Annotated in this window: 37 protein-coding genes and 1 rRNA gene (1 of these 38 only partly in view); 5 read left to right on the top strand and 33 right to left on the bottom strand. The window is 71.5% G+C overall.

The window, feature by feature from the left end; translation table 11 throughout:
* From DP939_RS40040 to argC, 11 genes are all read right to left on the bottom strand, one after another.
* Positions 1-150: ribosomal RNA gene (locus tag DP939_RS40040) — 16S ribosomal RNA — on the bottom strand; the annotation flags it as partial.
* 712 nt (positions 151-862) lie between these two features.
* Positions 863-2,134, bottom strand: a complete 1,272-nt coding sequence (tyrS, locus tag DP939_RS40035) for a tyrosine--tRNA ligase (protein ID WP_113986059.1) — start codon at positions 2,132-2,134, stop codon at positions 863-865.
* A gap of 112 nt (positions 2,135-2,246) precedes the next feature.
* Positions 2,247-2,873, bottom strand: coding sequence for a DNA-3-methyladenine glycosylase (locus tag DP939_RS40030; RefSeq protein ID WP_113986058.1), 627 nt, complete (start codon positions 2,871-2,873; stop codon positions 2,247-2,249).
* A 1-nt stretch (position 2,874) separates the two neighbouring features.
* Complete coding sequence (argH, locus tag DP939_RS40025) at positions 2,875-4,272, bottom strand: argininosuccinate lyase (RefSeq protein WP_113986057.1); 1,398 nt, start codon at positions 4,270-4,272, stop codon at positions 2,875-2,877.
* 132 nt (positions 4,273-4,404) lie between these two features.
* Positions 4,405-5,601: an argininosuccinate synthase gene (locus DP939_RS40020; protein WP_113986056.1), complete on the bottom strand. Its 1,197-nt coding sequence runs from the start codon at positions 5,599-5,601 to the stop codon at positions 4,405-4,407.
* Between the two features lie 58 nt (positions 5,602-5,659).
* Entirely contained in the window at positions 5,660-6,181 is a 522-nt protein-coding gene (locus DP939_RS40015) for an arginine repressor (protein ID WP_225878784.1), read from the bottom strand.
* Positions 6,178-7,101 (bottom strand): ornithine carbamoyltransferase, encoded by a 924-nt coding sequence (gene argF / locus DP939_RS40010; RefSeq protein ID WP_113986055.1) that lies wholly within the window; start codon positions 7,099-7,101, stop codon positions 6,178-6,180. The genes DP939_RS40015 and argF overlap by 4 nt, the downstream gene beginning before the upstream one ends.
* Positions 7,098-8,243: an acetylornithine transaminase gene (locus DP939_RS40005; RefSeq protein WP_113986071.1), complete on the bottom strand. Its 1,146-nt coding sequence runs from the start codon at positions 8,241-8,243 to the stop codon at positions 7,098-7,100. Before DP939_RS40005 ends, argF begins: the two co-directional genes overlap by 4 nt.
* Positions 8,244-8,308: 65 nt before the next feature.
* Entirely contained in the window at positions 8,309-9,241 is a 933-nt protein-coding gene (argB, locus tag DP939_RS40000; RefSeq protein WP_113986054.1) for an acetylglutamate kinase, read from the bottom strand.
* On the bottom strand, positions 9,238-10,389 hold the full coding sequence (gene argJ / locus DP939_RS39995) for a bifunctional glutamate N-acetyltransferase/amino-acid acetyltransferase ArgJ (protein WP_113986053.1): 1,152 nt from the start codon (positions 10,387-10,389) through the stop codon (positions 9,238-9,240). The genes argB and argJ overlap by 4 nt, the downstream gene beginning before the upstream one ends.
* Positions 10,386-11,414, bottom strand: coding sequence for an N-acetyl-gamma-glutamyl-phosphate reductase (argC, locus tag DP939_RS39990; protein WP_113986052.1), 1,029 nt, complete (start codon positions 11,412-11,414; stop codon positions 10,386-10,388). The genes argJ and argC overlap by 4 nt, the downstream gene beginning before the upstream one ends.
* A gap of 202 nt (positions 11,415-11,616) precedes the next feature.
* Here argC and DP939_RS39985 point away from each other — a divergent pair, with 202 nt between their 5' ends.
* Both DP939_RS39985 and DP939_RS39980 read left to right on the top strand, forming a co-directional pair.
* Positions 11,617-13,284, top strand: coding sequence for a class I adenylate-forming enzyme family protein (locus DP939_RS39985; RefSeq protein ID WP_225878782.1), 1,668 nt, complete (start codon positions 11,617-11,619; stop codon positions 13,282-13,284).
* 62 nt (positions 13,285-13,346) lie between these two features.
* Positions 13,347-14,645 carry an MFS transporter gene (locus DP939_RS39980; RefSeq protein ID WP_225878781.1) on the top strand — a complete coding sequence of 433 codons (1,299 nt, stop codon included), beginning with the start codon at positions 13,347-13,349 and terminating at the stop codon, positions 14,643-14,645.
* A gap of 65 nt (positions 14,646-14,710) precedes the next feature.
* Here the strand turns inward: DP939_RS39980 and DP939_RS39975 are convergent, their stop codons facing one another.
* The 15 genes from DP939_RS39975 to DP939_RS39905 form a co-directional block, all read right to left on the bottom strand.
* Complete coding sequence (locus DP939_RS39975; protein ID WP_113986050.1) at positions 14,711-17,272, bottom strand: phenylalanine--tRNA ligase subunit beta; 2,562 nt, start codon at positions 17,270-17,272, stop codon at positions 14,711-14,713.
* Complete coding sequence (gene pheS / locus DP939_RS39970) at positions 17,272-18,312, bottom strand: phenylalanine--tRNA ligase subunit alpha (protein WP_113986069.1); 1,041 nt, start codon at positions 18,310-18,312, stop codon at positions 17,272-17,274. The genes DP939_RS39975 and pheS overlap by 1 nt, the downstream gene beginning before the upstream one ends.
* A gap of 142 nt (positions 18,313-18,454) precedes the next feature.
* Positions 18,455-19,537 carry an ATP-binding protein gene (locus tag DP939_RS39965; RefSeq protein WP_113986049.1) on the bottom strand — a complete coding sequence of 361 codons (1,083 nt, stop codon included), beginning with the start codon at positions 19,535-19,537 and terminating at the stop codon, positions 18,455-18,457.
* Positions 19,538-19,598: 61 nt separating this feature from the next.
* Positions 19,599-20,402, bottom strand: coding sequence for a TrmH family RNA methyltransferase (locus DP939_RS39960; RefSeq protein ID WP_113986048.1), 804 nt, complete (start codon positions 20,400-20,402; stop codon positions 19,599-19,601).
* A 123-nt stretch (positions 20,403-20,525) separates the two neighbouring features.
* The gene (gene rplT, locus DP939_RS39955) at positions 20,526-20,906 is read right to left on the bottom strand and encodes a 50S ribosomal protein L20 (protein ID WP_111167198.1); all 381 of its coding nucleotides are present in this window, start codon (positions 20,904-20,906) and stop codon (positions 20,526-20,528) included.
* A gap of 26 nt (positions 20,907-20,932) precedes the next feature.
* Complete coding sequence (gene rpmI / locus DP939_RS39950) at positions 20,933-21,127, bottom strand: 50S ribosomal protein L35 (protein ID WP_111167197.1); 195 nt, start codon at positions 21,125-21,127, stop codon at positions 20,933-20,935.
* 135 nt (positions 21,128-21,262) lie between these two features.
* Positions 21,263-21,931 (bottom strand): translation initiation factor IF-3, encoded by a 669-nt coding sequence (gene infC / locus DP939_RS39945; protein ID WP_199565719.1) that lies wholly within the window; start codon positions 21,929-21,931, stop codon positions 21,263-21,265.
* A 218-nt stretch (positions 21,932-22,149) separates the two neighbouring features.
* Positions 22,150-22,998, bottom strand: a complete 849-nt coding sequence (locus tag DP939_RS39940; protein WP_225878780.1) for a shikimate dehydrogenase — start codon at positions 22,996-22,998, stop codon at positions 22,150-22,152.
* Positions 22,995-24,155, bottom strand: a complete 1,161-nt coding sequence (gene mltG / locus DP939_RS39935; RefSeq protein ID WP_113986046.1) for an endolytic transglycosylase MltG — start codon at positions 24,153-24,155, stop codon at positions 22,995-22,997. Before mltG ends, DP939_RS39940 begins: the two co-directional genes overlap by 4 nt.
* A gap of 374 nt (positions 24,156-24,529) precedes the next feature.
* Positions 24,530-25,003: a Holliday junction resolvase RuvX gene (gene ruvX / locus DP939_RS39930; RefSeq protein WP_113986045.1), complete on the bottom strand. Its 474-nt coding sequence runs from the start codon at positions 25,001-25,003 to the stop codon at positions 24,530-24,532.
* 460 nt (positions 25,004-25,463) lie between these two features.
* Positions 25,464-28,136: an alanine--tRNA ligase gene (gene alaS / locus DP939_RS39925; protein ID WP_113986044.1), complete on the bottom strand. Its 2,673-nt coding sequence runs from the start codon at positions 28,134-28,136 to the stop codon at positions 25,464-25,466.
* 1 nt (position 28,137) lies between these two features.
* Entirely contained in the window at positions 28,138-28,401 is a 264-nt protein-coding gene (locus DP939_RS39920) for a hypothetical protein (RefSeq protein WP_113986043.1), read from the bottom strand.
* Positions 28,398-28,787 carry a DUF948 domain-containing protein gene (locus DP939_RS39915; protein WP_113986042.1) on the bottom strand — a complete coding sequence of 130 codons (390 nt, stop codon included), beginning with the start codon at positions 28,785-28,787 and terminating at the stop codon, positions 28,398-28,400. The genes DP939_RS39920 and DP939_RS39915 overlap by 4 nt, the downstream gene beginning before the upstream one ends.
* A 117-nt stretch (positions 28,788-28,904) precedes the next feature.
* A complete protein-coding gene (locus DP939_RS39910; protein ID WP_113986041.1) occupies positions 28,905-30,221 on the bottom strand; it encodes a replication-associated recombination protein A in 1,317 nt (438 codons plus the stop codon).
* Between the two features lie 35 nt (positions 30,222-30,256).
* On the bottom strand, positions 30,257-30,712 hold the full coding sequence (locus tag DP939_RS39905; RefSeq protein WP_113986040.1) for a DUF2231 domain-containing protein: 456 nt from the start codon (positions 30,710-30,712) through the stop codon (positions 30,257-30,259).
* Positions 30,713-30,888: 176 nt separating this feature from the next.
* Here DP939_RS39905 and DP939_RS39900 point away from each other — a divergent pair, with 176 nt between their 5' ends.
* Entirely contained in the window at positions 30,889-31,839 is a 951-nt protein-coding gene (locus DP939_RS39900; protein ID WP_225878779.1) for a peptidylprolyl isomerase, read from the top strand.
* A gap of 77 nt (positions 31,840-31,916) precedes the next feature.
* Here DP939_RS39900 and aspS read toward each other — a convergent pair whose 3' ends face one another.
* Genes aspS through DP939_RS39885 form a run of 3 tightly spaced genes read right to left on the bottom strand, consistent with a single transcriptional unit; the run spans position 31,917 to position 35,614 of the window.
* Positions 31,917-33,668, bottom strand: a complete 1,752-nt coding sequence (gene aspS, locus DP939_RS39895) for an aspartate--tRNA ligase (RefSeq protein ID WP_113986038.1) — start codon at positions 33,666-33,668, stop codon at positions 31,917-31,919.
* On the bottom strand, positions 33,665-34,933 hold the full coding sequence (gene hisS, locus DP939_RS39890; RefSeq protein WP_113986037.1) for a histidine--tRNA ligase: 1,269 nt from the start codon (positions 34,931-34,933) through the stop codon (positions 33,665-33,667). The genes aspS and hisS overlap by 4 nt, the downstream gene beginning before the upstream one ends.
* Entirely contained in the window at positions 34,934-35,614 is a 681-nt protein-coding gene (locus DP939_RS39885) for an MBL fold metallo-hydrolase (protein WP_113986036.1), read from the bottom strand.
* A 151-nt stretch (positions 35,615-35,765) separates the two neighbouring features.
* Between DP939_RS39885 and DP939_RS39880 the strand changes: the two genes are divergently transcribed.
* Complete coding sequence (locus DP939_RS39880; RefSeq protein ID WP_225878778.1) at positions 35,766-36,593, top strand: peptidylprolyl isomerase; 828 nt, start codon at positions 35,766-35,768, stop codon at positions 36,591-36,593.
* 43 nt (positions 36,594-36,636) lie between these two features.
* Positions 36,637-37,866, top strand: a complete 1,230-nt coding sequence (locus tag DP939_RS39875; protein WP_113986066.1) for a DUF349 domain-containing protein — start codon at positions 36,637-36,639, stop codon at positions 37,864-37,866.
* A gap of 144 nt (positions 37,867-38,010) precedes the next feature.
* Here DP939_RS39875 and DP939_RS39870 read toward each other — a convergent pair whose 3' ends face one another.
* From DP939_RS39870 to secD, 4 genes are all read right to left on the bottom strand, one after another.
* Positions 38,011-40,197, bottom strand: coding sequence for a RelA/SpoT family protein (locus tag DP939_RS39870; RefSeq protein WP_113986035.1), 2,187 nt, complete (start codon positions 40,195-40,197; stop codon positions 38,011-38,013).
* Between the two features lie 232 nt (positions 40,198-40,429).
* Entirely contained in the window at positions 40,430-40,954 is a 525-nt protein-coding gene (locus tag DP939_RS39865; protein ID WP_199565722.1) for an adenine phosphoribosyltransferase, read from the bottom strand.
* 118 nt (positions 40,955-41,072) lie between these two features.
* Positions 41,073-42,125, bottom strand: coding sequence for a protein translocase subunit SecF (gene secF, locus DP939_RS39860; protein WP_113986033.1), 1,053 nt, complete (start codon positions 42,123-42,125; stop codon positions 41,073-41,075).
* Position 42,126: 1 nt separating this feature from the next.
* Positions 42,127-42,380, bottom strand: the end of a protein-coding gene (gene secD, locus DP939_RS39855; RefSeq protein WP_318656343.1) for a protein translocase subunit SecD. The gene runs 1,612 nt beyond the window's last position; the window shows 254 of its 1,866 coding nt (coding positions 1,613-1,866); its start codon lies beyond the right edge, outside the window; it ends in the stop codon at positions 42,127-42,129.

Here is a 42,380-nt window from a genome sequence, read left to right as displayed (position 1 = left end):
CCCAGGCTTATCCCGAAGTCAGGGGCAGGTTACTCACGTGTTACTCACCCGTTCGCCGCTCGAGTACCCCGAAGGGCCTTTCCGCTCGACTTGCATGTGTTAAGCACGCCGCCAGCGTTCGTCCTGAGCCAGGATCAAACTCTCCAAACAATGCTTGAAGAACCATCATCCTGCACGAGACACCCACCCGGCTAAAGGGCGATAAGCGGCGTCTCGTTCAAAGGAATCCACCACCCCCACCAAATAAGGTGAGAGTGACGGGGTCATACATGTAATTCGTACATGCACTGGCTTTTAGCACACTGTTGAGTTCTCAAAAAACGGGCGCGTACACCATCAAGTCCGGACCGGCCGAGCCAGCCACACCCTCCGGGGCAGACTTCTTCATTCCAGACTCTACCAGTTCGCCAGAACCGCGTCAAACGGTGCATCCGACGATCAAGCAGAGATCTTTGGGACACCCTGTCGCCAGGGCGGCCCCGTGAACTTACCGTGCAATCCGCAGCGCGTCGAACTCGACCGGATCACCGAGAGGTCAACACCGCCTGCGATCTTGACAGGTGCCGTTGCAGGCGACCGAGTCAAGAAGCTCACCCTGGGGCCCGTCCGCCGCGATCGGCGTCCGGTTCGCTCCCGGGTGCAATGAAGATTAGGCGGCGCTCAGAGGGCAGTCAAATCGCGGCTCTGGCGGACATGCAGGTCAACGGCCCGCCCACCACGGGCGCCCGGCTTTGCGACCGGAACGTTACATTGCGCCGAACACATCGAGACCCAACGGCAACATCCAACACACCGGCCCCGACCTCGACAAACGCCCGAAGCCCTGGGAAACGCCCAAGGCCCCGGGACATCGGGACGACGGTCAGGCTCCGGTGACCTCGACCCCGCCGATGGATCGCTTGCCCCGGCGCAGGACCAGGTACCGCCCGTGCAGGAGATCATCACTGACCGGCACGTACGCCTCGTCGGTCACCTTGGCGTTGTTGAGGTAGGCCCCGCCCTCCTTGACCGCACGCCGCGCCGCCGACTTCGACTCCACCAGGCCGCTCTCGGCGAGCAGGTCGACGTACGTGGCCCCCAGGGCCGGCACCGAGGCGCGAGGGACCTCGGCCAGGGCCGAGCCGAGGGTGCGTGCGTCCAGCTCGGACAGGGACCCCTGGCCGAACAGGGCTTTGGAGGCGGCGACCACGCGGGCCAGCTCGTCACTGCCGTGGACCATCGCGGTCACGTCCTCGGCGAGGGTCCGCTGCGCCTCGCGGGCGGCCGGGCGGTCGGCGACCGCCTTCTCCAGCGCCTCGATCTCCTCGCGGCCGCGGAAGGTGAACACCTTCAGGAAGCGCACCACGTCGCGGTCGTCGGCGTTCAGCCAGAACTGGTAGAACGCGTACGGCGAGGTCAGCTCCGGATCCAGCCACACCGCCCCGCCGGCCGTCTTACCGAACTTCGTGCCGTCGGCCTTGGTGATGAGCTTGCCGGTCAGGGCGTGCACGTGCGCGCCCTCGACCCGGCGGATCAGGTCGACGCCCGCGGTGATGTTGCCCCACTGGTCGCTGCCGCCCACCTGCAACGCGCAGCCGAACCTGCGGTACAGCTCCAGGTAGTCGTTGGCCTGCAGGATCTGGTAGCTGAACTCGGTGTAGCTGAGTCCTTCGCCGGCCAGCCGCGCGGAGACCGACTCGCGGGCCAGCATCCGGTTGATCGGGAAGTGCTTGCCCACGTCGCGCAGGAAGTCGATGGCCGAGAGGCCGGAGGTCCAGTCCAGGTTGCTGACCAGCTCGGCCGAGGTCGGGCCGGGCTCGAAGGACAGGAACTTCTCCACCTGCGCGCGGATCCGGGCGACCCATTCCGCGACCAGCTCGGACGAGTTGAGCGCGCGTTCGGTGCTGCGCCCGCTGGGGTCGCCGATCAGGCCGGTGGCCCCGCCGACCAGGCCGATCGGGCGGTGTCCCGCCCGCTGGAAGCGGGTGAGGATCAGCAGCGTGGCGAGGTTGCCCAGGTGGAGTGAGGGCGCGGTGGGGTCGTAGCCGCTATAGACCGTGATCGGACCCTCGGCCAGCGCCGCGCGCAGGGCGTCGGCGTCGGTGGTCTGCGCGAGCACGTCGCGCCATTCGAGCTCATCGAGGATGTCCGTCACGTTCCTGACTTTCGTCGTTCGGTCACTGGTATGAAGCCGATGCGCGCCGGCGCGCATGACCCGGTACGGCAAAGCCTGCCCGATCGGACGCCCAGTCCGCCACTCGAAACCCTCACCCGCGCGGGGCGACCGCGGCGCGGCGGCGGGGCACGTGGGCGCGGTAAGGCGAGACGGTCGGGTCTCCGTCGATCCAGAAGCGCCACGGCGTGTCCACCCCCGTGGAGATGCCGGTGCGCGGGCCGGACCGGACCACGAGTCCGTCCATCTGGCTGGGGCGGACGGACAGCGAACCGCCGTCGCAGGCGTCCAGGCCGTTGTGCGCGCGGCCGAAGCCGAGCGCGGTGGCCAGCCGCGCGGGGCCGCGGGCGAGGTCGCGGTCGCGTACGGCGGGGCCGCGCCGCTCGCGCGCCTCGGCCGCGCCCTCGATGACCTCCCCCGCGCGCAGCAGCACCGCCGAGCCCTCCCCCTCGCCGCGGCAGACGAGGTTGGCGCAGAAGTGCATGCCGTAGGTGAAGTAGACGTACAGGTGGCCGGGCGGCCCGAACATCACCTCGTTGCGCCGGGTCATCCCCCGGTAGGTGTGGGACGCGGGATCTTCGCCCGGCAGGCCGTACGCCTCGACCTCGGTCAGCCGGAGCGCCACCGGCCCGTGGACGAGGACCGTGCCGAGCAGGCCGGGCGCGACCTCCTCGGCGGGACGGGCGAAGAAGTCGCGGGCCAGGCCCGGTACGGCGGGCATGTCACGCGCCCGCGGCCCAGGCCGCCTGGGCGTCCACGACCTCGCGCAGCGACAGGAGCTGGTCGCGGACCCGGTCGGGGGCCGTGCCGCCGTGGGCCTTGCGGGCGGCCAGGGCGCCCGGCACGTTGAGGACGTCGCGGGAGTCGGGGGTGAAGTGCGGAGAGACCTTGGCCAGCTCCTCGTCGGTGATCTCGTCGAGGGTCTTGTCGTTGACCTGGCACCACACCACCAGGTGCCCGACCGCCTCGTGCGCGTCGCGGAACGGCACGCCCTTGCGGACCAGGAGCTCGGCCAGGTCGGTGGCGAGGGCGAAGCCGTCGGGGGCGCTGGCGGTCAGCCGCGCGGTGTTGACCCGCATGGTGGCGACCAGCCCGGCGACCGCGGGCAGCACCAGCAGCAGCGTGTCGACCGCGTCGAACACCGGCTCCTTGTCCTCCTGCAGGTCGCGGTTGTAGGTGAGCGGGAGGCCCTTCAGCACGGTGAGCAGCGTGGTCAGCGCGCCGATCAGCCGCCCGGACTTGCCCCTGGCCAGCTCGGCGACGTCGGGGTTCTTCTTCTGCGGCATGATCGAGGAGCCGGTCGAGTAGGCGTCGTCCATCTCGATCCAGCGGAACTCCTGGGAGGCCCACAGGACGATCTCCTCGCCCAGCCTGGACAGGTGGACGCCGATCATCGCGGCGCAGAACAGGAACTCGGCGGCGAAGTCGCGGTCGGCCACGGCATCCATCGAGTTGGGGGCGGCCGAGCCGAAGCCCAGCTCCTCGGCCACGGTCTGCGGGTCGAGCGGCAGGGAGGAGCCAGCGAGGGCGCCGGCGCCCAGCGGGGAGACCGCGGCCCGGCGGTCCCAGTCGCGCAGCCGGTCGATGTCGCGGGCGAAGGCGTGGACGTGCGCGAGGAGCTGGTGGCCGAATGCCACCGGCTGGGCGTGCTGCAGGTGGGTCATGCCCGGCGCGGCCGTCTCGGTGTGCTGCTCGGCCTGGCTCATCAGCGCCGTCTCCAGCTCGACTAGCCTGGACACGATGTGCCTGACATGGTCGCGCAGGTAGAGCCGCAGGTCGGTGGCCACCTGGTCGTTACGGCTGCGGCCGGCCCGCAGCTTGCCGCCGAGCGCGCCGAGCCGCTCCAGCAGCCCGCGCTCCAGCGCCGTGTGGACGTCCTCGTCGGCCACCGTGGGCCGGAACTCCCCGGACACGCAGGCGCGCTCCAGGTCGTCGAGCGCGCCGATCATGCGGCTCAGCTCGTCGTCGTCCAGCAGCCCCGCCCGGTTCAGGACCCGGGCGTGCGCCCGGGAGGCCAGCAGGTCGTACGGCGCGAGCCGCCAGTCGAACTGAACACTCACCGACAGGCGCGTCAGCGCGTCGGCGGGACCCCCCTCGAACCGGCCGCCCCACAACCGCATCGGCTTGCCACCCTCACTCACCGTGTCTCCCTCCCTTATCCTTCCGCGACCTTACTCCGACCCGCGCACCACTTGAGCGCGTCCATGCGACGCGCCGGTCACCAGCCGAGGTGACCGGCGCGGTGAGGTGGTTCACCTGCGGGTGTCGCGAGCCGCGGCGATCTTCGATGGCAGGCTCCACAATTCCACGAAGCCCTTGGCCGACGACTGGTCGAACGTGTCGCCGGTGTCGTATGTGGCGAGGCTGAAGTCGTACAGGGACGCTTCGGAGCGGCGTCCGGTGACGACCGCCCTGCCTCCGTGCAGGATCATTCTGATCTCGCCGGTGACGTGGCGCTGGGCCTCCGCGATGAAGGCGTCCAGGGCCCTCTTCAGCGGGGAGGTCCACAGCCCGTCGTAGACGAGTTCGGTCCAGCGCTGGTCGACGCCGCGCTTGAACCTGGCGAGGTCGCGCTCGACGGTGACGTTCTCCAGCTCCATGTGGGCGGCGATCAGGGTGATCGCGCCCGGCGCCTCGTAGATCTCCCGTGACTTGATGCCCACCAGGCGGTCCTCGACCAGGTCGATGCGGCCGACGCCGTGCGCGCCCGCGCGGTCGTTCAGCTCGGCGATGATCTCGAACGGCGTCAGCGCCCTGCCGTCGAGGGCCACCGGCACGCCGCGGTCGAAGGTGATCACCACCTCGTCGGGCTCGCGGGGGCCCGCCGGGTCGGCGGTGTAGGCGTAGACCTCCTCCGAGGGGCCGTTCCAGATGTCCTCAAGGAAGCCGGTCTCGATGGCCCTGCCCCAGATGTTCTGGTCGATCGAGTACGGGGACCGCTTGGTGACGTCGATCGGCAGGCCCTTCTCCTCGGCGAAGGCGATGGCCTTGTCGCGGGTCCAGGCGTGGTCGCGGGCCGGAGCGATCACCTGCAGCTCGGGGGCCAGCGCGGCGAGGCCCGCCTCGAAGCGGACCTGGTCGTTGCCCTTGCCGGTGCAGCCGTGCGAGACATGGGTGCCGCCGAACTCCCTGGCCGCGGCCACCAGGTGCTCGACGATCAGCGGCCGCGACAGCGCGGACACCAGCGGGTAGCGGTCCATGTAGAGGGCGTTGGCCTGGAGCGCGGGCACGCAGTACCGGGCCGCGAACTCCTCGCGGGCGTCGACCACGACGGACTCCACGGCGCCGCAGTCGATCGCCCGCCGCCTGATGACCTCCATGTCCTCGCCACCCTGACCGACGTCCACCGCGACGGCGACCACCTCGGCCCCCATCTTCTCGGCGAGGAACGGGATGGCGACGGAGGTGTCCAGGCCGCCGGAGTAGGCGAGTACGACGCGGTCGTTCATGGCGAATCAGCTTCCCGATATCTGGGCTTCCGGATGGGCGGGGTCGGGTGAGCCCGCGTCAGGGCGACGCGGGCCAGGTACGTCGATCGGCCGCCTTGAGCAGGGCGTCGGCCACGGCCTGGCCACCCTGCGGGTCCCGGCTGATGACGAGGATCGTGTCGTCTCCCGCGACCGTGCCGAGGATGGTCTCCCAGCCGGCGTGGTCGATCGCCGAGGCGAGGAACTGCGCGGCCCCCGGCGGGGTGCGGGCGATCACCAGGTTGGCCGACGCCTCGGCCGAGACCAGCAGTTCTTCGGCGATGCGGCGCAGCCGGGCGGCGGGGCTCTCCCCCGCGCCCAGGCGGCGCGGCTGGATGCGCGCGCCGCCCTCGCCGGGCAGCGCGTAGACCAGCGAGCCGTCCTCGGCGCGCAGCCGCAGCGCGCCCAGCTCGTCCAGGTCGCGCGAGAGCGTCGCCTGGGTGACCTCCACGCCGCTCTCGGCGAGCATCCTGGCCAGCTCGGGCTGGGAGCGCACGGCCTCGCGGCGCAGGAGCTCGGTGATGCGGGCCTGCCTGGCCGCCTTGGTCGCCGGGATGGTCACGACGCGCTCTCCATTAAGAACGCGAGCAGCGCCTTCTGCGCGTGCAACCGGTTCTCGGCCTGGTCCCATACGGCGCTGTGCGGTCCGTCGATGACCTCGGCGGTGATCTCCAGGCCGCGGTAGGCGGGCAGGCAGTGCAGGACGACGGCGTCGGGGGCGGCGTGCTCAAGCAGCTCGGCGCAGACCTGGTACGGCATCAGCGCGGCGATCCGCTCGTCCTTGTCCTCCTGGCCCATCGACACCCAGGTGTCGGTGGCGATGACGTGCGCGCCGCGCACGGCAGCGGCGGGGTCGGAGACGGCCACGACGGACCCGCCGGTGCGGGCGGCGATGGTGGCGGCCTTGTCCAGGATCAGCGCGTCCGGCTGGTAGCCGGGGGGCGCGCCGATCCGTACGTGCATCCCGGCGGTGGCGCCGCCGAGCAGGTAGGAGTGGGCCATGTTGTTGGCGCCGTCGCCCAGGTAGGTGAGGCTGAGTCCGGCCAGGGCGCCGGTGCGTTCCCGGATGGTCTGCAGGTCGGCGAGGATCTGGCAGGGGTGGAAGGCGTCGGTGAGGGCGTTGACCACCGGCACGGTGGCGGCCGCGGCCATGGCCTCGATGCGCTCCTGGCCGTAGGTGCGCCACACCACGGCGGCGACCTGGCGGGACAGCACCCGCGCGGTGTCCTCGATCGGCTCGCCCCGGCCCATCTGGGAGCTGCCCGCGTCGATGACCAGCGGCTGGCCGCCGAGATCGGCGATGCCGGTGGCGAAGGAGATGCGCGTGCGGGTGGAGTGCTTGTCGAACAGCACGGCGACCGTCTGCGGACCGGCCAGCGGCCGGTGGCCGAAGCGGTCCTTCTTCATCGCGTCGGCCAGGTCCAGGACCTGGGCCTGCTCGGCCGGCGACAGGTCGTCATCGCGCAGGAAGTGCCTGGTCATGGCAGTACCTCCGACAGGATCGCGGGCAGTGCGGCGACGAAGGAGGCGATCTCGGCCTCGGTGATCAGCAGCGGCGGGGCCAGCCGGAGCGCACCGGGTTTTACCGCGTTGACGAGGAACCCGGCGCGCAGGGCGGCGGCCTGGACCTGGGGGGCGAGATCGGCGGTGAGCAGGACGCCGAGCCACAGGCCGCGCCCGCGGACCCCGGCGAGCAGCGGGTGGCGGATCGAGGCGATGCCGCGGGACAGCGCCACCCCGGCCGAGTACGCCTGCTCCAGCAGGCCCTCGCGTTCGATCGTGTCGAGCACGGCCAGGGCCGCCGCGCACGAGACCGGGTTGCCGCCGAACGTCGAGCCGTGGTCGCCCTTGGCGAACAGCGTGCCCGCGTCGCCGAGCCCGATGCACGCGCCGATCGGCATGCCCCCGCCGAGGCCCTTGGCCAGGGTGAGGATGTCGGGGAGCGGGCCTTCGGCCTGGTGGGCGAACCAGTAGCCGGTCCGGCCGATGCCCGACTGGATCTCGTCGGCGACCAGCAGCGCGCCGGTGGCGTCGCAGATCTCCCTGGCGGCGGCGAAGTAGCCGTCCGGCGGCGTGAGAACGCCGGCCTCGCCCTGGGTGGGCTCAAGGAAGATGCCGGCGCACTGGTCGGTGACGGCGTTCTTGAGCGCGTCGGCGTCGCCGTAGGGAACGAAGCGGACGTCCAGCGGGAAGGGCCCGAACTGGTCGCGGATGGACGCCTTGCCGGTGAGGGACAGCGCGCCGAGCGTGCGGCCGTGGAAGCCGTTCTCCGCGGCGACCACGTAGTTGCGGCCCCTGGCCTTGCCGTACTTGAGCACCAGCTTCAGCGCGCACTCGTTGGCCTCGGTGCCGGAGTTGGCGAGGAACACCCGGCCGGGGGCGTCGAGCAGGTCGAGCAGCCGCTCGGCGAGCAGCACCTCGGGCTTGTGCACGAACAGGTTGGAGGTGTGCGCCAGCGTCGCTACCTGGTCGGAGACGGCCTGGACCAGGGCGGGGTGGGCGTGGCCGAGCGAGCTGACCGCGATGCCGCCGATCAGGTCCAGGTACTCGCGCCCGTCCACGTCCCAGACGCGGCAGCCGAGGCCGCGCGCCAGCACGGGGGACGGGACCCCGTAGTTGGGCATGAAGGCCGCCTCGAAGCGTTCCTTCAGGTCCTGGGAATCGGCGGATGCGGCGTCGCCGTGCGGGCTCACGCTTGGACCTCCTGGTCGTCGGTTTCTGCCGTTTCTCCGGGGCCGCCGGACGTGCCCGTGGGGACCACCATGGTGCCCACGCCCTCGTCGGTGAAGACCTCCAGGAGCAGGGCGTGCGGCACCCGCCCGTCCAGTACGTGTGCCTGCGGCACTCCGCCGCGCACGGCGGTGAGGCAGGCCCCCATCTTGGGCAGCATGCCGCTGGACAGGGACGGGAGCAGCGTCGCCAGCTCGTCGTCGGTGATGCTGCTGATGATCTCGCCGCTCGCGGGCCAGTCGGCGTACAGGCCCTCGACGTCGGTGAGGACCACCAGCTTCTGCGCGCCGAGCGCGACGGCCAGCTCGGCGGCGGCGGTGTCGGCGTTGACGTTGTAGACGGTGCCGTCCTCGCCTCTGGCGATGCTGCTGATCACGGGGATGCGCCCGTTGTCCAGCAGCGCGCGCACGGCTCCGGCCTCCACCTTGACGATGTCGCCGACCTGCCCGATGTCGACCTGCTCGCCGTCCACGACGGCGTACTTGCGGGCGGCGGTGAACAGGTGGGCGTCCTCGCCGGACATGCCCACCGCGAACGGGCCGTGGTCGTTGATCAGCCCGACCACGTCCCGGTTGACCTGCCCGACCAGCACCATCCTGACCACTTCCATGGCCTCGGGACTGGTGACCCGCAGCCCGGCGGTGAAGCTGGACTCGATGCCGAGCCGGTCGAGGTGGGCGCTGATCTGCGGGCCGCCGCCGTGTACGACCACCGGCCGCAGCCCCGCGTAGCGCAGGAACACCACGTCCTCGGCGAACGCGGCCTTGAGTTCGTCGTCGGTCATGGCGTTGCCGCCGTACTTGATGACGACGGTCGCGCCGTGGAACTCGGCCAGCCAGGGCAGCGCCTCGATCAGCGTCGCGGCCTTCGTGGCGGCGGTGAGGTCGCTCATGTGGAGTACGCCGAGTTCTCGTGGACGTAGGCGGCGGTCAGGTCGGTGGTGTGGATGGTGGCGGACTCGCTGCCGGCCGACAGGTCGATGGTGACGGTGACATCGCGGGGGCGCAGGTCCACCTTGCTCCGGTCGTCGCCGGCCGCGCCGCCGCGGCAGATCCAGATGCCGTTGATCGCCACGTTGACGCGCTCGGGCTCGAACGCCGCGTCGGTGGTGCCGACCGCGGACAGGACCCGGCCCCAGTTGGGGTCCTCGCCGTGCACGGCGCACTTGAACAGGTTGCTGCGGGCCACCGCGCGGCCCACGGTGACCGCGTCGGCCACGGTGGCCGCGCCGATGACCTCGATGGCGACGGCCTTGGTGGCGCCCTCGGCGTCGACCAGGAGCTGCCTGGCGAGGTCGGCGCAGACCTCGGTGACCTTCTCGGCGAACTCGGCCTCGGCCGGGGTGACCCCGGCGGCGCCGCTGGCCAGCAGCAGCACGGTGTCGTTGGTGGACATGCAGCCGTCGGTGTCCAGGCGGTCGAAGGTGACCGCGGTGGCCGCGCGCAGCACCGCGTCGAGGCGGTCGGCGGGCACGTCGGCGTCGGTGGTGATCACGCAGAGCATGGTGGCCAGGCCGGGGGCGAGCATGCCCGCGCCCTTGGCCATGCCGCCCACCATGTAGCCGTCGCCGCGGCGGAAGGAGATCTTGGAGACCGTGTCGGTGGTGCGGATCGCGTCGGCGGCGGGCAGCCCGCCGTCCCTGCTGAGCTGCCCGGCGGCGGACTCCACGCCCGCCAGCAGTGCGTCCATGGGCAACCGCTCGCCGATCAGCCCGGTGGAGCAGACGGCGATCTCGCCTGCTGACTCGCCGAGCAGCGCGGCGGCCTTCTCGGCGGTGGCGTGGGTGTCCTGGAACCCCTCGGGGCCGGTGCAGGCGTTGGCCCCGCCGGAGTTGAGGACGACCGCGGTGACCCGTCCGCCCGCGAGCACCTGGCGGGACCACAGCACCGGGGCCGCCTGGACGCGGTTGGCGGTGAAGACCCCCGCGGCGGCGTGGGAGGGCCCGTCGTTGACCACGAGCGCGAGGTCGCGCTGGTCGCCCGACTTGAGCCCGGCGGCGACGCCCGCCGCCCTGAATCCGAGTGGTGCGGTAACGCTCATGGAGCGACTCCGTTGAGGGGAAGGCCGGCTTCTTCCGGCAGGCCGAGAGCGAGGTTGGCGCTTTGGATCGCGCCTCCGGCGGTGCCTTTGGTGAGGTTGTCGATGGCGATGACGGCGATGATCCGGCCCGCCCGCTCGTCCAGGGTCACCTGGAGGGCCGCGGTGTTGGAGCCGGTCGTCATGGCGGTGGCGGGCCAGGTGCCCTCGGGCAGCAGGCGCAGGAACGGCTCGCCGGCGGTCGCCGCGTGGTACGCCTCGCGCAGCGCGCCCGCCGTGACGCCGGGTGCGGCCGGGGCGGTGCAGGTGGCGAGGATGCCGCGGCTCATCGGGGCGAGGGTCGGAGTGAAGGAGACCCGCACGGCGGTGCCCGCCACGGCCGCGAGGTTCTGTTCCATTTCGGGGGTGTGGCGGTGGACGCCGCCCACGCCGTAGGCGCTGACCGAGCCCATCACCTCGCTGGCGAGCAGGTGGGGCTTCGGCGATCGCCCGGCGCCGCTGGTGCCGCTGGCCGCGACCACGACCACGTCGGAGCCCGCCATGCCGGCGGCGAAGGCGGGCGCGAGGGCGAGGGTCACGGCGGTCGGATAGCAGCCTGGCACGGCGATCCTGCGGGTCGCGCGCAGGCGCTCGCGCTGCCCGGGAAGCTCGGGCAGGCCGTACGGCCAGGCGCCCGCGTGCGGGCCGCCGTAGAAGTGCTCCCAGGCGGCGGGATCGGTCAGCCGGTGGTCGGCGCCGCAGTCGACCACCAGGGTGGCCGAGCCGAGGCTCGCGGCCAGCTCGGCGGACCTGCCGTGCGGCAGCGCCAGGAAGACGACGTCGTGCCCGTCCAGGGTCTCGGGGGTGGTGTCCAGCAGCCTGCGGTCGGCGAGCTGGGCGAGGTGGGGCTGGTGGTCACCGAGGAGGGCGCCGGAATTGGACCCGGCGGTCAGCGCGCCGATCTCCAGCTCGGGGTGGCCCAGCAGCAGGCGCAGCAGCTCACCCCCCGCGTATCCGCTCGCTCCGGCGACGGCCGCGCGCGCTCCCAAATCGACTCAGCTCCTCTGCTGTTCGCATATTCATGCATCACCTTGCATGAGCTTGCTAAAGAGTATGCATCAGCAGGCATGCCCATGCAAGCGCCCTTCCGAACGCCCGGGAGCGCCACCTTCGGCTGCCCCGGCGCACATACCGGTCGGTATCCTGGCCGCTGGCCCGCCGGTTCCCGCCGCCCACGCCGAGGAGATCACGTTGACCCATGACGAGGTGGAGGCGCGGCTCACCGCGCCGGGGCGGCTCTTCGAGATGACCGAGGCCGAGGCGGGCGGGCACCGGATCCGCACCTGGAAGAACGCTCCGGCCCACTTCCGCGCGCTGCTCACGGCCAGCCGCAGGCACGGCGAGCGGGTGTTCCTGCGCTACGAGGACGAGCGGGTCACCTTCGAAGACCACTTCCGCCGGGCCGCCGCGCTGGCCGGGCGGCTGGCCGGGGAGTACGGCGTCGCCAAGGGCGACCGCGTCGCCATCGCCATGCGCAACTACCCCGAATGGGTGGTCGCGTTCTCCGCCGTCCTGGCCGCCGGGGCGGTGGCGGTGCCGCTGAACGCCTGGTGGACCAGGCGGGAGCTGGCGTTCGGGCTGGCCGACTCGGGCGCGGCGGTGCTGATCGCCGACGGGGAGCGGGCCCGGCTGATGGCGGACGCGGGCGTGCGGATCATCGTCACCCGGCCGGGCGGGAGCGTGCCGCCGGGCGCCGCCGTACTGGCCGACCTGATCGGGGAGCCCACCGGCGAGGTGACCCTCCCCGAGGTGGACCTGACGCCGGACGACCCGGCCACCATCTTCTACACCTCCGGCACCACCGGACGGCCCAAGGGCGCGCTGGGCACCCACCGCAACGTCGGGCAGGCCCCGCTGACCGTCGGCTACTCGCTGTCGCGCGGCGCGGCCATGCGCCGCGGCGACCCCGGACGGGCGAGCGGGCGGCGCAGGGTCACCCTGCTGGCCGTGCCGCTCTTCCACGTCACCGGCTGTTTCGGCAGCATGCTCTCGGCCATGTTCGGCGGCGCGACGATCGTGCTCATGTACAAGTGGGACGCCGGACAGGCGCTGCGGCTGATCGAGCGGGAGCGGGTCACCGGGGTCACCGGCACGCCGACCAACGCCTGGCAGCTCATGGCGCACCCCGGCTTCGGCGACCACGACGTCGCGAGCCTCGGCACGCTGTTCTACGGCGGCGCCCCGGCCCCGCCGAGCCTGCTCGCGCGCATCCGTGACCGGCTGCCCGGCCGCGCGCCGTCCAACGTGTACGGCATGACCGAGACCAGCGCGCTGATCATCGACAACAGCGGCGGGGCCTACCCCGACCGGCCGGACAGTGTGGGCAGGCCCGTCCCGGTCGTGGACGTACGGGTCACCGGCCCGGGGGGCGCGAAGGCCCGGCCCGGCGAGGTGGGCGAGCTGTGCGTACGCGGCGCCCCGGTGGTCGGCGGCTACTGGAACCGGCCCGAGGCCACCGCCGAGTCCTTCGCCGGCGGCTGGTTCCGCACCGGCGACCTGGCCCGCGTGGACGAGGACGGCCTGGTCTTCATTGTCGACCGGGTCAAGGACATGGTCATCCGCGGGGGCGAGAACGTCTACTGCGCCGAGGTCGAGGCCGCCCTGTTCGAGCATCCGGCGGTGCGTGACGCGGCCGTGATCGGCGTCCCGCACGACGAGCTGGGCGAGGAGGTCGGCGCGGTGATCCACACCACGCCCGGCGCCGCGCTCGCGCCGGGCGACCTCACCGGCTTCCTCAAGGGCAGGATCGCCCCGTTCAAGATCCCCGCCCACTACTGGTTCCGGCAGGGCGAACTCCCCCGCAACCCCGGCGGCAAGATCGTGAAGGATCTCCTGCGCCGGGAGGTCCTGGGCTCCTGACCGGCCGCGCGGGCGGAAAATGGTTTGCCCCGCCCGGCGTGGCCCGGTGACAATCTTCATTCGTGCCAGATTCCGAACGGTCACTGCGCGCCCTGATCCGCCATCTGCGAATGGACCTCGGCCCGCTGCGCGAGTCCCGCGACTTCCGGTATCTCATGGGCTCCGGGCTGATCACGATGTTCGGCAGCTTCCTGACGTACGTCACCGTGCCGTTGCAGATGAAGCAGCTCACCGGCTCCTATGTGGCGGTCGGCCTGATCAGCCTGGTGGAGTTCGTGCCGATGGTGGTGTTCGGGCTGTGGGGCGGGGCCATCGCCGACGCGCTCGACCGGCGCCGGATCGTGCTCATCTGTGAGGCGGGCCTGGCGCTGGTCGCGGGCCTGCTGACGCTCAACGCGCTGCTGCCCCACCCGCAGGTGTGGGCGCTGTTCGTGCTGGCCCCGCTGCTGGCGGCCCTGGACAGCCTGCAGCGCCCCAGCCTGGACGCCATGGTGCCGCGGGTCGTGCGGCACGACCAGCTCACCGCCGCCGCGGCCCTGATCAGCTTCCGCTGGAACCTCGGCGCCATCGCCGGGCCCGCCCTGGCCGGGCTGATCGTGGCGGCCGCGGGACCGGCCATGACCTACGGCATCGACGTGCTGACCTACCTGCTGTCGCTGCTCTTGCTGTGGCGGGTGCGGGCCACGCCGCCACGTGAGGACGCCGCGCCGGCGACCCTGCGCAGCCTGGTCGAGGGCGTCCGCTACGCGGTGCGCAGGCCCGACCTGATGGGCACCTACCTGGTGGACATGGCCGCGATGTTCTTCGCCATGGCCAACGCGCTGTACCCGTTCCTGGCCGATGAGCTGCGCGCGCCGCAGGCGGTGGGCCTGCTCTACTCCGCGGCGGCCGTCGGGGCGCTGCTCGCCTCTGTCACCTCCGGCTGGACGAGAAACGTGCACCGGCACGGCATGGGCGTGATCCTGGCGGCGGCGGTGTGGGGGCTCGCGGTGCTGGTCGCGGCGTTCGCGCCCAGCCTGTGGCTGGTGTTCGCCTGCCTGGCCGTCGCCGGTGGAGCCGACATGATCAGCGGCATCTTCCGTTCCACGATCTGGAACCAGACCATCCCCGACGAGCTGCGCGGCCGGCTGGCCGGGATCGAGCTGCTGTCCTACTCCTCCGGGCCGATGCTCGGCAACGGCAGGGCCGGGCTGATGGCCGACCTCGGCGGCACCCGCTTCTCCCTGGGCGCGGGCGGCGTGCTGTGCGTGGGCGCGGTGGCGGCGATGGCGGCGCTGCTGCCGAAGTTCCGCCGCTACGACGCCCGTACCGACGAGCACGCGCTGACCGAGCGCGCCCGCCGCGAGGCCGCGGCCACCTAGCGCGGCGGCATGCGAAAGGGCCGGTGCGAGAGGTTCGCACCGGCCCTTGCCCGGCCCGATGGGGCTCACGAACCTCGCAGCCGGGCCCCGAGGCGTTCGGCGGCCAGCGCCACCGCGGCGTCGCGGGCCGCGCTGGTCTCCTCGACGGTCAGCGTGCGGCCGGGGGCCCGGAAGCGCAGGGCGTAGGCGAGCGACTTGCCGCCCTCGCCGACCTGGGCCCCGGTGTAGACGTCGAACAGCCGGATGGACTCCAGCAGCTCGCCCGCCCCCTCGCGGAGCACCGCCTCCACCTCGGCCACCGGGGTGGCGGCGGGCACGATGAGCGCGACGTCCTGGGTGGCGACCGGGTAGGACGACACGGCGGGGGCCTGGGCCAGGCCGCTCATCGCGCTCTCCAGCCGGCTCAGCTCCAGCTCCATGGCGCAGGTGCGCGGCGGCAGGCCGTACGCCTCGGCGACCCTCGGGTGCAGCTCGCCCGCGTGCCCGATCAGCACGTCGCCCACATGGATGGACGCGCAGCGGCCCGGGTGCCACGGCTCGTGCGTCGCGGCGGCCACGACCGGGTCGAACCCGGCCTCGCGCACCACGACCCGCGCGGCCTCGATGGCGTCGGCCCAGGTCGCCGGGCGGCCGGGACCCCACCAGCCGGACCGCTCGAACTCGCCGGTCAGCACGGCGGCCACGCGGTAGGGCTGCGTGGGCAGCGCCGCCTCGATCATGGCCAGCTCGTCGGCGGTGGGCCTGCGGTCCACGCCGAGGACCGGAGCGGTGGCGGGCGCGCCGGGAACCGGCCGGTAGACCAGCCCGTTCTCGAACAGCGTCACATCGCCCGCTCCCCTGCCGACGTTGCGGACCAGGATCTTCAGCAGGCCGGGCAGCAGCGTGGTGCGCAGCAGCGGCTCGTCCTCGCTGAGCGGGTTGGCCAGCCGCACCGCCAGGCGGCGCGGGTCGTCGGCGGCCAGCCGCAGGTTGTCGAGGTCGCGCTCGCCCATGAACGGGTAGGCCAGCACCTCGACGTATCCTGCGGCGGCCAGCGCCCGCCCGGCGCGGCGGCGCAGCCGCTGGCCCTCGGTGAGCCCGCCGCCCGCGGGGGCGGCAGGGAGCACGGAGTCGAGCCGCTGGTAGCCCTCCAGCCGGATGACCTCTTCGGCCAGGTCGTTGGGGTCGGTGAGGTCCAGCCGCCAGGTGGGCGGGGTGACCGTCAGCAGGTCGGTCTCCCCGTCGCTCACGTCGAGCTGTTCGCGCAGGTCGCCGCCGGTCACGGTGCCCGTGCCGGTCACCGGCCCGCCGCCGCACTGCGGGTCGGCGCCCTCGGCGACGGTGCAGCCGACCTGCTCCAGCCGGCGGATGACGGCCTCGCGCGGGTAGGTCAGACCGGCCACCCGCCCCGGGTAGGCGGCGGGGATGGTGATCCGGACCGGCTCGACGTCGATCGAGGCATGGGTCACGCCCGGGCCCGCCGTACCGCCGCCCAGCTCGACCAGCAGCCGCACCGCGCGCCAGGAGGCGTACAGCGGCAGCTCGCGGTCCACGCCCCGCTCGAAGCGCCGGGACGCCTCGCTGACCAGGCCGTGCCTGCGGGACATGCGGGCGGTGCCGGTGGCCGAGAAGTGCGCCGCCTCGATCACCAGCTCGGTGGAGCCCTCGGAGATCTCGGTCTCCAGGCCGCCCATGGTGCCCGCCATCGAGATCGCGCCCGACTCGTCGGTGATCAGGATGTCGTCGGTGTGCAGCTTGCGCACGACGTGGTCGAGCGTCTCCAGCGTCTCGCCCTCGCGGGCCCGGCGCACCACGATCTCGCCGGTCAGCCGGGTGCGGTCGAAGGCGTGCAGCGGCTGGCCGAGCTCCAGCATCACGTAGTTGGTGACATCGACGGCCAGCGACACCGGGCGCATCCCGGCCCGCAGCAGCCGGATGCGCATCCACAGCGGGCTGGGCGCGGCCGGGTCGAAGCCGCCGACCTCGCGCAGCACGAACCGGTCGCAGGCGGTGGGGTCGGCGATGGAGGCGGGGTAGCCCGACTCGGCCGAGGCCGGCAGGTCGAGGTCGGCCGGGTCGCGGAACGGCACGCCGAAGGCGGTCGCCGCCTCGCGCGCCACGCCCCGGATGGACAGGGCGTAGCCGCGGTCGGGGGTGACCTCCAGCTCGATGACCTCATCGCGCAGGGACAGCAGCTCCACCACGTCGGCGCCGATCGGCGAGCCGGGCGACAGGACCAGGATGCCCGCGGAGGTCTCGGCGATGGCCAGCTCCTGCTCGGAGCAGATCATGCCGTCGGAGAGCCTGCCGTACGTCTTGCGTGCGCCGATCTCGAACCCGCCGGGCAGGACCGCGCCCGGCAGCGCCACCGGGACCCGGTCGCCGACCGAGAAGTTGCTCGCGCCGCAGATGATGCCGCGCGGAGCGGCCTCGCCCACCTCCACCTGACAGTAGCGGACCGGCTTGTTGAACCCGGTCAGCTCCTCGATGTCGAGGACCTCGCCGACCACGACGTTCTTGATCTCGTGGCCATAGGAGGTGATCGACTCCAGCTTCAGCCCGGCGGCGGTGAGCCGGTCGGCGATCTCGTGCGCGGTGACCGCGGGCAGGTCGACGAACTCCCGCAGCCAGGAGAGCGGGACCCTCATCAGACCTCCATCCCGAACGGGAGCGTGAAGCGCACGTCTCCCTCGACCATGTCACGCATGTCCTCGGCGTTGTGCCGGAACATCAGGGTGCGCTCGACGCCCATGCCGAACGCGAACCCGGAGTAGCGCTTGGGGTCGACGCCGCAGGCGACCAGCACCCGCGGGTTGACCATGCCGCAGCCGCCCCACTCGATCCAGCCCTCGGACTTGCAGGTGCGGCACGGCGGGCCGCCCGGGACCGCCGAGGCGCCCCGGCACACGAAACACTTGAGGTCCATCTCGGCGGACGGCTCGGTGAAGGGGAAGTAGTTGGGCCGGAACCGGGTCGTCATGCCCTCGCCGAACATCACCTCCGCGAACCGGTCGAGGGTGCCCTTCAGGTGGCCCATCGTCAGGCCCTCGTCCACGGCGATCCCCTCGATCTGGTGGAACACCGGGGTGTGCGTGACGTCGAGCTCGTCGGTGCGGAACACCTTGCCCGGCGAGATGACGTAGCACGGCACACCGCGCGCGAGCAGCGCCCTGACCTGCATCGGCGAGGTCTGGGTGCGCAGCACCTTGCCCGAGTCGACCGATTCCACGAAGAAGGTGTCGTGGTCGGAGCGCGCGGGGTGGTCGGGCGCGATGTTGAGGGCGTCGAAGTTGAACCACTCGCCCTCCAGCTCCGGCCCCTCGGCGACCTCGTAGCCCATGGCCACGAAGACGTCGGCCACGCGCTCTTGCAGCGTGGTCAGCGGGTGCCTGGCGCCGCGCGGCAGGCGGTCCCAGGGCAGGGTGACGTCAACGGCCTCCTCGACCAGTACGCGTTCGTCGCGCTCGGCGGTGAGCTCGGTCTGGCGGGCGGCGAGGGCCTCGGCGACCGCCTTGCGGGCCATGCCCACGCGCTTGCCCGCCTCGGCACGCGCCTGTGGGGGCAGCGCGCCGATCTCCCGGTTGGCGAGGGCGATCGGGGACCGGTCGCCGGCGTGCGCCAGCCGTACCTTCTTGAGTGCGTCGAGGTCGCCTGCCGCCTTGATGGCGGCCAGGGCGTCGTCCCGCATGCGCGCCACCTCGTCGGCGTGCAGCGGGGTGACCTCGACCGGGTCGTAGTTAGACAAGACAGAGCTCCGATTCAGGGCTTGAGCGGCACGAGTCTAGTGCTTTCCGCGCTGGAGCCCACCGGGAGGACGACCGCGGGTTCGCTCAGGCGAAGTCGGGCGTGCCGGTGGGCACGGTAAATCGGAAATCCGCGCCGCCCTCCGGGGCACGCTGCACGGTGATCGTGCCGCCGTGCGCCTCCACGAGACCCTTGACGATGAACAGGCCGAGCCCGGTGCCGCCGCGGCGGCGGCCCTGCCCTCGCCAGAACTGCCGGAACACGCGCGTGGCCAGCTCGGGCGCGATGCCCTCGCCTTCGTCCCGGACGGACACGGCCACTCCCCACTCGATCGGTTCCACGACTATTGTCACCGTACCGCGTCCGTGGCGCACGGCGTTTTCCAGCAGGTTGGCCAGGATCTGGTCGATCTTGTCCTGGTCGAGCCAGGTCTCGGGGAGCTCGCCCTCCACGTGCAGCCGGAACCGGCCGTCGCGTTCACCGGCCGCCACCCGCCCGGCGATCAGCCGCCGTACCCGTGCCGGGATGTCCACCACCTGGCGGTGCAACTGCAACCGGCCGGACTCGATGCGGGACACGTCGAGCAGCTCGGTGATCAGCCGGGTGACCCGGTCGGCGTCGGAGTTGACGGTCTCCAGCATGACGCGCTTCTGGTCGTCGGTGAAGCGGGACCACTTGGCCAGCAGCGTGGCGGTGAACCCCTTCACGCTGGTCAGCGGGGAGCGCAGCTCGTGGGCCACGGTGGAGACCAGGTCGGCCCTGCTGCGCTCCAGACGGGCGCGGGCGCCCGCGTCGCGCAGGGTCACCACCACCCGGACGACCTCGCCGCCGCGCTCGGGCTCGCGCACCAGCCGGGCGGCGAGCAGCAACTCCTGACCGCCGGGGACCTGGACGTAGCACTCGGGCTGGCGGGTGCGGGTGCGCGGCCCGCCCGCGGGGTCGAGCCACTTCCACCACTCGCGCCCGTCAGGGTCCTTGAAGGGGAAGACGTCACGGATGTCGCTGCCGACCGCGGCCTCGGGGCGCACCCCGGTCAACCGCGCCGCGGCTCGGTTGACCAGCAGGATCAGGCCCTCGTGGTCGATGACGATCAGGCCGTCGGGCAGCTCGTCGGCGCTGACCGGGCATGCGGCACCAGGGTGCGGCGTATCGGTGTTCTCGCCCTGCAACGACCCCGCCTCCTCGACCTACAAGGCGACAATAGCGGGTTTCCGGCCCCCTACGGCAGCCTCACTTTTCCCGCTGAGCCCGGGCAGATGCGTACAAACACACCGCTGCGGCGGTCGCGAGATTGAGGCTTTCCGCACCCCCGTAGATGGGCACGCGGACCACCTCGTCGGCCTCGGCGAGGATCTCTTCGGGCAGGCCCCACGCCTCGTTGCCGAAGACCCACGCGGTCGGCCCGGACAGGTCCACATCGTCGAGCGTGCGCTCCCCCGCGCCGTCGGCGGCGAGCACCCGCAGCCCGCGCTCGCGCAGCAGGGCCACGGTCCGCGCGAACGGCTCGCCGGTGGCGACCGGCAGGTGGAACAGGCTGCCCGCGCTGGCCCGGACGCACTTGCCGTTGTAGGGGTCCACCGAGGCGTCGGTGAACACCACCGCGTCGGCGCCCGCGGCGTCGGCGGTGCGCAGCACGGTGCCCGCGTTGCCGGGGTCGCGTACGTGCGCCAGCACGGCGACCAGCCGGGCGTCCTCGCGCACGGCCTCGATCAGCGGCACGTGCAGCAGCCGACACACCGCGAGCACGCCCTGCGGGGTCACCGTCTGGGCCAGCTCGGCCATGACCTCTCCGCTGGCCAGGTGGACCGGTACGCCCGCCGCCGCCGCGTCGGCCATGATCGCCGGATGCCTGGACCCGGCGTCGGCCGTGGCGAACAGCTCGACGGTGACGCCCGGCAGCCGCAGCGCCTCGCGCACCGCCTGCGGCCCCTCGGCCAGGAACGCCCGGTCGCGGTCGCGGAAGGCCCGTTTGGCCAGCCGTTTGGCCGCCTTCACCTTCTGCGACCTGATGCTGGTCAGTTCAGACGTGGCCATCGCGCTCCCCCGCCACTGGGACGAACAGGTCGGTGCATACGAAACCGCCGTGACCCCACGGCCACGCGGCCCCTTCGGCGGGGTCGGCGCGGAGCCGCGCGATCACGGCGGACGGTGACGCCGTCAGGCGACCGGCGCGTTGACGTCGGCGGGCAGCGCCTTGCGCGCGGCCTCGACCAGCGTCGAGAAGGTCTGGGCGTCGGTGACGGCCAGATCGGCGAGGATCTTGCGGTCGACCTCGATGCCCGCGAGCTTCAGGCCCTGGATGAACCGGTTGTAGGTGATGCCGTTCTGCCGGGCCGCGGCGTTGATCCGCTGGATCCACAGCCGCCGGAACTGGCCCTTGCGATCCTTGCGGTCGCGGTAGGCGTAGGTCATCGAGTGGAGCATCTGCTCCTTGGCCTTGCGGTACAGGCGCGACCGCTGACCCCGGTAGCCGCTCGCCCGTTCGAGAACGACCCGGCGCTTCTTCTTGGCGTTGAGCGCCCGCTTCACGCGTGCCATCTGTATCTATCTCCCCGGGAATCGCTTTACTTTGCGAGCAGCTTCTTGATCTTCTTGGTGTCCGCGGCGGACATGACCACGTCGGGAGCGAGACGCCGGGTCAGGGTGGACGGCTTGTGCTCGTTGTAGTGCGCGCGGTTGGCCCGGCGACGGATGATCTTTCCGGATCCGGTCATCCGGAACCGCTTCTTGGCACCGCTGTGCGTCTTCATCTTCGGCATGACAGCCGTCTCTCCCTCGTTCCTCGTGCCGATGTCCCGGGCCGGTGACCCGAGTCAAGGGCATGCCTGACATCGAGACCGTACCGGTCCCGGCTTGGTCGGCGGCCGTGGCCCCCGTGCAGGGCCTACCGGCGGCTAACCTTCCTCGACAGCCTCGTTCGCCGCGTCGTCATCGCCGCGTCGGGCCTTGGCGGCCGCCTTTTCGGCCTTGGCCTCGGCCTTCTTCTTGTGCGGCCCGATCACCATGATCATGTTACGGCCGTCCTGCTTCGGCTGCGACTCGACGAAGCCCAGCTCCGTCACGTCCTCAGCGAGCCGCCGCAGCAGCCGGGAACCCAGCTCGGGCCGGGACTGCTCACGACCCCTGAACATGATCGTGACCTTGACCTTGTCCCCCGCCTTGAGGAAGCGCACGACGTGACCCTTCTTGGTCTCGTAGTCGTGCGGGTCGATCTTCGGCCGGAGCTTGATCTCCTTGATGATCGTGTGCGCCTGGTTGCGGCGCGCCTCGCGCGCCTTCATCGCGGACTCGTACTTGAACTTTCCGTAGTCCATGAGCTTGCACACAGGCGGCCGAGCGGTAGCCGCGACCTCCACCAGATCCAGGTCGGCCTCCTGGGCCAGCTTCAGCGCATCGTGAATGGAGACGATGCCGACCTGCTCACCGTTGGGACCGACGAGGCGGACCTCAGGTACGCGGATACGCTCGTTGATGCGGGGTTCGGCGCTGATGGGACCTCCTAGGTTTACGATCCTCGGCCGCCTCCGGGCGGCCGCCACGTGCTCGATCGTGCCGGGGTCCATACCGCGACGCCAGATGCTGGCGAAACGAAATGCCCCGCACGTCGCGCATGCGGGGCCACCGAGCCTAACAGGCTCTCCGGAACTCGAATCCGGTTGTGATCCTTGACCCGCCGGCCGCAGGGCCGGTCAGGTGGGAGGAAGACCTCCGCTTGCGCATCCGGCAGGCACGCCGGACCGATCGAGTACTTACGTTACCACAACGCGTGCCACCGGCAGAATCATCCCGCGGCCCGGCGCGCCAGCTCCGCCTCGCCCGCGGCGCGCATGGCCTCGACGGGGACGTCGCCGCGGCCGGTCATCAGCTCCACCTGGCGCACCGCCTGGTGGAGCAGCATGGCGAAGCCGCTCACCACGGTGCCGCCCTTGGCGGCCACCGCCTCCGCCGCCGCGGTCGGCCACGGCGAGTAGGCCACGTCCAGCAACGCGGGCACCCCGGCCAGCGCGCCGGCCAGCGGGTCGGCCGCCCCGGAGGGCAGTGTGCTGATCACCAGGTCGGTGGCGGCGATGTCGGAAAGGGCGTCCAGGCCCCGTACCGACAGCGTGAGGCCGAGCCGGTCGGCGACCCGCAGCGTGTCCGCCGCGCGGCCGGGGTCGCGGACCACCAGCGTGGCGGTGTCCAGACCGAGGTCGCGCAGGGCGGCCAGCGCGGAGGCCGCCGTGGCCCCGCCGCCGAGGACCGCCGCGGAGCCGGGGGCGCGCACGCCCGCCTCCCGTAGCGCCGCCACGATGCCGTGGACGTCGGTGTTGTCGCCGTGCCTGCCGCCCGTGCCGCCGCCGTCGAACAGGACGGTGTTCACCCCGCCCACCTCGACGGCCAGGTCGGAGACCGAGTCGAGCAACGGCAGCACGGCCCGCTTGAGCGGCATGGTGAGCGACAGGCCCGCCCATTCCGGCCCGAGGCCCGCCAGCAGGGCGGGCAGCTCCGCCTCGTCGCACTCGATCGCCTGGTAGCTCCAGCCGGACAGGCCGAGCGCCGCGTAAGCCGCCCGGTGCAGCACGGGCGAGAGCGAATGGGCGATCGGAGAGCCGAGCACCGCCGCCCTCGCCATGCCTGGTGCCTGTGTCATCCGCCCTGGTAGTTCTTCTCGAATTCGCCCTTGAACTGCAGGAACTCATTGTAGTTCGTGGTGAACTTGGTGATGCCCTGCTTGGGGTCGGTGGTGACGAAGTAGAGCCAGCCGCCGTCCGCCGGGTTGAGCGCCGCCTGGATGGCGTGGTCGCCGGGGTTGCTGATGGGGCCGGGCGGCAGGCCGTCGATCTGGTAGGTGTTGTAGGGCGACTCGCTCTTCAGCTCGGCGTTGCTGGCGGCGATGCCGAACTTGTTCAGGCCGTACATGGTGGTGCTGTCCATCTGCAGGCGCATCGGCGGCTTCTGGGCCAGCCGGTTGTAGATCACCCTGGCGACCTTCGGCATGTCGGACGCCCGGCCGGACTCGGCCTGCACGATGCTGGCGATGGTGAGCAGCTGGTGCTGGGTCAGCCTGAGGTCCTTGGCCGCCTCCTGCATGCCGGCCTGCTCGGCGGCGGCCCCGTAGCGGTCCACCATCCTCGTGAGGATCTCGGTCGGCGTCATCTTCGGCGTGATCTCGTAGGTCGCCGGGAAAGCGTAGCCCTCCAGCTTGCCCTTCGCGGCGCGCGGCAGGTCGAGCGCCTTGGCGGCGGCCTCGAACTCCCGCACTGGGATCTTCGTCTGCTTGGACAGCTCGGCGAGGATCTGGGAGACCCGCAGACCCTCCCTGATGGTGATCTTGGCCAGCAGCCGCTTGGACGGGTCGAGCAGCGTGACCGCCTCGGCGGCGGCCATGCGCTTGCGCATCTTGTACTCGCCGGGCTGCAGAGAACCGCTCTTGCCGGCCGCGTCGGCGGCGTTGGTGAACGCCCGCGCGCTGGCCACGATGCCCTCCTTCTCCAGGAGGGCGGCGACCTCGGCGGCGCTCGCGCCCTGGCGCACCTCCACCACGACCTCGCCGGTGCCCTTGCCGACGAAGTCGTCGGGCACCATGACGTCGTTCAGCCACTGGTAGCCGTAGTAGGCACCGCCGCCGAAGATGCCGAGCAGGATGATCACCGCCAGCATCGGCGCCAGGAAGCCGCCGCGGTTACGGCGGCGACGCCGACGGCGGCCGCGCTTGCGCGCACGTCCTGCATTGGACCGGCCGCGGCGCCGCGACCGGTCGTCATCGTCATCGGTGCCGAGCAGGAAGTCCATATCGAGATCGTTCATAGGTGCGCTGGCCAATCTCCCGGTACGGACGGCCCGGCGTCAAGCGAATCAGCCGAACCGGTAGCGAGGCCGAGCCGGCCGGAACGGTGTCCCGGAGTGCCGGGTACGCTCGGCTGCCCCGACGGGATGGGGGGTATCCCACCGGACATCAATTCGTCCCGAGGTAATTCTGCGACTCTTCCCGGTATCTCACAGACTCGCTCTCTTTGTCAGGAAATTTCGTGATTCTAACCTGGCCAGGCCATGCCGGAACCCCCTGCCGAACATCCCTGTCTGGATCCGAGGCCGTCACGAAGGTGCCTTCCCCGGGAAATTTCCCGCAGGAACCGCTGATAGTCCATAGTTCGGAAAAGTGTTATGGACGATGGGTACCGTCAACGAGCGCTGCCTCCGGACCCCGCCTCGACGGGCCTTCCGGGCGGCCGGCCCGCGGCCCGCTCGGCGTCCAGGGCGGCCTGCAACAGTACGACGGCGGCGGCCTGATCCACCACCTCGCGCTGGTTCTTGGCCCGCACTCCGCTCGCGCGCAGGTCGCGCTGCGCGCTCACCGTGGTCAGCCGCTCGTCGAACAGCCGCACCGGCACCGGCGCCAGCCGCGCCGCGAGCCGCCGGGCGAAGGCGGTGGCCAGCTCGGCCGCCTTACCGGCCCGGCCGGACAGCGAGGTGGGCAGCCCCACCACGACCTCGATGACCTCATACTCGGCGGCGATCTCCGCGATCCGGGCCAGGTCGCCCTTCCCCGCCCGCACGGTCTCCACCGGCGTGGCCAGCAACCCCGAGGGATCGCTACGCGCCACCCCGACCCGAACCGCGCCGACATCGACACCCAGCCGCACCCCGCGCCTCATCCCGCCCCCCGAGTGCAGGCCCGCATGCCACGCCTGGAGGTGAAACCCCCTCGCGCACAGGCGAAAGCCCGCCGCCCGTAAGACGGTGTGCCACAAACGCAGGCGAAACCCCGCCGCGCACAGGGCCGCCTGCCGCAGGCACGAGGGGAAGCCGCCCGCGTCCCCTGCGCGCGAGTGGAAGCCACACGCCCGGAAGACCACGTACCGCACACGCAGGTGAAACCCCGCCGCGCACAGAGCCGCCTGCCGTACACGCGGGTGAGACCCCACCGCCCACAACACCACGTACCGCGCCCGCAACCGAGGTCCCGCCGCGTACAGGGCCGCCTGCCGCAGGCACGGGTCACAACCCGCCGCGTGCCTCGTGCGCGTCTGAAATCCCCCCGCATGCGGACGGACGCGCCGTGTGCCTCCGGTCCCCCGGCCGCCGGAATGTGGCACACGGTGCGTCTGCTGTCGCTCACGCGAGCCGCTGGGCCACCGCGGAGCGTACCGCGTGGAGGGCGTCGCCGATGGACTCGGGGCGGGCGCCGCCGCCCTGGGCCACGTCGTCCTTGCCGCCGCCACCGCCGCCGAGCTGCTTGGCGGCCACGCCGACCAGGCGGCCCGCCGACAGGCCGAGCGCGCGGCCCTGCTCGTTGACCGCGGCCACGACCACCGGGCGCTCGGCGGGCACGCCCGCGATCACCACGACGGCGGCGCGGTCGGCGGGGAACCTGCCCCGTACATCCAGGGCCAGCTTGCGCAGGTCGTCGGCGGAGGTGCCGTCGGGCGCCCGGTGGGTCACCACGGAGGCGCCGCTGACGTCGGCCGCCCCCGCGGCCAGCTCGCCCGCCACGGCGAGCACCTGGGCCGAGCGCAGCCGCTCCAGCTCCTTCTCCGCCGCGCGCAGCCGCCCGACGATGCCCTCGACCCGCTCGGGCAGCTCTTCCCTGCGGGCCTTGAGCTGCTCGCTGAGCTGGGCGACCAGCACGCTCTCCCGGGCCAGGAAGCGGAAGGCGTCGAGTCCCACTAGGGCCTCCACCCGGCGCACGCCCGCGCCGATGGACGACTCGCCGAGCACCTTGATCAGCCCGAGGTGGCCGGAACTGGCCACGTGAGTACCGCCGCACAGCTCGCGGGAGTAGTCGCCGACCTCGACGATGCGGACCTCGTCGCCGTACTTCTCGCCGAACAGGGCCAGCGCGCCCATCGCCCGCGCCTCGCGCTGGGTGGTGTAGAACGCGTTGACCGCCAGGTCGTTGATCAGGACGGCGTTGACCTCGTCCTCGACGTCGCGCAGCACGCTGGGCGGCACCGCGCCCGCCGCGGTGAAGTCGAACCGGAAGCGGCCCGGCGAGTTTTCCGAGCCGGCCTGCGCGGCCGTCTCGCCGAGCGCGTTGCGGAAGCCGCGGTGCACCAGGTGGGTGGCGGTGTGGCTGCGCGAGATGGCGCGGCGGCGCTCGACGTCGATCTCGGCCTGGGCTTGGTCGCCCACCCGGACCTCGCCGGTGCGCACCGTGCCCCGGTGCACGATCAGCCCGGCGAGCGGGGACTGCACGTCCACGATGTCGATCTCGGCCCCGGCGGTGCGGATGACGCCCTGGTCGGCGAGCTGCCCGCCGCCCTCGGCGTAGAACGGGGTGCGGCTCAGCACGATCTCGACGGCCGAGCCGGCGCCCGCCGCGGGCACCGCGGCGCCGTCGATCATGATGCCGGCGACCTCGCTCTCGGCCACCGTCTGGTCATAGCCCAGGAAGTCGACCCGGCCCGCGCGCTCCAGGATCTGGCCGAGCACGGAGATGTCGGCGTTGCCGGTCTTCTTGGCGGCGGCGTCGGCCTTGGCCCGCTCGCGCTGCTCGCGCATCAGCCGGCGAAAGCCCTCCTCGTCGACCTTCAGGCCCTGCTCGGCGGCCATCTCCAGGGTGAGGTCGATGGGGAAGCCGTAGGTGTCGTGGAGCTGGAACGCCTGGGTCCCGGCCAGCACCTGGCCGCCCTTGCGCTTGGTCTCCTCCACCGCCACGTCGAAGATCGCGGTGCCGGTGCGCAGCGTGCCCAGGAAGGACGCCTCCTCGGCGTCGATCACGCCGTGGATCTGCGGGGCGTCGGCCACCAGCTCGGGGTACTGGCGCCCCATGACGTCGATGGCGACCGCGGTCAGCTCGTGCATGTAGCGCTCGTCGCCGGAGCCGAGCAGCCGCAGGTTGCGGATCGAGCGGCGCAGGATGCGGCGCAGCACGTAGCCGCGGCCCTCGTTGCCCGGCATCACCCCGTCGGCGACCAGCATCGTGCCGGTGCGGACATGGTCGGCGACCACGCGCAGGCTGACGTCGGCGCGCTGGTCGCGGCCGTAGCGGGTGCGGGTGAGGTCGGCCGCGCGGTCCAGGATCTTGTAGGTGGTGTCGATCTCGTAGATGTTGTCGACGCCCTGCAGGATCGCCGCCATGCGCTCAAGGCCCATGCCGGTGTCGATGTTCTTGGCCGGCAGCTCGCCCTGGACGTCGAAGTCGACCTTGCTGCGCACCTCGGCGAGCTGCGCCTGCATGAAGACGAGGTTCCAGACTTCGAGGTAGCGGTTCTCGTCGGCGATGGGACCGCCCTCGCGGCCGTACTCCGGGCCGCGGTCGTAGTAGATCTCCGAGCAGGGACCGCCCGGGCCGGGGACGCCCATGTGCCAGTAGTTGTCGGCCAGGCCGCGGCGCTGGATGCGCTCCATCGGGACGCCGACCTTGCCGTGCCACAGCGCGACGGCGTCGTCGTCGTCCTCGAAGACGGTGACCCACAGCCGCTCTTCGGGGAAGGCGAAGCCGCCGTCGGCCTCCGAGCGGGTCAGCAGCTCCCAGGCGAACGGGATGGCCCCGTCCTTGAAGTAGTCGCCGAAGGAGAAGTTGCCGAGCATCTGGAAGAAGGTGGCGTGCCTGGTGGTCTTGCCGACCTCGTCGATGTCGGGGGTGCGCACGCACTTCTGGGCGGTGGTGAGCCGGTTGGCGGGAGGCTTGCGCTGGCCCAGGAAGTAGGGCTTGAAGGGCACCATGCCCGCGTTGACGAGCAGCAGCGTCGGATCCTCGGCGACCAGGCTGGCCGAGGGCACGATGGTGTGCCCACGCTCCTCGAAGAAGCGCAGGAAGCGGCGGGCGATCTCTGCCGACTCCATGTCAGCGGCCGTCCTTCAGGTAGTGGTTTGCAGGGAGGGTCGGGTCGATGCCCGTGTCGAGGCCGTACTGGGCCCGAAGCTCGGTCTCGCGCTTGGCCGCCGCCTCCATGGCGTCGCCGGCGAAGTCGCGCAGCCCGGCCATGGCCCCGGAGACCCGGTCCGCGGCGCGGTGCGCGATGTGGTCCGGTTGCAGGGCGCGCAGCCTGCGCATCACCCAGACGGCGGCGAGCGCGCCCAGGGAGAGGTAGAAGAGCCTGCGGATCATCGCCGCCGCCCTGCCGAGAGGGGCCGCCGGTGCGGATCGCGGCGTGCGGCGGCGGCGCGGCGCACGCCGTGGCCGAGCGCGGAGACCTTGATCAGCGGGCCGGTGACCAGCGTGGAGGCGATGGCGCTGAGCCGCGCCAGGTGGCCGCTGACCTGCTTGACGTCGGTGGAGATGGCCTCGACGGCGACGAGCCGCCGGTTGGCCTCGCCGACGGTGGCCGTGACGTCGTCGAGCAGCGGCGCGACACGGTCGCTCAGCTCGGAGACCATCTTGGTGGTCTCGTTCAGCAGCCGGGCGACCTTGACCAGCACCATGGCGAGAAAGCAGACCAGGATCGCCCAGAACATGGCGACCACCAGGCCCGCGACCTCTCCCGCGGTAAGCATCTGTGGTTCAGATCCCCTCGTTGGCGACCCGGCTCACTGTCGAGCGGAGTGGAAAGACCCTATCGTGCCGGGACGACCGCCCGGCGCCTATCCGTCGATGGTACGGCTCCGGCCGGATCACCCCTGACCGCCACCCCGCAGGAAGGCGCGGATCTTGGACCAGCGCTCGCCGAAGGCGGCCTCGGCCCCATGGCCGGTCGGCTCGTAGTAGCGGCGGTCGCGCAACTCGGCGGGGGCGTAGTCCTGGCGGACCAGGCCGTGCTCGTAGTCGTGCGGGTACTTGTAGCCCTTGCCGTGGCCGAGCTCCTTGGAGCCGCGGTTGTGCGCGTCGCGCAGGTGTACGGGGACCTGGCCGATCGACCCCCGCGAGACGTCGGCGCAGGCCTCGCCGATGGCCTTGATCACGGCGTTGGACTTGGGCGCCAGCGCGCAGTGGATCACCGCCTGGGCCAGGTTGAGCCGGCCCTCTGGCAGGCCGATGAACTCCACCGCCTGCGCCGCGGCCACCGCGACCTGCAGGCAGGTGGGGTCGGCCATGCCCACGTCTTCTGAGGCGAAGATGACGATGCGCCTGGCGATGAACCGCGGGTCCTCCCCCGCCTCCACCATGCGGGCCAGGTAGTGCAGCGCGGCGTCGGCGTCGGAGCCGCGCATCGACTTGATGAAGGCGCTGATCACGTCGTAGTGCTGGTCGCCCTGGCGGTCGTAGCGGACCGCCGCCTTGTCCACCGCGCGCTCGACGACCTCGACGGTGATGTCGTCGGCCAGCAGGGCGGCGGCCTCCAGGTAGGTGAGGGAGCGGCGGGCGTCGCCGCCCGCCAGGCGTACGAGCTGGTCGAGTGCGTCGGGCGCGAGGCGGGCCCGGCCGTCGAGCCCGCGCGGGTCGCCGACGGCGCGCTCCAGCACCGCGCGCACGTCGTCGTCGGACAGCGACTCCAAGGTGAGCAGCAGCGAGCGGGACAGCAGCGGCGAGATGACGGAGAAGAACGGGTTTTCCGTGGTGGCGCCGATGAAGGTGACCCAGCGGTTCTCCACGGCGGGCAGCAGGGCGTCCTGCTGGGCCTTGTTGAAGCGGTGCACCTCATCGACGAACAGGACCGTCTGCCGCCCGGTCATGCCCAGCTCGCGCCGCGCCGAGTCGATGGCGGCGCGGACGTCCTTGACCCCGGCCGACACCGCCGAGACCTCGATGAAGCGGCGCTTGGTGACGCCCGCGACCACGTAGGCGAGGGTGGTCTTGCCGGTGCCCGGCGGCCCCCACAGGAAGAGCGACATGGGGGCCTCGCTCTCCACCAGCCGGCGCAGCGGGGTGCCCTGGCCGAGCAGGTGGCGCTGGCCCAGCACCTCGTCGAGGCCGCGCGGACGCATGCGCACCGCGAGCGGCTCCTGCCCGCGATGCGCCTCCTCGGCCGCCGAATCGAACAGACTGTCCACTGGCAGCAGCCTACCGCCGTCCACGGGCCTTGCGGTCAGCCCCAGACGGCGATCGCGCCCGTGTGACCGGCGCGGATCACGTAGAAGCCGGCCGCCAGGGCGAGCAGCACGGTCACCCCGGACAGCGCCGCCGCGGGGACCTTGCCCGCCCTGGACCCGGCGAAGACCATCAGCAGCCCGGCCAGGCCGAGCCCCGCGGTGGTCCACAGCAGCGGTGCGGCGAAGCCCTCGTGGTCACCGATGGTCGCGGCCATGGGACCGGGGACGCCGTCGGGGAACAGGTGGTCCTTCAGCGCCAGGCCGCTCTGCCTGGCGGCGAACACGGACGCGGGGGCGGCGATGGACAGCCCCACGACGGCCCAGCCGAGCCGCGGCCGCCAGGCGGGGACCAGGGCGTGGGCGGCGCACACGAGGGCCGCGAGCGGGGCCAGGACGACGGCGGCGTGGATGATCAGGGGGTGGGCCGGGAGGCCGAAAAGCTGCTCGAACATGCGAGTGCTCCTGGTGCGAGCGGGGGCACGATGGGTGCGCCGTGATGGACAGGCCGTTTCCTGCAATACGGATGCCGGGCCGCCGCTGGTTCCCGGCATCGCGGATCTCTCCGGCATCTCGGGCAAATTGCGGCTCTTACGTATTCCACATCTCAGGGCCGGTACGATTCGCCGAGTTGTACGTCAAGCAATCCATCCTGGAGGAAACAGCGGTGAGCGGCGACGACCGTCAGAGCGAGCTGGCGCAGCAGCACAAACAGCGGCAGGCTCAGCGGGCCGCCGAGGAGCGCAAGGCGAGCGCCAGGGCGAAGCGGAACGTCACCGTCGGGGCGGGGCTCGGAGTCGTGGTCGTGGCGGGCGGGGTCATCGCCGCGATGACGCTGCTCGGCGGAGGGAAGGCGGGCACGGCGGCGACCTCCGCCTCGAAGTCCCCGGCACCCTCGACGTCGCCCTCGACGCCGGTGACCACCCCGTCCATCGGCGCGTCCGCCGGCGCCAAGCCGGGCACCTGCGAATACCGCAAGGACGAGAGCAAGAGCCCGGCCAAGGACGTGGGCAGGCCGCCGGGCAAGCCCAACCTGAAGTGGAAGACGATGACGATCGAGACCAACCAGGGCGACATCGTCATCGATCTGGCGACCGACAAGGCGCCGTGCACGGTCAACTCCTTCGCCTTCCTGGCCAAGAAGAACTTCTTCGACGGCACCCGGTGTCACCGGCTGGCCGCGCCGGCCACCACCGGCCTGGCGCTGCTCCAGTGCGGCGACCCGTTCGCCAAGGGGGACGGCAAGTCCAAGACGGACGGCGCGGGCAGCCCCGGCTACATCTTCAACGACGAGAACCTCGGCGGGATGTCCTACGACAGGGGCACGGTGTTCATGGCGCAGGGCTCCGAGGACGCCAACTCCAACGGCAGCCAGTTCGCGATCTCCTATGCCAACGACACGACGGCTCTCGACGCCCAGCCCGCCTACACGCCGTTCGGCAGGGTGAGCAAGGGCCTGGACGTGATCGACAAGATCGTCAAGGGCGGCTGGATCACCAACGAGGCCGACGCGCGGGACGAGGGCGGCTCGCACGCCCCGAAGCTCCCGGTCATCGTCAAGGACCTGCGCCTGGCCAGGTAGCCGGCCAAGCGAGCGGACACGAGCGGAAGGCCGCCGCCCCTCCTGAGGGGCGGCGGCCTTCCGTCGTCAGCGGGCCGTCACGCGGTCGCGGCGCCCTCCTCCTCGCGCGGGCGGGCGTCCACACCGGCCTCCTTGCGCTGGTCGGCGGTGATCGGGGTGGGCGCGCCGGTCAGCGGGTCGAAGCCGGAGGCGGTCTTGGGGAAGGCGATCACGTCGCGGATCGACTCGCCGCCCGCCAGCAGCATGCAGATGCGGTCCCAGCCGTAGGCGATGCCGCCGTGCGGCGGCGGGCCGTACTTGAACGCCTCCAGCAGGAACCCGAACTTGCTCTCCGCCTCCTCCTTGGAGATGCCCAGCACGTCGAACACCCGCTGCTGCATCTCGGCCCGGTGGATACGGATGGAGCCGCCGCCGATCTCCATGCCGTTGCAGACCATGTCGTAGGCGTAGGCCAGGGCCTCGGCCGGGTGGTCCTGGAAGTTGTCGGCCCACTCGGGCTTGGGGCCGGTGAACGGGTGGTGGACGGCCGTCCAGCCGCCCTCGCCGTCGTCTTCGAACATGGGGGCGTCCACGACCCACAGGAACGACCACTGCGACTCGTCGATCAGCCCGCAGCGCCGGCCGATCTCCAGGCGGGCCGCGCCGAGCAGTTCGCGCGAGTCGGACGGCTTGCCCGCCGCGAAGAAGACGGCGTCGCCCGGCCGCGCCCCGGTCTGGTCCGCCAGGCCCGCCAGCTCGGCCTCTGAGAGGTTCTTGGCCACCGGCCCGCCCAGGGTGCCGTCCTGCTGCACGAGCACGTAGGCGAGGCCCCTGGCGCCGCGCGCCTTGGCCCAGTCCTGCCAGGCGTCCAGCTCCCTGCGGGTCTGCCCGGCACCGCCCGGCATCACCACGGCACCGACGTAGGGGGCCTGGAACACCCGGAAGGAGGTGCCGGAGAAGTATCCGGTCATGTCGACCAGCTCGCAGCCGAAGCGCAGGTCGGGCTTGTCGGAGCCGTACCGGGCCATCGCGTCGGCGTAGGTCATCCGGGGCAGCGGCGTGGGCAGCTCGTGGCCGGCGATCTCCTTCCACAGCCGCCCGACCAGCGCCTCGCCCAGCGCGATCACGTCGTCCTGGTCGACGAAGGACATCTCCACGTCGATCTGGGTGAACTCGGGCTGCCGGTCGGCGCGGAGGTCCTCGTCGCGGTAGCACTTGGCGAGCTGGTAGTAGCGCTCCAGCCCGGAGACCATCAGGAGCTGCTTGAAGAGCTGCGGCGACTGCGGCAGCGCGTACCAGTGGCCGGGCTGCAGGCGGACCGGCACCAGGAAGTCGCGGGCGCCCTCGGGCGTGGAGCGGGTCAGCGAGGGCGTCTCGACGTAGACGAACCCGTGCTCGTCCATCACCTGGTGGGCCAGGTACGTGGCCTTGGAGCGGATGCGCAGCGCCTCGGCCACCTGCGGACGGCGGATGTCGAGGTAGCGGTACTTCAGCCGGGCCTCCTCCGAGACCCCGGTGCCGCCCTCGATGGGGAAGGGCAGCGGCGCCGCCTCGCTGAGCACGACCACCTCGTCGGCCACGACCTCGACCTCGCCGGTGGGCAGGTCGGGGTTCTCGTTGCCCTCGGGCCGCACGCGCACCTGGCCGACCACCCGCAGGCAGTACTCGGAGCGCAGGTCGTGGGCGACCTCGTCCTCCCTGAACACGACCTGGGCACTGCCCGAGGCGTCGCGCAGGTCGATGAAGACGACGCCGCCGTGGTCACGGCGACGGGCCACCCATCCGGCCAGCGTCACCTGCCGGCCCGCGTGCTCCTTGCGGAGCGAGCCGGCCGTATGCGTGCGGATCACTGAATCTTCCCTTTCAAGACGTGGACGACCTGGGCCAGCGGCACCTCGGTCTGCTCCGCGGTGGTCAGGTCCTTCACCTGTACGGCCTGCGCCGCCAGGTCGCGCTCGCCCAGGATGAGCGCGAACCGCGCGCCCGAGCGGTCGGCGCCCTTCATGGCGCCCTTCAGGCCCTTGCCGCCGAAGGCCATGTCGGCGACCAGTCCCGCCGCGCGGATCTCGGCCAGCAGCCGGAACATCCGGCGGCGCGCCTCCTCGCCCAGCGGCACGCCGTACACCTGGACCGGGACGCCCCCGGCCGGGTCCTCCTCGCCGAACAGCCCCTCGGCCTCCATGGCGAGGACCGTGCGGTCGACCCCGATGGCCCAGCCGACCCCGGGCAGCGGCGGCCCGCCGATCATTTCGCTCAGCCCGTCGTAGCGGCCGCCGCCGCCGACCGCCGACTGCGAGCCGAGCCCGTCGTGGACGAACTCGAACGTGGTGCGCATGTAGTAGTCGAGCCCGCGGACCAGGCGGGGGTCGTCGGTGTAGGCGACGCCCATGGCCGAGAGCAGCGAGCGGACCTCCTCGTGGTAGGCCTTGCACGCCTCGCACAGGTGGTCGGTGACCAGCGGCGCGGCGGCGAGCCTGGCCTGGAGCTCCGGCCGGCGGTCGTCGAGCACGCGCAGCGGGTTGATCTCGGCCCGCCGCCGGGTCGGCTCGTCCAGGTCCAGGCCGGCCAGGAAGCCCTGCAGCGCCGCCCGGTAGGCGGGGCGGCACTCCTTGCAGCCCAGGGTGTTGAGGAGCAGGGTGACGCCGGTCAGGCCGAGCGCGGCGTAGCCCTCGGCGGCGAGCAGGATCACCTCGGCGTCGAGCACCGGGTCATCGGCGCCCAGGGCCTCGATGCCGACCTGGGAGAAGTGGCGGTAGCGGCCGCGCTGGGCGCGCTCGTAGCGGAAGTTGTTGCCCGAGTACCACAGCTTGACCGGCAGCCTGCCGTTGTGCAGGCCGTGCTGGAGCACCGCGCGCACGACCGGCGCGGTGCCCTCCGGGCGCAGCGTGATGGACCTGCCGCCCTTGTCGTCGAAGGTGTACATCTCCTTGGACACGATGTCGGTGGACTCGCCCACCCCCCGGGCGAACAGCGCGGTGTCCTCGAAGGTCGGCGTCTCGATGTAGCCGTAGCCGGCCCGGCGGGCGGGCGCGGACACGGCCTCGCGGACCCGCAGCGCGCGCTCCGAGCGCGGCGGCAGCCAGTCGAAGGTGCCCTTGGGCGATTGGAAGGCCATTCAGATCCCCCTGGTGGGACCGGCGAGCGGGATCGCCTCCGCCAGATACGGGTTGGCGGCGCGCTCCCGGCCGATCGTGGTCTGTGGTCCGTGCCCGGGCAGGACCACCGTCTCATCTGGCAGGGGAAGGCATTTGCCGGCGAGGCTGGCCAGGATCTGCCGGTAGTCGCCGCCGGGCAGGTCGGTACGCCCGATGGATCCGGAGAACAGCAGGTCGCCGGAGAACATCACCTGCTCCCCCGCGAGCCTGAAGCAGACCGACCCCGGGGTGTGGCCCGGGGTGTGATCGACGGTGACCGTCAGGCCGGCCAGCTCCAGCACCGCGCCGTCGGCCAGCTCGCGCACGTCGTCGGGTTCGCTCAGGGTGAGCCCGCCGAAGATCTGCCCGGAGGCGGCCGAGAAGCCCTTGGCGGGATCGCTGAGCAGGTGGCGGTCGTCCGGGTGGATCCAGGCGGGGATGTCACGCGCCCCGCACACCGGCGCCACCGACCAGACGTGGTCGATGTGTCCGTGTGTGGCCAGCACCGCGACCGGCTTCAGCCGATGCTCGCGCAGGACGTCGTCGAGGTCGCCGACGGCGTCCTGGCCTGGGTCGATGACCACGCACTCCTCGCCTGCGGCGGGGGCTACGACGTAACAGTTGGCCTGGAAGGCCCCTGCGGGAAACCCGGCGATCAGCATCTGCCTCAGTTGATCTCGTCAAGAATGCGGATGGGAATGTAACCGAAGGGTACCGGTGCCGGTCGCCGGGCTGCGAACCATTAGGTGTTGGCCGATACGATTCGCCCACCTCAGTTAGTTCATCGGCGTGACACTCGAAGGGTGGACGGCAGTGGCAACCGGCAAGGAGCGGCAGCGACAGCTCGCGCGTGAGCACTACGAGCGTCAGATGCAACGGCGGATCGAGCGTCAGGCCAAGACCAAGCGCAACGCGGTCATCGGCTCCACGATCGGCGTCGTGGTGGTGATCGGAGGCGTGGTGGCCGCGGTCACGCTGTTGGGCGGCGGCGATTCCCGCCCGCAGGCGGCGTCCAGCCCTTCTCCCTCCTCCTCTCCCTTGGACGCGACGAAGGTGAGCTGCTCCTACCCGGAGGACGCCAAGGGGGTGACCAAGAAGGTCGGCACTCCCCCGAGCAAGCCCGACCTGACCGCGACGCAGATGAGGCTCGGCACCAGCCAGGGCGAGATCGTCGTGGACATGCAGCCGATGAAGGCGCCCTGCACGGTCAACTCCTTCGCCTTCCTGGCGGGCAAGGACTACTTCGACGGCACCAGCTGCCACCGGCTGGTCACCCCGGAGACCGGCGGCCTGGCGATCCTGCAGTGCGGCGACCCGAAGGCCAAGGCCGACGGCAAGGGCGGAACGGACGGCCAGGGCGGTCCCGGCTACAGCTTCGCCGACGAGAACCTGGGCGGGATGCCCTACGGCCGGGGCGTCGTGGCGATGGCCAACAGCGGCGAGAACACCAACGGCAGCCAGTTCTTCCTCATCTTCGGGGACGAGACCAAGTCCCTCCCCCCGAAGTACACCCCATTCGGTACCGTCAGCAAGGGAATGGACATCCTCGACAAGGTGGCCAAAGGTGGGTTCCTGGCGGACAACACCGCCCCGAAGGTGAAAGTGCAAATCAAAGACGTGACAATCTCTGGCAAGAGCTGACGTAATAGCCACATAGGTCAGGGACTATCAAGTGGAGGACACGGTGAGCACCGACCCGTGGGGCCGGGTAGACGACGACGGCACCGTCTACGTGCGTACGGCTGAGGGAGAGCGAGCCGTCGGGTCCTGGCAGGCCGGTGAGCCCGAAGAGGCGCTGGCCTACTTCCATCGCAAGTTCGAGGAGCTCGCCACCCAGGTCGAGCTGCTCGAACAGCGGCTACGTGGCACCGACCTGCCCCCCGCGCAGGCCGAGGCGGGCATCACCAAGCTGCGCGAGGCGATCACGGACGCCCACGCCGTGGGCGACCTCGACGCCCTGCTGGGCCGCCTGGACACCCTGACCGACCTGGTCGCCAAGCGGCGCGAGGAGGTCAAGGTGGCCCGCGACCAGGCCCGCGCGGAGGCGCGGTCGGTCAAGGAGCGCATCGTCGGCGAGGCCGAGCGGATCGCCACCGAGACCACCCACTGGAAGTCCGGCGGCGAACGGCTGCGTCAGCTCGTCGAGGAGTGGAAGGCCGCCGACCGCATCGACCGCGTCACCGAGGCGGCGCTGTGGAAGCGGCTGTCGGCGGCCCGCACGGCGTTCGCCAAGCGGCGCAAGGTGTACTTCGCGGGGCTCGACGAGCAGCGCGAGGGCGTCCGCGCGGAGAAGGACCAGATCGTCGCCGAGGCCGAGGCCCTGGCCGGCTCCACCGACTGGGGGGCGACCGCGGCCGCCTACCGCGAGCTGATGCGCCGCTGGAAGGCCGCGGGCCGTGCCTCCCGCGAGGTCGAGGAGGAGCTGTGGACCCGCTTCAAGGGGGCCCAGGACCAGTTCTTCCAGGCGCGTTCGGCTGTCTTCGCCGAGCGTGACGCGTCCCTGCGGGAGAACGCCGAGGTCAAGGAGCAGTTGCTGGCCGAGGCCGAGAAGATCCTGCCGGTGACCGACGCGCGCAGCGCCCGTGCCGCCCTGCGTCACCTGCTGGAGCGCTGGGAGGCGGCCGGGCCGGTGCCTCGCGACCTGCGCGACCGCCTCGAAGGCGGGCTGCGCCGGGTGGACGACGCGGTGCGCAAGGCCGAGGAGTCGGAGTGGAAGCGCTCCAACCCCGAGGCCCGGGCCCGGGCCCAGGACACCGTCAACCAGCTGCGCCGCTCCATCGACCAGCTTGAGGCCCGCCTGTCCCAGGCGCGCGCCGCCGGCCTGGAGAAGGACGTCAGGGAGCACGAGGACGCGCTCGCCGCCCGCAGGTCCTGGCTGGAGGAGGCCGAGCGCACGCTCGGCGAGTTCTCCTGAAGGGCTCTCACATCCGGTGGCGCACCGGCCCGCCCGGACAGGCCCCGCAGAGCCCCTGAAAGGGCCTGTGCCGGGCCGGCGCGCCACCGGCCACCCCGAACCACGGGTGGCGGCTTCGCGCGCCCTACGGGCCGCCAGAGGGCGTCAGTTGTTCACCCGGTAGACGTCGTAGACGCCTTGCACGTTGCGCACGCCCTTCAGGACGTGACCGAGGTGCTTGGGGTCGCCCATCTCGAAGGTGAACCTGCTCACCGCGACCCGGTCGCGGGAGGTCGCCACGGACGCCGACAGTATGTTGACGTGGTGGTCCGACAGGGTGCGGGTCACGTCGGACAGCAGCCGCGGCCGGTCCAGCGCCTCGACCTGGATGGCCACCAGGAAGACCGAGTCGTCACCCGGCGACCAGCTCACCTCGACCAAGCGGTCCTGCTGGGCGCGCAGCTGCTCGACGTTGGGGCAGTTGACCCGGTGGACCGACACCCCGTGGCCGCGGGTGACGAACCCGAGGATCTCATCGCCCGGCACCGGTGTGCAGCAGCGCGACAGGCGCACCCAGACGTCCTGGTCGCCGGCCACGATCACGCCCGCGTTGGCGCCGGTGCGGGGCCGGCCGCGCAGCCGGGTCGGGACGGACGCCTCGGCGATGTCCTCCTGCGCGCTGTCCACGCCGCCGATCGACTCGACCAGCTTGCCGACCACCGACTGGGCCGAGACGTGGCCCTCGCCGACCGCCGCGTACAGCGCCGACACGTCGGGATAGCGCAGGTCACGGGCCAGGGCGAGCAGGGCCTCCCCCGACATCAGCCGCTGCAGGGGCAGCCCCTGCTTGCGCATCGCCCGGCCGATGGCCTCCTTGCCCGCCTCGATCGCGGTCTCGCGGCGCTCCTTGGAGAACCACTGCCGGATCTTGTTGCGGGCCCGGCCGCTCTTGACGAACTTCAGCCAGTCGCGCGACGGCCCGGCGTCCTGGGACTTGGAGGTGAAGATCTCCACCGTGTCGCCGTTGCCCAGCCGCGACTCCAGCGGCACCAGGCGGCCGTTGACCCGCGCGCCGATGCAGCGGTGGCCGACCTCGGTGTGCACGGCGTAGGCGAAGTCGACCGGGGTCGCCCCCTCGGGCAGCGCGATGACCTGGCCGCGCGGCGTGAAGACGTAGACCTCCGAGACCGAGAGGTCGAAGCGCAGCGACTCCAGGAACTCCCCGGGGTCGGAGGTCTCCTTCTGCCAGTCCAGGAGCTGCCGCAGCCAGGCCATGTCGCTGCCGGGCCTGACCTTGGCCCCGCCCGGGCCGGTGGCGGTCAGGTCTTCTTTGTACTTCCAGTGCGCGGCCACGCCGTACTCGGCCCTGTGGTGCATCGCGTGTGTGCGGATCTGCAGCTCGACCGTCTTGCCCTCGGGCCCGATGACCGTCGTGTGCAACGACTGGTACATGTTGAACTTGGGCATCGCGATGTAGTCCTTGAACCGGCCGGGGACCGGGTTCCACCTGGCGTGGATCGTTCCGAGGGCCGCATAGCAGTCGCGAACCGTGTCCACCAGCACCCGGATGCCCACCAGGTCGTAGATGTCGTCGAAGGCGACGTCTCTGGCGATCATCTTCTGGTAGATCGAGTAGTAGTGCTTGGGGCGGCCCTTCACGGTGGCGCGGATCTTGGCGTCCCGCAGGTCGGCCGCGACCTTCTCGATCACCTCTTGCAGGAACAGGTCGCGGCGCGGCGCGCGCTCGGAGACCATCCGGGCGATCTCGTCGTAGCGCTTGGGGTAGAGCAGCGCGAACGCGAGGTCCTCCAGCTCCCACTTGATGGTGTTCATGCCCAGGCGGTGGGCCAGCGGGGCGAAGATCTCCAGCGTCTCGCGGGACTTCTGCTCGCGCTTGTGCGGCGGCAGGTAGCGCATGGTCCGCATGTTGTGCAGGCGGTCGGCGAGCTTGATGACCAGCACGCGGATGTCGCGCGACATGGCCACGACCATCTTGCGCACGGTCTCGGCCTGGGCCGCGTCGCCGAACTTGACCTTGTCCAGCTTGGTCACGCCGTCCACCAGCAGGCCGACGTTCTCGCCGAAGTCGCGGCGCAGCTCGTCCAGGCTGTAGGCGGTGTCCTCGACGGTGTCGTGCAGCAGCGCGGCGCACAGGGTCTCGTCGTCGGTGCCCAGCTCGGCCAGGATGGTGGCGACCGCGAGCGGGTGGGTGATGTAGGGGTCGCCGCTCTTGCGCTTCTGGCCGCGGTGGTGGTGGGCGGCCACCTCGTAGGCGCGTTCGATGAGCCGCAGGTCGGCTTTCGGGTGCGTCGCCTTCACGGTGCGGAACAGAGGTTCGAGCACCGGGTTCATGGCCCCTCCCCCAAACCGCGAGAGCCTGCCGCGCCGCGGCGGCGCCGCGGGGCGGTCCTGACCGGCTCCCGGCGCACCACCGGGACCGCCCTGCGGGGCGGCGGGCCCGGGGGCCGCACCGCCTGCGGTCGTCTCTGACACCACCACGTCACGGGGCACGCAGACTCCTCACGTTCGAGTCTAGATCCCTCAGTGTATCCACGCGGTTCACCGAGGTGGCGTCCCCGGGGGATCAGACGATCACAAGAGATCGCAGGTCGAGACCGGCGAGCCGGTCACGTCCGGCCAGGAAGGCCAGTTCCATGAGCACGGCCGCGCCGACGACCTCGGCTCCGGCCTCGCGGACCAGGTCCGCGGTCGCCCGCGCGGTCCCGCCGGTGGCGAGCACGTCATCCACGATGAGAACCCGGTCGCCGGGCTCGAAGGCGTCTCGGTGCACCTCCACGACGGCGGAGCCGTACTCCAGATCGTAGGACCTCTCCAGCGTTTCGGCGGGCAATTTGCCCTTTTTCCGTACCGGCACGAAGCCCGTGCCCGCCCGGTAGGCCACCGGCGCGGCCAGGATGAAGCCGCGCGCCTCGATGCCGACGATCTTGTCGATCCCCTCGCACATCCCGGCCAGCTCGTCCACCACCGCGCCGAAGGCGGCGTGGTCGGCGAGCAACGGGGTGATGTCCTTGAACACCACACCCGGCCGCGGATAGTCGGGGACGTCGCGGATCCGTCGCAGGATCAGCTCGCTCAGCTCGCTCATTATCGGCCTGTCGTCGCAGGGAGGATGGAAACAAGGGGGGCAGAGGGGGCACGGTCTGGGCCCGGGCAGCCGTACGCGCCCCCACCCCGGCCCTGCCGTGGCGGAGGCGCGTATCAGGATGCTACTTCTTGCGCCGCTTGGTGGTCGTCGCGGAGTTGGCGCTCACCGGCTCGCGCTTGTCGTCGGGCGCGTCGCGCGGCTCCTTGGACTGCGCGCCGCGGGCGCCCAGCCGCCTGGCGAGCTGCTGGTACTTCGGCTCCCGCTCCTTCATCGTGACCAGCATCGGCGTGGCCACGCACAGCGAGGAGTAGGTGCCGACGAGCATGCCCACGAACAGCGCCAGCGACAGGTCCTTCAGGGTGCCCGCGCCGAGCAGCGTGGTACCGATGAACAGGATCGCCGCGACCGGCAGGATCGCCACCAGGGTGGTGTTCAGCGACCGGATCAGCGTGTGGTTGAGCGCGTCGTTGGCGGCCTGCGCGTAGGTCACCTTGGAGCCCAGGCCGAGCTTGGCGGTGACCTCCTTGATCATGTCGAAGACCACGACGGCGTCGTACAGCGAATAGCCCAGGATGGTGAGGAAGCCCAGCACCGTCGCCGGGGTCACCTCGAAGCCCGTCCAGGCGTAGACACCGGCCGTGATGATCAGGTCGTGGAAGAGGGCGACGATCGCGGCCAGCGCCATCTTCCACTCGAAGGCCATGGTCAGATAGAGGATGATCGCCAGCATGAACACGCCGAGACCGATCAACGCCTTCTCTGAGACCTGACCGCCCCAGGTCGCGCCGATCAGGTCGACGTTGACCTCCTTCTGGGGGAGGTCGTACTCGGCGGCGATGGCCTTCTGGATCTGGGTGACCTTGCCCTCGGGCAACGGCTCGGTCGTGACCCGCCAGTAGTCGCCCGCGGTCTGCGGGATGACCTGGTGCACCTTCTGGTCGAGGAAGGTGGTGCGGACGTCCTCGATGCCCGCCTTCGGCGCCTGGAAGGAGAAGACCGATCCTCCGGTGAACTCCACTCCGAGGTTGAGCCCACCCTTCACGACCAGGCCGGCGATCGACAGCAGCAGGAGCAGGGCCGAAAGGCTGTACCAGAGTTTCTGCTTGCCCACGAAGTCGACGTCGACCTCGCCCCGGTAGAGGCGTCGGGCGAGCCCGGAACCGAAACCAGCCATGTCAGGCCTCCCGCGGTGCGGTCGTGCGGACGGGGTCGGCGCTCATGCGCTCGGCGTCCAGGCCGGAGAGCTTGTGGCCCTTGGCGAAGAACTTCAGCCTGGCCAGCAGCGCCACGAACGGCTTGGTGAACATGAAGACCACCAGGATGTCGATCAGCGTGGTCAGGCCCATCGCGAAGGCGAAGCCGGCCACACCGCCCACCGCCAGGAAGTAGAGCACCACGGCGGCGATGAACATCACCGCGTCGGCGATCA

The sequence above is a fragment of the Spongiactinospora rosea genome (assembly GCF_003315795.1).
Classification (GTDB): domain Bacteria; phylum Actinomycetota; class Actinomycetes; order Streptosporangiales; family Streptosporangiaceae; genus Spongiactinospora; species Spongiactinospora rosea.
The sequence above is the reverse complement of the archived record's forward strand: the minus strand, read 5'-3'. Positions and strand labels throughout refer to the sequence as shown.

Excerpts from the sequence above, each read along its gene's own strand:
- ruvX (WP_113986045.1), bottom strand. The coding sequence starts at position 25,003 with ATGAGGCGCGGGGTGCGGCTGGGTGTCGATGTCGGCGCGGTTCGGGTC.
- argJ (WP_113986053.1), bottom strand. The coding sequence starts at position 10,389 with ATGAGCGTTACCGCACCACTCGGATTCAGGGCGGCGGGCGTCGCCGCC.
- DP939_RS39905 (WP_113986040.1), bottom strand. The coding sequence starts at position 30,712 with ATGTTCGAGCAGCTTTTCGGCCTCCCGGCCCACCCCCTGATCATCCAC.
- DP939_RS39870 (WP_113986035.1), bottom strand. The coding sequence starts at position 40,197 with ATGAACCCGGTGCTCGAACCTCTGTTCCGCACCGTGAAGGCGACGCAC.
- secF (WP_113986033.1), bottom strand. The coding sequence starts at position 42,125 with ATGGCTGGTTTCGGTTCCGGGCTCGCCCGACGCCTCTACCGGGGCGAG.
- alaS (WP_113986044.1), bottom strand. The coding sequence starts at position 28,136 with ATGGAGTCGGCAGAGATCGCCCGCCGCTTCCTGCGCTTCTTCGAGGAG.
- pheS (WP_113986069.1), bottom strand. The coding sequence starts at position 18,312 with ATGCGGGACGACGCCCTGGCCGCCATCAAGGCGGCAGGCGACCTCGAC.
- DP939_RS39975 (WP_113986050.1), bottom strand. The coding sequence starts at position 17,272 with ATGAGGGTCCCGCTCTCCTGGCTGCGGGAGTTCGTCGACCTGCCCGCG.
- argF (WP_113986055.1), bottom strand. The coding sequence starts at position 7,101 with ATGACCAGGCACTTCCTGCGCGATGACGACCTGTCGCCGGCCGAGCAG.
- DP939_RS39885 (WP_113986036.1), bottom strand. The coding sequence starts at position 35,614 with ATGCTGATCGCCGGGTTTCCCGCAGGGGCCTTCCAGGCCAACTGTTAC.
- DP939_RS40020 (WP_113986056.1), bottom strand. The coding sequence starts at position 5,601 with ATGAACGACCGCGTCGTACTCGCCTACTCCGGCGGCCTGGACACCTCC.
- DP939_RS39940 (WP_225878780.1), bottom strand. The coding sequence starts at position 22,998 with ATGACACAGGCACCAGGCATGGCGAGGGCGGCGGTGCTCGGCTCTCCG.
- rplT (WP_111167198.1), bottom strand. The coding sequence starts at position 20,906 with ATGGCACGCGTGAAGCGGGCGCTCAACGCCAAGAAGAAGCGCCGGGTC.
- hisS (WP_113986037.1), bottom strand. The coding sequence starts at position 34,933 with ATGGCCTTCCAATCGCCCAAGGGCACCTTCGACTGGCTGCCGCCGCGC.
- DP939_RS40005 (WP_113986071.1), bottom strand. The coding sequence starts at position 8,243 with ATGCCCAACTACGGGGTCCCGTCCCCCGTGCTGGCGCGCGGCCTCGGC.
- rpmI (WP_111167197.1), bottom strand. The coding sequence starts at position 21,127 with ATGCCGAAGATGAAGACGCACAGCGGTGCCAAGAAGCGGTTCCGGATG.
- DP939_RS39915 (WP_113986042.1), bottom strand. The coding sequence starts at position 28,787 with ATGCTTACCGCGGGAGAGGTCGCGGGCCTGGTGGTCGCCATGTTCTGG.
- DP939_RS39920 (WP_113986043.1), bottom strand. The coding sequence starts at position 28,401 with ATGATCCGCAGGCTCTTCTACCTCTCCCTGGGCGCGCTCGCCGCCGTC.
- infC (WP_199565719.1), bottom strand. The coding sequence starts at position 21,931 with ATGGACCCCGGCACGATCGAGCACGTGGCGGCCGCCCGGAGGCGGCCG.
- mltG (WP_113986046.1), bottom strand. The coding sequence starts at position 24,155 with ATGAACGATCTCGATATGGACTTCCTGCTCGGCACCGATGACGATGAC.
- argH (WP_113986057.1), bottom strand. The coding sequence starts at position 4,272 with ATGCGGTTGTGGGGCGGCCGGTTCGAGGGGGGTCCCGCCGACGCGCTG.
- DP939_RS39960 (WP_113986048.1), bottom strand. The coding sequence starts at position 20,402 with ATGGCCACGTCTGAACTGACCAGCATCAGGTCGCAGAAGGTGAAGGCG.
- argB (WP_113986054.1), bottom strand. The coding sequence starts at position 9,241 with ATGAGCGACCTCACCGCCGCCACGAAGGCCGCGACGCTGATCGAGGCG.
- DP939_RS40030 (WP_113986058.1), bottom strand. The coding sequence starts at position 2,873 with ATGCCCGCCGTACCGGGCCTGGCCCGCGACTTCTTCGCCCGTCCCGCC.